Origin of the sequence: Selenomonas sp. AB3002, from assembly GCF_000702545.1 — a bacterium.
GTDB classification, from domain to species: Bacteria; Bacillota; Negativicutes; order Selenomonadales; family Selenomonadaceae; genus Selenomonas_B; species Selenomonas_B ruminantium_A.
The window spans coordinates 2,008,054-2,065,724 of record NZ_JNIO01000008.1 but is presented as its reverse complement, the minus strand read 5'-3'; the positions used below and the strand labels follow the sequence as shown (position 1 = coordinate 2,065,724).

At 53.3% G+C, this 57,671-nt stretch carries 57 protein-coding genes (2 of these 57 only partly in view); 53 read left to right on the top strand and 4 right to left on the bottom strand.

The features are described 5' to 3' along the window. The 31 genes from P159_RS0117800 to P159_RS0117645 form a co-directional block, all read left to right on the top strand. Window positions 1-1,196 carry the 3' portion of a sodium:alanine symporter family protein gene (locus tag P159_RS0117800; RefSeq protein WP_029546269.1) on the top strand. 175 nt of this gene lie to the left of the window's left edge, so 1,196 of the gene's 1,371 nt are visible here — the last part of the coding sequence; its start codon lies off the left edge, out of view; the stop codon is at window positions 1,194-1,196. A gap of 315 nt (window positions 1,197-1,511) precedes the next feature. Further along, on the top strand, window positions 1,512-2,000 hold the full coding sequence (locus P159_RS0117795) for a PTS sugar transporter subunit IIB (RefSeq protein ID WP_029546267.1): 489 nt from the start codon (window positions 1,512-1,514) through the stop codon (window positions 1,998-2,000). A gap of 330 nt (window positions 2,001-2,330) precedes the next feature. Further along, window positions 2,331-3,134, top strand: coding sequence for a PTS mannose/fructose/sorbose transporter subunit IIC (locus P159_RS0117790; RefSeq protein ID WP_029546266.1), 804 nt, complete (start codon window positions 2,331-2,333; stop codon window positions 3,132-3,134). 15 nt (window positions 3,135-3,149) lie between these two features. Then, entirely contained in the window at window positions 3,150-3,968 is an 819-nt protein-coding gene (gene manZ, locus P159_RS0117785; RefSeq protein ID WP_029546264.1) for a PTS mannose transporter subunit IID, read from the top strand. 353 nt (window positions 3,969-4,321) lie between these two features. After that, complete coding sequence (locus tag P159_RS0117775; protein WP_029546262.1) at window positions 4,322-5,290, top strand: sugar ABC transporter substrate-binding protein; 969 nt, start codon at window positions 4,322-4,324, stop codon at window positions 5,288-5,290. Then, the gene (locus tag P159_RS0117770; protein WP_318253626.1) at window positions 5,287-6,633 is read left to right on the top strand and encodes a sensor histidine kinase; all 1,347 of its coding nucleotides are present in this window, start codon (window positions 5,287-5,289) and stop codon (window positions 6,631-6,633) included. The genes P159_RS0117775 and P159_RS0117770 overlap by 4 nt, the downstream gene beginning before the upstream one ends. After that, a complete protein-coding gene (locus P159_RS0117765) occupies window positions 6,626-7,306 on the top strand; it encodes a response regulator transcription factor (protein WP_029546259.1) in 681 nt (226 codons plus the stop codon). Before P159_RS0117770 ends, P159_RS0117765 begins: the two co-directional genes overlap by 8 nt. After that, entirely contained in the window at window positions 7,303-8,619 is a 1,317-nt protein-coding gene (locus P159_RS0117760; RefSeq protein ID WP_318253625.1) for an extracellular solute-binding protein, read from the top strand. The genes P159_RS0117765 and P159_RS0117760 overlap by 4 nt, the downstream gene beginning before the upstream one ends. Window positions 8,620-8,734: 115 nt before the next feature. Then, window positions 8,735-9,478 (top strand): hypothetical protein, encoded by a 744-nt coding sequence (locus P159_RS0117755; protein ID WP_051650452.1) that lies wholly within the window; start codon window positions 8,735-8,737, stop codon window positions 9,476-9,478. Window positions 9,479-9,670: 192 nt separating this feature from the next. After that, the gene (locus P159_RS0117750; protein ID WP_051650451.1) at window positions 9,671-11,410 is read left to right on the top strand and encodes a bifunctional diguanylate cyclase/phosphodiesterase; all 1,740 of its coding nucleotides are present in this window, start codon (window positions 9,671-9,673) and stop codon (window positions 11,408-11,410) included. Window positions 11,411-11,549: 139 nt separating this feature from the next. After that, window positions 11,550-11,984, top strand: coding sequence for a hypothetical protein (locus P159_RS0117745; protein ID WP_051650450.1), 435 nt, complete (start codon window positions 11,550-11,552; stop codon window positions 11,982-11,984). Between the two features lie 12 nt (window positions 11,985-11,996). Next, the gene (locus P159_RS0117740) at window positions 11,997-12,941 is read left to right on the top strand and encodes a cation diffusion facilitator family transporter (protein WP_029546251.1); all 945 of its coding nucleotides are present in this window, start codon (window positions 11,997-11,999) and stop codon (window positions 12,939-12,941) included. Between the two features lie 59 nt (window positions 12,942-13,000). Continuing rightward, window positions 13,001-13,921: a hypothetical protein gene (locus tag P159_RS0117735; RefSeq protein WP_029546249.1), complete on the top strand. Its 921-nt coding sequence runs from the start codon at window positions 13,001-13,003 to the stop codon at window positions 13,919-13,921. A gap of 134 nt (window positions 13,922-14,055) precedes the next feature. Then, entirely contained in the window at window positions 14,056-15,609 is a 1,554-nt protein-coding gene (locus P159_RS0117730; RefSeq protein WP_051650449.1) for a hypothetical protein, read from the top strand. Between the two features lie 15 nt (window positions 15,610-15,624). Continuing rightward, window positions 15,625-16,614 (top strand): PfkB family carbohydrate kinase, encoded by a 990-nt coding sequence (locus tag P159_RS0117725; protein WP_029546245.1) that lies wholly within the window; start codon window positions 15,625-15,627, stop codon window positions 16,612-16,614. A gap of 22 nt (window positions 16,615-16,636) precedes the next feature. Next, window positions 16,637-17,110 (top strand): D-glycero-beta-D-manno-heptose 1-phosphate adenylyltransferase, encoded by a 474-nt coding sequence (gene rfaE2 / locus P159_RS0117720; RefSeq protein ID WP_080706047.1) that lies wholly within the window; start codon window positions 16,637-16,639, stop codon window positions 17,108-17,110. Between the two features lie 24 nt (window positions 17,111-17,134). After that, a complete protein-coding gene (locus P159_RS0117715) occupies window positions 17,135-18,271 on the top strand; it encodes a glycosyltransferase family 9 protein (RefSeq protein ID WP_029546242.1) in 1,137 nt (378 codons plus the stop codon). Between the two features lie 38 nt (window positions 18,272-18,309). After that, on the top strand, window positions 18,310-19,296 hold the full coding sequence (rfaE1, locus tag P159_RS0117710) for a D-glycero-beta-D-manno-heptose-7-phosphate kinase (protein ID WP_029546240.1): 987 nt from the start codon (window positions 18,310-18,312) through the stop codon (window positions 19,294-19,296). A 24-nt stretch (window positions 19,297-19,320) separates the two neighbouring features. Beyond that, window positions 19,321-20,292 carry an ADP-glyceromanno-heptose 6-epimerase gene (rfaD, locus tag P159_RS0117705; protein ID WP_029546238.1) on the top strand — a complete coding sequence of 324 codons (972 nt, stop codon included), beginning with the start codon at window positions 19,321-19,323 and terminating at the stop codon, window positions 20,290-20,292. Further along, on the top strand, window positions 20,282-20,794 hold the full coding sequence (locus tag P159_RS0117700; protein WP_029546236.1) for an HAD family hydrolase: 513 nt from the start codon (window positions 20,282-20,284) through the stop codon (window positions 20,792-20,794). Before rfaD ends, P159_RS0117700 begins: the two co-directional genes overlap by 11 nt. 63 nt (window positions 20,795-20,857) lie before the next feature. After that, complete coding sequence (locus P159_RS0117695) at window positions 20,858-21,250, top strand: GtrA family protein (RefSeq protein ID WP_029546234.1); 393 nt, start codon at window positions 20,858-20,860, stop codon at window positions 21,248-21,250. A gap of 46 nt (window positions 21,251-21,296) precedes the next feature. Beyond that, window positions 21,297-22,361, top strand: coding sequence for a lipopolysaccharide heptosyltransferase II (waaF, locus tag P159_RS0117690; RefSeq protein ID WP_029546233.1), 1,065 nt, complete (start codon window positions 21,297-21,299; stop codon window positions 22,359-22,361). A 1-nt stretch (window position 22,362) separates the two neighbouring features. Then, window positions 22,363-23,505: a glycosyltransferase gene (locus P159_RS0117685; protein WP_029546231.1), complete on the top strand. Its 1,143-nt coding sequence runs from the start codon at window positions 22,363-22,365 to the stop codon at window positions 23,503-23,505. 2 nt (window positions 23,506-23,507) lie between these two features. Beyond that, window positions 23,508-24,296 (top strand): glycosyltransferase family 2 protein, encoded by a 789-nt coding sequence (locus P159_RS0117680; RefSeq protein WP_029546229.1) that lies wholly within the window; start codon window positions 23,508-23,510, stop codon window positions 24,294-24,296. Further along, complete coding sequence (locus P159_RS0117675) at window positions 24,296-25,210, top strand: VirK/YbjX family protein (RefSeq protein WP_185753786.1); 915 nt, start codon at window positions 24,296-24,298, stop codon at window positions 25,208-25,210. The genes P159_RS0117680 and P159_RS0117675 overlap by 1 nt, the downstream gene beginning before the upstream one ends. A 5-nt stretch (window positions 25,211-25,215) precedes the next feature. Then, on the top strand, window positions 25,216-26,061 hold the full coding sequence (locus P159_RS0117670; protein WP_029546225.1) for a ChbG/HpnK family deacetylase: 846 nt from the start codon (window positions 25,216-25,218) through the stop codon (window positions 26,059-26,061). Between the two features lie 10 nt (window positions 26,062-26,071). After that, the gene (locus P159_RS0117665) at window positions 26,072-27,061 is read left to right on the top strand and encodes a glycosyltransferase family 2 protein (RefSeq protein ID WP_029546223.1); all 990 of its coding nucleotides are present in this window, start codon (window positions 26,072-26,074) and stop codon (window positions 27,059-27,061) included. 3 nt (window positions 27,062-27,064) lie between these two features. After that, a complete protein-coding gene (locus tag P159_RS0117660) occupies window positions 27,065-28,735 on the top strand; it encodes a DUF6056 family protein (RefSeq protein WP_037377088.1) in 1,671 nt (556 codons plus the stop codon). A 259-nt stretch (window positions 28,736-28,994) separates the two neighbouring features. Then, complete coding sequence (locus tag P159_RS0117655) at window positions 28,995-29,984, top strand: O-antigen ligase family protein (protein ID WP_185753785.1); 990 nt, start codon at window positions 28,995-28,997, stop codon at window positions 29,982-29,984. Between the two features lie 10 nt (window positions 29,985-29,994). Further along, the gene (glf, locus tag P159_RS0117650) at window positions 29,995-31,095 is read left to right on the top strand and encodes a UDP-galactopyranose mutase (RefSeq protein WP_318253623.1); all 1,101 of its coding nucleotides are present in this window, start codon (window positions 29,995-29,997) and stop codon (window positions 31,093-31,095) included. 27 nt (window positions 31,096-31,122) lie between these two features. Further along, complete coding sequence (locus P159_RS0117645) at window positions 31,123-32,208, top strand: hypothetical protein (RefSeq protein WP_029546216.1); 1,086 nt, start codon at window positions 31,123-31,125, stop codon at window positions 32,206-32,208. Between the two features lie 57 nt (window positions 32,209-32,265). Here P159_RS0117645 and P159_RS0117640 read toward each other — a convergent pair whose 3' ends face one another. The 3 genes from P159_RS0117640 to P159_RS0117630 are packed head-to-tail and all read right to left on the bottom strand — an operon-like array spanning window position 32,266 to window position 34,500. After that, window positions 32,266-32,862: a YrbL family protein gene (locus tag P159_RS0117640; RefSeq protein WP_029546214.1), complete on the bottom strand. Its 597-nt coding sequence runs from the start codon at window positions 32,860-32,862 to the stop codon at window positions 32,266-32,268. Between the two features lie 9 nt (window positions 32,863-32,871). Further along, window positions 32,872-33,456 (bottom strand): YrbL family protein, encoded by a 585-nt coding sequence (locus P159_RS0117635; protein ID WP_029546212.1) that lies wholly within the window; start codon window positions 33,454-33,456, stop codon window positions 32,872-32,874. A 27-nt stretch (window positions 33,457-33,483) separates the two neighbouring features. Next, window positions 33,484-34,500 (bottom strand): glycosyltransferase family 9 protein, encoded by a 1,017-nt coding sequence (locus tag P159_RS0117630; protein ID WP_029546210.1) that lies wholly within the window; start codon window positions 34,498-34,500, stop codon window positions 33,484-33,486. A gap of 220 nt (window positions 34,501-34,720) precedes the next feature. Here P159_RS0117630 and P159_RS0117625 point away from each other — a divergent pair, with 220 nt between their 5' ends. The 13 genes from P159_RS0117625 (at window position 34,721) to ychF (ending at window position 49,173) form a co-directional block, all read left to right on the top strand. After that, entirely contained in the window at window positions 34,721-35,008 is a 288-nt protein-coding gene (locus P159_RS0117625) for a zinc-ribbon domain containing protein (protein ID WP_029546209.1), read from the top strand. A gap of 187 nt (window positions 35,009-35,195) precedes the next feature. After that, window positions 35,196-35,993: a basic amino acid ABC transporter substrate-binding protein gene (locus P159_RS0117620; RefSeq protein ID WP_080706046.1), complete on the top strand. Its 798-nt coding sequence runs from the start codon at window positions 35,196-35,198 to the stop codon at window positions 35,991-35,993. A gap of 278 nt (window positions 35,994-36,271) precedes the next feature. Continuing rightward, window positions 36,272-36,937, top strand: coding sequence for an amino acid ABC transporter permease (locus tag P159_RS0117615; RefSeq protein ID WP_029546205.1), 666 nt, complete (start codon window positions 36,272-36,274; stop codon window positions 36,935-36,937). Next, window positions 36,924-37,643, top strand: a complete 720-nt coding sequence (locus tag P159_RS0117610) for an amino acid ABC transporter ATP-binding protein (RefSeq protein ID WP_029546203.1) — start codon at window positions 36,924-36,926, stop codon at window positions 37,641-37,643. Before P159_RS0117615 ends, P159_RS0117610 begins: the two co-directional genes overlap by 14 nt. A 314-nt stretch (window positions 37,644-37,957) precedes the next feature. Then, window positions 37,958-38,158, top strand: coding sequence for a cold shock domain-containing protein (locus P159_RS0117605; RefSeq protein WP_029546201.1), 201 nt, complete (start codon window positions 37,958-37,960; stop codon window positions 38,156-38,158). A gap of 139 nt (window positions 38,159-38,297) precedes the next feature. Beyond that, window positions 38,298-38,843 (top strand): ribosome-associated translation inhibitor RaiA, encoded by a 546-nt coding sequence (gene raiA / locus P159_RS0117600; RefSeq protein ID WP_029546199.1) that lies wholly within the window; start codon window positions 38,298-38,300, stop codon window positions 38,841-38,843. 128 nt (window positions 38,844-38,971) lie between these two features. Continuing rightward, window positions 38,972-41,590, top strand: a complete 2,619-nt coding sequence (gene secA, locus P159_RS0117595; RefSeq protein ID WP_029546197.1) for a preprotein translocase subunit SecA — start codon at window positions 38,972-38,974, stop codon at window positions 41,588-41,590. Between the two features lie 252 nt (window positions 41,591-41,842). Beyond that, entirely contained in the window at window positions 41,843-42,949 is a 1,107-nt protein-coding gene (prfB, locus tag P159_RS0117585) for a peptide chain release factor 2 (RefSeq protein WP_029546195.1), read from the top strand. 134 nt (window positions 42,950-43,083) lie between these two features. Then, a complete protein-coding gene (locus P159_RS0117580) occupies window positions 43,084-43,794 on the top strand; it encodes a DUF2993 domain-containing protein (protein ID WP_029546193.1) in 711 nt (236 codons plus the stop codon). 17 nt (window positions 43,795-43,811) lie between these two features. Next, entirely contained in the window at window positions 43,812-45,884 is a 2,073-nt protein-coding gene (locus P159_RS0117575; protein ID WP_029546191.1) for a DUF5693 family protein, read from the top strand. Beyond that, a complete protein-coding gene (gene csaB / locus P159_RS0117570; RefSeq protein WP_029546189.1) occupies window positions 45,884-46,981 on the top strand; it encodes a polysaccharide pyruvyl transferase CsaB in 1,098 nt (365 codons plus the stop codon). The genes P159_RS0117575 and csaB overlap by 1 nt, the downstream gene beginning before the upstream one ends. A 425-nt stretch (window positions 46,982-47,406) precedes the next feature. After that, a complete protein-coding gene (gene upp / locus P159_RS0117560; protein WP_029546188.1) occupies window positions 47,407-48,042 on the top strand; it encodes a uracil phosphoribosyltransferase in 636 nt (211 codons plus the stop codon). A 24-nt stretch (window positions 48,043-48,066) separates the two neighbouring features. Continuing rightward, window positions 48,067-49,173 (top strand): redox-regulated ATPase YchF, encoded by a 1,107-nt coding sequence (gene ychF, locus P159_RS0117555; protein ID WP_029546185.1) that lies wholly within the window; start codon window positions 48,067-48,069, stop codon window positions 49,171-49,173. Window positions 49,174-49,530: 357 nt separating this feature from the next. Here the strand turns inward: ychF and P159_RS0117550 are convergent, their stop codons facing one another. Beyond that, window positions 49,531-50,298: a carbon-nitrogen family hydrolase gene (locus P159_RS0117550; protein ID WP_029546184.1), complete on the bottom strand. Its 768-nt coding sequence runs from the start codon at window positions 50,296-50,298 to the stop codon at window positions 49,531-49,533. A gap of 38 nt (window positions 50,299-50,336) precedes the next feature. On the opposite strand from P159_RS0117550, the gene P159_RS0117545 reads away from it, so the two are divergent. The 9 genes from P159_RS0117545 to mmsB form a co-directional block, all read left to right on the top strand. Further along, on the top strand, window positions 50,337-50,528 hold the full coding sequence (locus tag P159_RS0117545; RefSeq protein WP_029546182.1) for a DUF951 domain-containing protein: 192 nt from the start codon (window positions 50,337-50,339) through the stop codon (window positions 50,526-50,528). 270 nt (window positions 50,529-50,798) lie between these two features. Then, entirely contained in the window at window positions 50,799-52,151 is a 1,353-nt protein-coding gene (locus P159_RS0117540) for an S-layer homology domain-containing protein (RefSeq protein ID WP_029546180.1), read from the top strand. 135 nt (window positions 52,152-52,286) lie between these two features. After that, a complete protein-coding gene (locus tag P159_RS0117535; RefSeq protein ID WP_029546178.1) occupies window positions 52,287-52,979 on the top strand; it encodes a DUF3800 domain-containing protein in 693 nt (230 codons plus the stop codon). 599 nt (window positions 52,980-53,578) lie between these two features. Continuing rightward, window positions 53,579-53,848 carry a type II toxin-antitoxin system RelB/DinJ family antitoxin gene (locus P159_RS0117530; protein WP_029546176.1) on the top strand — a complete coding sequence of 90 codons (270 nt, stop codon included), beginning with the start codon at window positions 53,579-53,581 and terminating at the stop codon, window positions 53,846-53,848. A gap of 4 nt (window positions 53,849-53,852) precedes the next feature. Next, window positions 53,853-54,116 carry a Txe/YoeB family addiction module toxin gene (locus P159_RS0117525; protein ID WP_029546174.1) on the top strand — a complete coding sequence of 88 codons (264 nt, stop codon included), beginning with the start codon at window positions 53,853-53,855 and terminating at the stop codon, window positions 54,114-54,116. 144 nt (window positions 54,117-54,260) lie between these two features. Continuing rightward, entirely contained in the window at window positions 54,261-54,593 is a 333-nt protein-coding gene (locus P159_RS0117520; protein WP_185753784.1) for a hypothetical protein, read from the top strand. 66 nt (window positions 54,594-54,659) lie between these two features. Beyond that, the gene (gene chvE, locus P159_RS0117515) at window positions 54,660-55,757 is read left to right on the top strand and encodes a multiple monosaccharide ABC transporter substrate-binding protein (RefSeq protein WP_029546170.1); all 1,098 of its coding nucleotides are present in this window, start codon (window positions 54,660-54,662) and stop codon (window positions 55,755-55,757) included. 275 nt (window positions 55,758-56,032) lie between these two features. Then, window positions 56,033-57,583, top strand: a complete 1,551-nt coding sequence (locus P159_RS0117510) for an ATP-binding cassette domain-containing protein (RefSeq protein ID WP_029546167.1) — start codon at window positions 56,033-56,035, stop codon at window positions 57,581-57,583. After that, window positions 57,583-57,671, top strand: the 5' portion of a protein-coding gene (gene mmsB, locus P159_RS0117505) for a multiple monosaccharide ABC transporter permease (protein ID WP_051650447.1). The gene runs 1,114 nt beyond the window's last position; 89 of the gene's 1,203 nt are visible here — the first part of the coding sequence; its start codon is at window positions 57,583-57,585; the stop codon falls past the right edge of the window. The genes P159_RS0117510 and mmsB overlap by 1 nt, the downstream gene beginning before the upstream one ends.

Genomic DNA, 57,671 nt, shown 5'->3' with positions numbered 1-57,671 from the left:
GTGATGTGTCAAGTTTCAAGGCTCTCTGCGTGGCTCTTGCTGCTACTGTGGGTACGGGCAACATTGTCGGTGTGGCTACCGCAGTGAAAGTGGGCGGCCCCGGTGCTATCTTCTGGATGTGGATGGCGGCTTTCTTCGGCATGGCTACCAAGTATGCTGAGGGCCTCCTGGCTGTGAAGTACCGCACCACGGATGAGAAGGGCGAGATTGCAGGCGGTCCCATGTTCTATATCAGGAACGGCATGGGCGAGAAGTACAAGCCTCTGGCTACCTTCTTCGCCATTGCTACGGTGCTGGTGGCCTGGCTGGGCATCGGCACCTTCCCCCAGGTGAACGCCATCGTGGACAGTGTGGAGCTTTCCTTCGGGGTGCCCAAGCTGGCTACGGACGTTGTCCTGACTGTGCTTATCGGCGCCATCACCATCGGCGGCCTCCAGAGCATTGCGAAAGTGGCCGGCAAGGTCATTCCCTTCATGGCGGTTATGTACATTATTATAAGTCTCGGTTTGATCCTCATGAACATCGAGGCTGTGCCTGCGGCTATCGGCCTGATCCTTGAGAGTGCTTTCACCGGTTCTGCTGCTGCTGGCGGTTTTGCAGGCTCCACCATCATGATGGCCATGCAGAACGGTATTGCCCGCGGCGTGTTCTCCAACGAGTCTGGTCTGGGGTCCGCTCCCATTGCAGCTGCGGCTGCCAAGACCAAGGAACCTGCTGAGCAGGGCCTTATCTCCATGACGGGCACTTTCATCGACACCATCATCATCTGCTCCATGACGGGCCTGGCTCTCGTGCTCACGGGTGTCTGGCAGGGAGAAAATGCAGGTGCAGCCATGACCAGTGCTGCCTTTGCTTCCGCTTACGGTGATGTGGGCACCTGGCTCTTGACCATCGCTTTGGCGCTGTTCGCTTTCACTACTATCCTGGGGTGGAACTATTATGGCGAGCGTGCTGTGATTTACCTCATGGGCACCAAGGGCGTGTTGCCCTACCGCCTGATTTTCATTGCCCTCATTGCTTCCGGTGCTTTCCTGAAGCTGGAGGCCATCTGGATTCTGGCAGATATCGTCAACGGCCTCATGGCCATACCGAACCTGATTGCCCTGATCGCCCTGTCCGGGGTGGTAGTGGCTGAGACAGAGCACTATTTGGGAAAGGATGAGGAAGTCAGTGCTGAACGTGCTGTTCAGGACTGACATTAGTTGAAGCCTTACCTGTTTGCTCTGATTAAATTGCATAATTATGAAGAAGTCAGTCCTTTGAGGGCTGGCTTTTTTTGACGTTCTGTGAAGCTGTTTGAGATTTTCGCTGAAAAAAATATGAATTGGTAACGGTTACTATGACAAATGTCATACAAAATCCTTTCAGATTGTGACAGCTTTCAGCTGACTTTTTATTGATTGTAAAATATAATATGTATAGTCAGAAAATAATTAACTGCGATGAAGTTTTCGTGACTGAGTTTGGATGATTTGTGATTTTGGGGATTTATTGAAAGGGGTTTATGCAAAATGGAAATCGCATTCTGCCGTATCGATGATCGTTTGATTCACGGTCAGGTTGCTACTACCTGGAGCAAGATTACGGGCTGCAACCGCATTATGTGCTGCAGTGACGAGGTGGCCAAGGACGAGATGAGGAAGAAGCTCCTCCTGCAGGTTGTTCCTCCCGGACTCAAGGGATATGTGGTGCCTGTGGACAAGGCTGTAGAGGCTTACAAGAATCCGAAGTACGAAGCTTTCAAGACTCTCTTCCTCTTCACGAAGCCCGGCGATGTGGTTCGTGCTGTGAAGGGCGGGATTCCCTTTACCTATGTGAACCTGGGCGGCATGTGCTACAAGGAAGGCGATACCCTTATTTCCACGGCTGTGGCTGTGAATAAGGAGGATGCAGCTGCTATCCGCGAGCTGGTGCAGATGGGCATCAAGGTGGAGATCCAGAAGACTCCGGCTGATAATAAGGGCGATGCCATCGCAGCTCTGGATGCCAAGGGGCTCTAATTCGTGACTGGCCAGGGCGTAGGGATTTGCCCTGGCTGTCTAGGGACAAACGCTTTGTTAGGTTTCGGCTGTTCATTTTCTTTATAGTAAAGAAAACGAACCAAGCTGCGTGCGACACACCGTGTCGCACTACGCCCTCGCACGAAATCTAAGCGATTACAAGTCCTTCGGACTTGAAATAGCCAAGATTTCGTAGCGAAAGAAAGCGCGACCTTGCCTTTCATCCATGAAAGCCAACGGTCGCGGGACGCCCATCCATGGGCTGTAGTTTGAGGTGTTTTAGGGATTTATCTTTTATTAAATGTGGGAATTTTAAAGGGGTGCTAATTTATGACCACAATGCAATTTATCATGCTGTTTATCGTGGCTGCTGTGGCCGGCATGGGGTCTGTGCTGGATGAGTGCCAGTTCCACCGTCCGCTGGTGGCCTGCACGCTGGTTGGCCTTGTTCTCGGTGATATCACCACCGGCATTATCCTGGGCGGTACGCTGGAGATGCTGGCGCTGGGCTGGATGAACGTTGGCGCCGCCATGGCTCCTGATGCCGCTCTGGCTTCCGTGGTTTCTTCCATCCTGGTTATCGTGGGCCATCAGAGCATCGGCGCTGGTATTGCTCTCGCCGTGCCTCTCGCTGCTGCCGGTCAGGTGCTCACCATCTTCGTGCGTACCATCACCGTGTTCTTCCAGCATGCTGCGGACGGCTTTGCTGCCAAGGGCAACTGCTTCGCTATTGAGATGTGCCATGTAGGCGGCTTGCTGCTTCAGGCTCTCCGCGTGGCTCTGCCTGCCATGGCTATCGCTGCTGTGGCTGGTACCGACACTGTCAACAGCGCGCTGGCTTCCATTCCTGAAGTCATCACCCGCGGCCTCCAGGTTTCCGGCGGCTTCATCGTGGTCGTAGGTTATGCTATGGTCATCAACATGATGAACGCCAAGAGCCTCATGCCTTACTTCTTCCTGGGCTTCCTCATTGCTGTGTTCACCAACGTCAACCTCATCGGCTTCGGTGCTATCGGCCTCATCTGCGCTTTCTTCCACATCAAGAACCTGCAGCGTGAGCTGGAGAGCGCTGCTGCTGGCCCTGTGCGCAGTGGCAACCCCGTGGATGACATTGACGATTCCGATCTCATGTAAGGAGGAAAGCATAATATGGAAAAGAAGCTTACTAAGGGCGACCTTATCAATATCTTTATTCGTTCAAACTTCCTGCTGGGTTCCTTCAACTTCGAGCGTATGCAGTCCATCGGCTTCTGCGTCTCTATGATCCCGGCTCTCAAGAAGCTCTACAAGGGCGAGGAGCTGAACCAGGCTCTGAAGCGTCACCTGGAGTTCTTTAACACCCAGCCCTTCCTTGCTACTCCTATCATGGGCATTATTGCCGCTATGGAGGAGAAGCGCGCAAATGGTGCTGACATCAGCGACCAGACTATCTCCGGCGTGAAGGTCGGTCTCATTGGTCCTCTGGCCGGCGTAGGCGATCCTATTTTCTGGGGTACTCTCCGTCCGGTGCTGGCAGCTCTCGGTGCAGGCATCGCCCTCACCGGCAGCATCATCGGTCCTTTGATCTTCTTCATCGCTTTCAATGCAATCCGTCTGCTCACTCATTGGTACGGCGTTATGTACGGCTTTGACAAGGGCACGGAGCTGGTGGACGAAGTGGGCGGCAACCGCATGCGTTACCTCACTGAGGGCGCCAGCGTCCTGGGTCTCTTGGTCATGGGTGCTTTGGTGGCCAAGTGGACCACGGTCAACATGCCTCTGGTCATGTCCTCCTATGTGAACAGCCAGGGAGACCAGGTAGTGGTTACCGTCCAGAGCATTCTGGACAGCCTGATGCCTGGCATCGTGCCCCTGCTCATGACCTTCGCCTGCATGGCTCTCCTGAAGAAGGGCGTGAACCCCCTCATCATCATCATCGGTCTCTTTGCGCTGGGCATCTGTGGCTACGCCATCGGTCTCTTCGCATAAGATACAATTTTTCACAATCCATTGTTTCTCTGCTCGGCTGCCGCATCTGCGGCAGCCTTTTTTTGTTGCAAAATGTCAAACTCCCGAGCCCCCAAAAAACCGAACTCCCGAACCCCCATCCCCCGAACCCCTCGAACCCCAGGGCCCATGGATGGGCCCCGCGGACGCGGAAATCACACGATGTGATTTCAGTCCGCGTAAACATGCCACCGGCATGTTTACCTTTGGGTTCGTTTTCTTTGCGCCAAAGAAATGAACAGCCGTAACTCGTATTAGGGGGCTAGCTATCCAACCATTAAAAGCATATAATAAGAAATATTGAACTTTAACGTAAGTTTTCTGGAGGTATTTTCTTGGAAAAGCGGGAGCATGCTTTCTGGGCCCTGATGGTCCTGATGGCTTTGGCGCTGGTAGTCCTGGGCTTCATGCGCCTGGCGGGGCAGGATCTTTCTGCCCGCCAGACAGAAGGACGGCGGAAACTGGGGGCCGTCTACATGACCCTCAACAATCCCTTTTATGAAGTGGTGGACGAAGAAATCCGCACAGCGGTGGAGAACCGGGGTGATGTGCTCATCTCCCGGGATCCGGCCCTGTCCGTGGAGCGGCAGAATGAGGAGATAGAGGAGCTTATCGAAGATGGGGTGAAGCTCATCTTCATCAACCCTGTGGACTGGCAGAAGTGCGTGCCTGCCATAGAAAAGGCGCGGCGGGCAGGGGTGCAAGTGATTGTCATTGACACCAATGTGGAGGACGAGTCTCTGGTGGCCTCTACGGTGGTGTCCGACAACTACCTGGCAGGGCAACAGTGCGCCCGGCATCTGGTGGGCACTAGGCAGGGGGGCAAGGTGGCGCTCCTGACCCATGTCCAGGCCCGCTCGGCCCAGGAGCGCATACAGGGCTTTTTGGACACCCTTGCCCATTATCCGGCTTTTCAGGTAGTTGATCAGGCAGAGTGCCAGGGCCAGCTGGAAACGGCCATGCCTGCCATGGAAAAGATGATTGGACGCCACCCGGAAATAGATATCGTCATGGCCCTCAATGACCCGGCGGCCATGGGAGCTATGGCCGCCCTCAGGCAGGCGGGACGCTTGGAAGGGGTGGCTGTCTACGGGGTGGACGGGGTGACGGAGACCCGTGACCTCATTGCCCAGGGTCACATGCAGGCCACGGCAGGCCAGGACCCCCGGGGACTGGGGCGCATGGCGGTGGAGCAGGCTTACAAGGTGCTTGGCGGCGGGCAGCCGGAACCCTTGGTGAAGCTGCCTACGGTGCTGATTACCCGTGAGAATGTGAAGGCGTCCAATGGGGAAGGATGGGAATGATGGAGATAGATTTTTTCCTCTGGCGCAGCCTTTTCAAGGCCAAGAGCCTGGCAGGGCGGCTGCACCAGCTGTTGTGGCTTTACAACGGCATGGTGGTAGTGCTCTTTTCCGGCTTTTACTATGTGACCCAGCATAAGATCATCGAGGCCATGACCGCCCATTCCTTCTTGCAGGCTTTGCCGGTGCTGCCGTTGCCTGCTGATGAGGTGGTGGCCCTTTCCTGGCTGTCCTTCGGGGTGCTTTTTGTCTGTGGCAGGATCTACCACCGGCAGGATATCACCCAGAGCGGCAGGTATCTGGCCCTGTTGGCAGAGACTATTGCCTGTCTGGTGGTCATGCGCACCCTGAGCCTGTCCTATGACGGGCTGGTGCTGCTGGTGGTGGCCGACCTCATGCACCGCTATGACGGCAAGAATACAGGAGGCCTGCTGGTGGGAGCCATGCTCTTGCTGTTCTTCCTGGCTGACTACAATATGCTGGGCTTTTTGGGGGGAGTGGAGCCTTTCGATGCCTATGCCGCCTATTACAACAGTTCTGTGCGCGGTGTGCTGTCCGCCCTCAAGAGCGGCCTGTCTTCGGTGAATGTGGTGCTCTTTGCCCTCTATCTGGTGATGCTGATACAGAACAAGCATCAGGAAAAGGAGCGCATACAGTCACTCAATGAGCAGCTGGAGTCTGCCAATGAGAAGCTCAGGCTCTACGCTGCCGAGGCGGAGCGTACGGCAGAGACCCGTGAGCGCAACCGTCTGGCCCGTGAGATCCACGATACTTTGGGCCATACCCTTACAGGGCTGGCGGCGGGCATGGATGCCTGCATGGTGCTGGTGGATGTGGCTCCCCAGAAGGCCAAGGAGCAGATGGAAAAGCTCAGGGATGTGGCCAAGCACGGCCTCAAGGATGTGCGGCGCTCCGTGAAGAAACTGCGCCCGGACGATCTGGAGCGGCTGCCTCTCAGGGAGGCACTGACCCACATGGTGAAGGAATATGCTGATACCACCTCCATGGAAGTGAAGCTCTCCATCGAGGGCTGGCCCGAGGCCATGCGGCAGGATGTGGAGGAGGTCATCTACCGCATTGTGCAGGAAGGTCTTACCAATGCCAATCGTCACGGCCATGCCACTAAGGCTTCTGTCACTTTCCAAATGGAGGAAGGCAGGCTCACTATTGCCATTGTGGATAACGGACAGGGCTGCAAGGAGGCAGTGCCGGGGTTTGGCCTGCGGCACATGCAGGAACGGCTTGATCTCCTGCACGGCAGCCTGTCCTGCCAGTCGGATAAGGGCTTCAAGCTGGAGGCTGTGATACCAGTAGGCCAGGGGGCTAAGGAGGAAAGACATGATTAAGGTTATGATAGCTGACGACCAGGAGCTTATCCGGGACAGCTTGAAGATAGTTTTGGAGCAGAACGGTGATATGAAGGTGTCAGCCCTGGCTTCGGACGGCCAGGAGTGCTTGGACATGCTGGAGCAGGACAGGCCGGATGTCATTCTAATGGATGTGCGCATGCCTGAGGTGGACGGGGTGCAGGCCACCCGCATCATCAAGAAAAAGTATCCTGAAGTGCACATCATTATCCTCACCACCTTTGATGATGATGAGTATGTTTACAATGCCCTGAAGTACGGGGCCAGCGGCTATATGCTGAAAGGTGTGTCTGTGTCGGAGCTGTCCAATGCCATTCGCACCGTGGCTTCCGGGGGAGCCATGATCAATCCCGAGGTGGTCACCAAAGTGGTGAAGCTTTTCAGCCAGATGGCCCAGAAAGGCAGCAGTTCTTCCTCCACGGTGGAAACTCTGGGGGGAGTGGAGCTCCTCACACGCACGGAGAGGAATATTGCCCTGCTGGTGGGCCACGGCCTTTCCAATAAGGAAATCGCTGACAAGCTGAAGCTCTCCGAGGGCACTGTGCGCAATGGCCTTTCTTCCGTGCTCTCAAAGCTGGGGCTCCGTGATCGCACCCAGCTGGCTATCTGGGCTGTACAGACGGGGCTGGCCGCTGAAGCGGTGGAAAGATGATGGGGATGAAACGCAAACTCTCCTTTGGAGGGCATCTGCTGGTCATAATCCTGTTGGCGGCTTTTGGCCTTTGGAGCTGGCAGGCGGCCCATGCCCGCACTCACCTGCGGGTGGGGACCTTCGTAGGCAGCGCCTGGGATGTGCCCAGCAGCGACGGCTACGCTGTCATGGACACGGCCATCAAGAGCTTTGAGGAAGAGCATCCGGATGTGGATGTGACCTACGTCAGCGGCATCAAGCCGGAGGATTATGAGGAGTGGCTGGCAGAGCAGATCCTGGCCGGGACAGAGCCGGATGTGTTCCTGATGCCCGATGATGATTTCGAGGCCTATGCCTCCATGGGGGCCATCAGGAATCTTTCCGATACCATAGCCCGGGATAAGGGCTTTGACGAGGAAGGCTTTTATCCTGCGGTGCTGGAGTACGGCAGGAAGGACGGCAGTCTCTATGCCCTGCCTGTGGAGTGCGCTCCTACCCTGATGTTCGTGAACAAGACCCTGCTGGAACGGGAGGGTATCGAGATGCCCTCTGATGACTGGACCTGGCAGGACTTTTACGATATCTGCGCCAGGGTTACCAAGGATACTAACGGGGATGGGGATCTTGACCAGTTCGGCATGTATGATTATGACTGGCAGCTGGCAGTGACCACCAATGGGGGCGGCCTTTTCGACCCCTCGCGCAGGGCCTGTTTCTTTGCCTCTCCCAATATCGAGCAGTGTGTACAATTTGTCATGCGCCTGAAGAAGCTGCAGCAGGGACATGAAGTAACCAGCCGTGAGGTGGATTTGGGCAAGGTGGCTTTCCGCCCCTTCACCTTCGCTGAGTACAAGACTTACAAGCCCTACCCCTGGCGCATCAAGAAGTTCTCTGATTCTGAGTGGGACTGCGTGCGCCTGCCGGCAGGGCCCTCTGGCAAGAATGTCTCTCCTGTGAGCACCCTGCTCATTGCCATGAGTGAACGCACGGCAGAGCCGGGGCTGGCCTGGCAGCTCATGAAGAAGATTTCCATGGACCCGGAAGTGCAGCAGGCCGTACTGGAAAAATCCCAGGGCCTTCCCGTGCGCCGTGAGGTGGTGCTGAGTGCTGCCAAGGCTCAGTGGGGCTGGGGCAGCGTAGGTTCTGAGTCCGTGGATCTGGAAGCCATAAGCCGGGTCATGGACGAAGCCATCGGCCACCCCAAGTTCCGCGACCATCGGGCCGCCATCATCATGGCGGAAAATGCCATCCAGGAAATCTATGCAGGGAAACGCCCCCTGTCCATGGGGCTGCACAAACTCCAGAAGGAAGTCAACGCCTATCTGCAAAGATGAAAAGTCCAAAACCTTGCCAAGCCTGCCCGTTTTGAGGGCGGGCTTATTTATTTCCTTTATCAACAAGGAAAAATCCTTTATGGGGCGAATAATCCTAGTAAGGAGGTGTGACCCCATGAGGTACGGAAAGTTTTTGGCGGGAGTCCTTTTGGGGGCGGCCCTGCTTGTACCTGCAGCTGCAGGGCAGGCTTATGACCCCGCCGATGAAATCGTTTCTGTGGTAGAGGGTGACGAGAAGAATGAGGCGGCCCTGAAAGCCGAGCAGGAAGCGGAATCCCAGTATAACAGGTCTGCGCCTAAGGCTCGCCGCCCTTCGGACAACAGCCGGGCAGATGAGTGGTTTGAGCGTCCGGAGGAGGAAACCTCAGGGCAGGAACGTGAGGAAAAGGGCAAGCCTGCCAAGGAGCGCTACCTGAAGGTCATCCAGGATGATAGCGGTTTTACCTACTATCTTGACACCCAGACGGCCAAGTGGCGCTATCTGCCTTATTCTGCCAGTGAAAAGATCATTGATGTCTGGGTTAAGCTGGTGCAGGATGGAGCGGGAGAATTTTCCTCCGAAGAAGATTACAGCTATCCCCAGACGTATTTCCTGGAGCACTATTACATCAGGCCGGACAGGCAGCAGATACAGTTTCTCTGCGAGCTGGAGGTCACGGGCAGACCCCAGAACGCCATCAAAGAGCGCGACTACAGTCCTGCCAATTGGGAGGGGCTGGTGCCCGGCTCTGTGGAGGATGAGATCTATCGGGTGACCGTGGACTACCTTAAGCGTTCCAAGAAATTCGGCATGACCAAACATGGCAAGAATTTGACTGTCAGAGATGCGCTGGACGATTTTTTACGCATCTCCCTCTAGTGATTTACAGCCAGAGGGCACACTGTGGCAGTTATCAACAGGGAAGTGAGGGATTATCCACAGATTTTGTGGATAATCCCCGCAAGAGAATAGGTTATCCACAGATAATGGGAGTTTATCCACAAAAATTGTTGATAAACCTGTGGATAAATTAGGGAAGGGGGCCTTGGCCCCGACAAGGAGTGGGTGGTCTTGCAGGATCAGAGAAATAACAGGCGGCAAATAGATGACATCACCGGACTCTTCAATATGAATCATTTTCTGGAGGACGCTACGGTGCTTCTGCGGGGCTCAGAGGATGGGGAGTTTGCTGTCATCTACTTTGACATAGAGAATTTCAAGGCTTACAACCAGATCTATGGCTTTCACGCGGGCAATACATTCCTGAGACAGGTGGCCCATATCATGCGGGATACTTTTCCGGACGGGATACTGGCAAGGCTGCATGAAGACCACTTTGTAGCAGCCATTGTCAATGAGGATATCGTGTCCCGTGTGCTCCGGGTGCAGGAGCGGGTGCAGGCTTCTGCCCAGCAGGTTGACATCAGGATGAAGGCGGGTATTTATGTTTCTGAGGGGGATGCAGCGGATGTGACGGTGGTGCTGGACAGGGCGAAGCTGGCCTGCGAAAGCATCAAGCGGCTCTATGACCAGAGCTATTGTTACTTTGACACTTCCATGGAGTCAGGGGCAAAGCTCAGGCAGTATATCGTGAGCCGTTTCGAGTCGGCCATGGCCCGGGGGGAACTCAGGGTCTATTACCAGCCGGAGGTGCGGGTGCTCACCCGGCAGGTCTGTGGTTTTGAGGCCCTGGCCCGCTGGATTGACCCGGTGTACGGCATGATCTCACCGGGGATTTTCGTGGAGGTGCTGGAAGAAGCCCATCTTTCTGATAAGCTGGACCTCTTTATTGTAAGGCAGGTTTGTGAGGACTTTGCTGAGGTCCGGGCTCATGCCGGGGATGGCTGGAACCTGGCCCGCATATCCGTGAACCTTTCCCGGGTGGATTTCCAGCTGAAGGATATGTTCGAGGCTATCGAAAAAATCCGGGAAGAAACAGGGACCATGAGGGAGCAGCTGCACATTGAGGTGACAGAGAGCGCCATTGAGGATGAGATGCTCCAGGAAACCATCCAGCGCTTCCGCTCCGCCGGTTATGAAGTGTGGATGGACGACTTCGGCAGCAGGTATTCTTCTCTGAACAACCTCATCAAGTATGAGTTTGATGTGGTGAAGCTGGATATGCAGTTCATGCGCATGTTCAAGGATAATCCCAAGGCCAGGACCATGATCAAGGGCATTATAGGGCTGGCGAAGGATCTGGGCATCCATACTCTGGTGGAGGGGGTGGAGACAGAGGAGCAATATGCTTTCCTGCGGGACATTGGCTGTGAGATGGTGCAGGGGTATCTCTTTGGCAGGCCTGCACCCCTCAGGGATGCAGCGGCCTTCTATGCTGGGGAGCATGCTACTCTTTCCTTCGAGCCTTTTGGTGAGGCTGATTATTATCGCAACCTGGGCATGGTGAATGTGCTGAGCACATTCCCCTTCCTGCCTCCGGAGGAGAGGCGGGATCATATCAGTGATGTGCCCCTGGCCATCATGGAAGTAAGGAATGGAGAGATTTCCTTCCTCTATAGCAACGGGGCGTTCCGGAGCCTCTTGCACAGCCTGGGGGTGCCGGGAATGCAGGAGCTTCTGTATTCCCTTTCCCATTTGGATGAACAGGCAGCTCAGGTTTTCTGGCACCTGATCAATGAGGCGGTGAAGACGGGAGAAGAACAGCAGATAGAGCAATCCGTGGGAGGTCATATCTTCACCCTGCGCCTCAAGTGTGTGTCCTGCAATATGGAGAAAAAACTGTCTGCCATAGCGCTCATTGCAGACAATCTGACTCCCTTGGGGCCGGTGACAGCGCTTCCATTGCCATAAGCTTATGGTGAGGCCTTTCTGTCAGGAGAGGCCTTTTCTCTTGCCCTGATAATTGCAGATTTAATGTTTTTCCAATGGAAAAATCATGCCCATAGGGGTATAATGTTTACCTATAGTGATGAAATTGGGAGGTAAGGGATTGAGAAAGAAGATTTGCGGACTGGCAGCAGCGTGCCTGCTTGGCCTCAGCCCTTTGGCTGCAGCTGAGGATATGCGCTTTGTGGATGCTGAGGGCTTCACGGGCTACTATGTGGATGTGAGCAGCCTTGCCTTTGGCACGGGGGAGATTCCCCAGGATACGGCCCCCGAAGATATAGTCGAGGCGCAGGTGGCGGTGGTGAAGGCAGACAGGAACAGGCTCTACCTCTACCAGATACGCTTCAATCGCAGACAGGAGACCTACGAGATTTACAGCTCTGAGGTGCAGGCCTATGATACCAAAGAGGTGCTGGAGAAAAGCAATCTGGGGCGTCTGCCCCGTCACTATGGGTTCTCCTCCCCCATGAATGGCATCGTGAATTTCATCTATGAGTGGAAAGCAGAACAGGAGCGGGCCAATCGGAAATCTTATTAAGGGGGGATCCCTATGGATGATAATGACAGGCTGAAGCAGCGGACGGCGTATCTATCGATTATTTCCAATAGCGCCCTGGTATTGATGAAGCTTTTGGTCGGCCTTTATATCGGTGCGGTCAGCCTTATCTCTGAAGCCCTGCACTCCGGGGTAGATTTGCTGGCAGCCCTCATTGCCTGGCTGGCGGTGAGGAAGTCGGTGGAGCCGCCTGATACGGAGCATGACTATGGACACGGGAAGTTTGAGAACCTGTCTGCAGCAGTGGAGGCCCTGCTGATTGTGGCTGCGGCAGCCGCCATCGTCCACGAGGCAGTGCTGGGGCTGCTGGAGGGGGGCGGTGTGCCTGAGAATCTGGGCTACGGCGTAGTCATCATGCTGATTTCCATCATTGTCAACCTGCTGGTGTCCCGGCGGCTGCTTACTGTAGCTAAAATCACCCATTCCCAGGCGCTGGAAGCGGATGGGCTTCATCTGCGGGCCGATATCTGGACCTCTGTAGGCGTGCTCATTGGCCTCTTTGCCATGGAGGTCACGGGCTGGGCTCCCATGGATGCCATCATCGCCATCTTCGTGGCGGGCATCATCTTCCGGGAAGGCTGGCACATGATAAGGGCTTCTGCCCTGGAACTTACGGATGCCAGCCTGCCGGAGGAGGATGAGGAAAAGATAGGGCGCATCCTGAAGAGCGCCCCTGAGGTGAAGGGTTTCCACTGCCTGCGCACCCGTCGTTCCGGCTCTTATCGGCTGCTGGATGTGCATCTGCTCTTTGACGGCAATATGCACCTGGCTCATGTCCACGCTGTCTGTGATGAGTTGGAAGGACGCATCAGAAAGGCTTTTGGCGGCTTCGACATCGTAATCCATCCGGAGCCTGCAGGGCTCCATGAACCGGAAAACAAGGTGAGCCGGTATGAGGAGTCGAAGCAGAACAACTCTTCCAGTCCTTGCAATACATAAGATTATTATAGACGAGGTATCATTAAAAGGGGAAAGCCCTGAGAAATGGAGGAATTACCATGGGAAAGAAGATTATCAGCCTGCTCTTGACGGCAGCCCTGCTCATTACGACTATGGGCATGGCGGCAGCTGCTGTGCCTGAGACAGTACAGGGTAAGCTGGCCCTCATGGAGGAGGACACCTACGGCAGTGAGCAGACAGGAGCCGTCATGGACAGGCTCAACAAGCTGGAAAAGGATTACGATGGCAGCCATCGCTCTGGCAGCCTGATGGCCAGGGTGGATGCTCTCTACAGGGAACTCTACACCAATGGCTCCGGCCCTTCCCTGATGGCCAGGCTCAATGCCATCGAGTGGAATATTGACCACAAAGTGAGCATGAAGCCTGTGGAGACCCGCTTGGCTGATATGGAGCTTGGTCTTTTGGGCAAGACCGGGGAAGGCACCTTCAAGGCCCGTGCTGAGCAGTTGGGCAAGGCTTCCTTCGGGGCAGAAACTTTGCCTATGGAGAAAGTGCAGGTGCCTGCCAGCACCCTCATCAAGGTGGCGCTGGTGGACAGGGTGAATGCCAAGAATCTGAAAGCTGGCGATATTATCCACTATCAGGTGGCTGAAGATGTAGTGGTGGACGGCAGCCTGATCTTTGCCAAGGGCGAGCCTGGGGAAGGCGTCGTGGAGAAGGTGCGCCAGGCCAAGAACTTCGGCCGCAGCGCCGAGGTGCAGATTGACTTCAACAAGACCAAGTCCATCGATGGCACGGAAGTTGACACCTATGTGGGTGAAGAGTCCAAGAAGGAAATGAAGCATCTGGCTATGGCCGCAGGTGCCAGCGTGGCAGGCATGCTGCTTCTGGGCCCCATCGGCGTCATTGGCGGTGCCTTTGTCAAGGGCAAGAACATAGACCTGCCGGAGGGCACGGAACTATACATCCAGACCGAAAATGAGGAAAGCCTCTACGGTGTGGCCACGGTGGCAGAATAAGCTAAAGCAGAGCTGAGGACGCAAGGGCCTCCCAGGGGTGACTGGGGGGCCCTTGATGTATGATATATTTGCGTAAAGACTGCAGATGTTGTACTATATGAGATAGGATTATTTAGACAGAGAGGAAGCATTCCATGAAGAATAAAGGGAGAGCCTGTGCGGCATTTTTGTCGCTTCTTGCCCTGCTGCCTCCACAGGCCACGGCTATGTACAAGGCCACCACGGAGACTGGGGCTGATGCCTTGGATTTCATCGAGAACCGCCGCCGTCTGGAGCGGGAAAATATGCTGACGGATGAGCAGCAGAAGCTTCTGGCAGATACTCAGGAAATGGCAGAAAACCTGCGTCATCCCGTTGACCCCACTAAGGCTTCTCCTATGGCCTTTGAAGGGGATGACCTCACTTATAATGAGGAAACAGGGGAATTTGTGGCCAAGGGGAAGGTGCACGCCATCCAGCTTGACGCCCATCAGTTTGATGCCCCGGATGGTCCGGTGCAGGGCAACCTTAAGACTAATGACATCGAGATACCGGGCAAGGCACACATGTTGCAGCTCACTCCCGGTCAGAGCCGGGTGATTTTGGACGGCGTGAATACAGTTTACAACTATCGCACCAAGCTGGGCACTATGGGAGAGGCCAGAGGCAAGGTTGACCATCAGTATGTGACGGGCAAGCGCTTTGAATTCTACCCGGACAGGATTGTGGTCTATGATGGCACCTCTACCAAGTGTGGGGCCAAGAGCCCTGACTACCACCTTAGTGCCAGGAAGATGACCATTTATCCTAACGACAAGATTGTCATGGAGCATGTGGGCACCTGGCTTAAGAATGCCTGTTTATTCACCAAGAAAAGCCATGTAGTGGATCTGAAGAAGAAAGAAAACGATTTGGAACTGCCCAGAGTGGGCTATTCAAAGGATGACGGGGTGTGGATATCCCAGGATTTCAGCTTGCCGCTTTTCAAGAATGTGGAAGGCCAGGCTCATTTGTATGCCAATACCAAGGAGGGCCTCAAGAGCAACGGACAGATTGGCTGGTACAACCGCAACGCCAGTTATGAGTTGCGCTATGGCAGCTACGAGGACAGCGATGACAAGTGGATCAAGAAGGAACCCAGCTTTGTCTATAAGTATGCCCGTCCCTTGGGCAAGACTCATCTGAATTATTCTTTTGACGTGGAGTGGGGGCGCTGGCACAAGAAGGAGAACGACATTACCAGTACCCACAGGTACTATGGACTGACCCTCAGCCGGGATCCGATTTTCCTTGGAGGAGGCTGGTACATCAGCCCCAGCATCACCTACTCCATCACCCGAGAGTCGTATGATCATTCCAAGTTGGATGGTCTCAGCTGGAGCCTGTCCACAGTGAAGGAATTTGATTCACGCTGGGCCATGTACGCCACCTATGCCTATTCCAAGAACAGCAAGGAAACCAGCCTTTTTGACTACGGTGTAAATGATTTTACCCGCCAGTTCCGGGCTGGCATCAGTTACCAGGCCAGTGACAGGGATCGCTTTGTGGTGGGTACGTCTTATAATATGGACGATGGAGCCTTCAAATTCAACAAGATGGACTGCTATTGGTTCCATGACATGCATTGCTCGCAATTTGTCATTCAGTACAGGCATTACAGGGATGAAAAGGATTCCGTCAAGTTCAGGTGGCAGTTCACACCCTGGTAAGAGAGGTAGCAGCAAATGAAAGAGGAATTGCTTTCTATATTGGATGAACTGGAGGGGCGCCGCATCCTGGTTTTGGGAGATGTGGTGGCAGATATTTACCTTCAGGGCACGATTTCCCGCATTTCCAGGGAGGCACCGGTGCTGGTGCTGGAGCAGCAGAAAGAGGTCATTGTGGCAGGTGGCGCTGCCAATGTGGTAAACAATATTGCCACCTTGGGAGGAAGCGTCTTTGCTGTGGGTCTCCTGGGCCATGACAGCGGCGGGGAGGGCCTGAAGGAAGTGCTGCAGAAGAACGGTGCCCATATTGAGGGCCTGCTTACAGATGAAGCGCGTCCCACCATTTCCAAGACACGCATTATTGCCGGAGGACGGGCTACCGTCAGCCAGCAGATTGTGCGGGTGGACAAGGAGTGCCATGAGCCTCTTACCGAAGCACATGAAAAAGAACTTTTGAAATATATCAAATCTGTTTTGCCGCAGATGCAGGGCATTGTCCTCAGCGACTACGGTTCTGGCACGGTGACGCCGAAACTGCGGAAGGCACTTATTAAATATGCCAGGGAGCACGGCATTCCCACCATGGTTGATTCCCGCTATGATGTGAAGAGCTTCAAGGGCATTGGCTATGTGAAGCAGAATGATGCGGAGCTCGCCGCTGCTGTGGGCAGGAGCCTGTCGGATGAAGGAGCGGTCATTGAGGCTGCCCAGGAGCTCCTGGCAGAGCTTTCTGCTGAAGGTGTGCTGGTGACCCGCGGGGAATTGGGCATGATCCTGGTGGAAAAAGACGGGGCTGTCCATGTGATCCCAGTGTCCGATAAGAGCGAGGTCTACGATGTGTCAGGTGCAGGTGATACCTGTGTGGCTACGGTGATTCTGGCGCTGGCTGCCGGCATCAGCCCTGAAAAGGCAGCCGAGCTCAGCAATATCGCCTCCGGCATAGCCGTGCGGAAATTGGGCACGGCCACGGTGTCTGTCGAGGAATTGCGGCGGGCCGTGGAACGATAGGATTTTGAAAGAAGGTATACAAGTGCTGATACCGGCTGAGAGAATAGAAGATTTTTGCGCGGCCCTCAGGGAGGCAGGTCAGAAGGTGGTATTCACCAATGGCTGTTTTGACATTCTCCATGCGGGCCATGTGCGTTATTTGCAGGAGGCCCGTGCCCAAGGAGACTGCCTGGTGCTGGGCCTTAATTCTGATGAGTCCGTGAGAAGGCTGAAGGGGCCCACGCGCCCCATCAACAGCGAGCTTGACAGGGCAGAGGTAGTGGGCGCCTTGAAGTCCGTGGATTATGTGGTGCTCTTTGGGGAACAGACCGCTGAAAGCCTCATAGCCAAGGTGCGCCCCGCTGTCTATGTCAAGGGGGGCGATTATACGCTGGATACCCTGCCGGAGGCTAAAATAGTGCAGTCCTACGGTGGTAGCGTGCATTTCGTAAAGATGGTGGAGGGGCGTTCCACCACCAATGTCATCAGGAAAATATCAGAAGACAAGGGCTGCTGAGCCAGGGAGAGTAAGGGGAAAGAGATGCTGAAAGAGTACAGGAATATTCTGGTCATCAATTTGATGCACCTGGGGGATCTGATGCTGGTAACGCCAGTGCTCCGCACCCTCAGGGCCAACTATCCTCAGGCCAGGATTACCCTGCTGGCGGACAAGAAGCTCAGGGATCTGGTGGAGTACAATCCCCACCTGGATGAGTGCCTGCTGCTGGATAAAAAAGGGGAGGACAATCACCCGCTTGCCTTCTGCAAGTTCATCATGAAAGTGCGGGCCAGGCATTATGACCTGGTCATCAACCTGCACCGCAACGAGAGGGCTTCGGCCTTGGCCGCCTTTTCCGGGGGCGGGCAGATAGTGGGTTATGCCAAGCCGGGGTTCTCCCTGTTGTTTGACGGGGTTATGGCCAATGAGCACTTCATCAAGCATCAGGTGGAGGCCCATTTTGATGTGCTGAGGAAGTTCCTGGGAGTCGAAAAGATCGACGATGCGGGGCTGGAAATGACTATCCCCGAAGCGGCACAGCACAAGGCTGACCGCCTCTGGCAGGAGACTTTCACCCAAGAGGCCAAGGTAGTTGCTTTCAACATTGGCGCCAGCTGGCTTACTAAGCGGTGGATCAAGGAATATTTTGCCCAGTGCGCTGACCGCCTGATAAAGCGGGGCTATCATGTGGCCTTCTTTGGTGGTCCCATGGATATAGATTTGGTGGAAAGCTGTATTGACGATATGGAGGAAAGAGAAAGCGATCACCTCAAGGTCTTCACCGGCAAGGTGAGCCTGGGGGTGCTGGCAGGGCTGCTCAGGCGTTGCTGTCTCTTCCTCACTACTGATTCCGGCCCCATGCACGTGGGGGTGGCCATGAATGTGCCCATTGTCACCATGTTTGGTTCTTCTCCTGTGACAGGTTTCTACCCCTATGATGGCAAGGATGTTTTGGTGAAGACCCCGGAAGCCTGCCACCCCTGCCGTATTCACGAGTGCCCCAAGGAGGGGGCGGAGCATATGGCCTGCATGAAGAACATTCCCGTGGAGACAGTGATGGAATATGTGGATGAGCTGCTGGAGAAATTCGGCGGGGCGCCTGCCTATAAGCTGCCCCTTCACCCCGGAGATTACAAATGCCGGGTCATAGATTTGGGAAATGGTATTGCTCCCTCGTAAGGGGATATTTTTTCCAAGGGAAAGAGAGGCAATAGCTGATGGACATACAGACTCTATATGATTTCGTAGCAGAGAGAACCTCAAAATGCAAGATTCTGGTAGTAGGGGATGTAATGCTGGACAAGTATTACTATGGTGAGGTTACAAGGATTTCTCCTGAAGCACCTGTCCCTATCACCCATGTTACCAGCGAGAAAGAAACTCTGGGCGGCGCTGCCAACGTGGCACACAACCTGGCCCGCCTGGGGTGTCAGACCTCCCTGGCAGGCTATGTGGGGGATGATTACCATTGTGAAAGCCTTTTGGGCAAACTGACTGCCAGGGGCATCGACTACAAGGGGCTGGTCACTACGGACAGGCCCACCACTACCAAGCTCAGAGTTATTGGCGGGCATCAGCAGATGCTTCGTCTGGACTTCGAGGAAGATGAGCCCATTGAGGCCCACTATGCGGCCCGGCTGCAGAACTACATAGAACAGAAGCTCTCCGAGAGCCTGGATGCAGTTATTATCTCTGACTATGGCAAAGGAGCCTGCACGGAGGCGGCCTGCCAGATGATCATCAAGGCCTGCCATGACCATGGTGTGCCCGTGGTGGTGGATCCCAAGGGCATCAACTGGCTGAAATACGCCCAGGCTGACTACATTACGCCCAATGTGAAGGAAGTCAATGAGATCATCATTGACAAGATCAAGAACGAGGACGCTCAGGTGGAGAGAGCCGCCCACTACATCATGCGCAAGTATAAGCTGAAGAATGTCATTGTCACCCGTTCGGAAAAGGGCATGAGCCTGGTGCGGGAAACAGATACGGAGCACATTCCCACCAGAGCACAGGATGTGTTCGATGTATCAGGTGCCGGCGATACGGTGATAGCCGTCTTTGCTATGGCTCTGGCGGGAGGGCTGAAGGCAAATGACGGCGCCTTCCTGGCTAATCTGGCTGCCAGTGTGGTAGTGGCGAAACTTGGTACTTATGCTGTGAGCCAGGAGGAACTCCTGGCTGTATTGAAAGAACTTATGTAAACAACTGCGGGGGGGAGAATATAAATGATTATCGTAACAGGTGGTGCCGGTTTTATCGGCAGCAATATTGTCAAAGAGCTCAATCGCAGGGGACGCACGGACATTCTCATTGTGGATGACCTGAAGGATGGCAGCAACTACAAGAACCTTCGCGGTCTCCAGTTCATCGACTACCAGCACAAGGATGATTTCCTCCAGACCATCGAGGACGATGATTTCGATGGCACGGACATTGATGCGGTCTTCCATGAGGGGGCCTGCTCCGACACCATGGAATATGATGTGAACTACATGATGAAGGTGAACTACGAGTACAGCAAGTCTGTGCTGCACTTCTGCCTCCAGCACCGCATTCCCTTCCTTTATGCGTCCTCTGCTTCTACTTATGGCAGCGGCAAAAATGGCTTCCGGGAAGGGGACGAGTGCGAGGATGCCCTGAACCCCTATGCTTTCTCCAAGCTGGCCTTTGACCGTTATGTGCGTCAGGTGATGCCTGAGGCCAAGAGCCAGATTGTAGGGCTGAAATACTTCAACGTCTACGGTCCTCAGGAGCACCACAAGGGCAAGATGGCTTCCATCTTCTACCAGCTTTACAATCAGGTCAATGAGACTGGTGTGGCCCGCCTCTTCAAGGGCATCGATGGATATAAGGATGGCGAGCAGCGTCGTGATTTCGTCTATGTCAAGGACGTGGTGAAGGTGAACCTCTGGTTCTGGGAGCAAGAGGGTCCCTCCGGCATCTACAACTGCGGCACAGGCAAGGCTCATACCTATAATGAAGTGGCAGAAGCTGTCATCGAAGCTTTGGGCAAGGGCAGGATCGAGTACCGTGAGTTCCCGGAGGTGCTGCGTGGCAAGTACCAGAACTTCACCGAGTCTGATCCCACCCATCTGCTGGAAGCAGGTTATGATGAAGGCTTCTATGACATGAAGGAAGCTGTGAAGGAGTATTGCGATTTCCTTGACCAGGGTGGCTATTTTGAGTATGGAAAATAAAAAAGGTAAAATTCCTGCCGTTTTTTTCGACCGGGACGGCACCTTGAATGTGGATACGGGCTATCTTCATGAGCAGGAAAAGCTTCAGTGGATGCCCGGAGCCAGGGAGGCCGTGAAATACGTCAATGACAGAGGTTATCTGGCCATTGTCGTCACCAATCAGAGTGGCGTGGCCCGGGGCATGTTTGGGGAAGAGGCAGTAAAGGAGCTTCACGGGTACATGAATGAGGAGCTTGCTGGCGTAGGGGCACATATTGATGCCTTTTACTACTGCCCCCACCACCCGGAGGCCGTAGTGCCGGAGTACCGCCAGGAATGTTCCTGCCGCAAGCCCAAGAGCGGTCTCATTGAGCAGGCTTGCAGGGATTTTGACATAGACATGGAAAAATCCCTGATGGTCGGGGATAGTCCCAGAGACGTAACTTGCGGAGAAGGGGCCGGCATTCGCGGCGTGCTCTATGAAGGCGGCAGCTTACTGGAATTGTTGAAGCAGTATATATGATGAGCAGACAGCTGCTCCTATTGATTTATGACGGGAAACCAGGTCATCTGAGGAAGTGCTTTTTTGGAAAGACGTAAAAGTATTGCGGAAGTAATAAGATTTGTAGTTGCAGGTGGGGGCTGCCTGCTTTTGGAGTTGGCCTGCCTGTATGCACTGACGGAGTGGGCAGGCTTTCATTACCTGTATTCCTCTGCCGTCGCCTTCATCATCTCCCTTTTGGTGAATTACTGGCTATGCCGTGTGTGGGTCTTTGCTGATGGCAGCAAGAAGCAGAGCCTCAAGGCAATGTCTATCTTTTTCGGTTCCAGCGTGGCGGGGCTGGGCATCAATCAGCTTTGCATGTACACCTTCGTGGATATACTGGGAATTTATTATATGGCCGCCAAGCTCTTGGCGGCAGTGATTGTCACCATTTGGAACTTCGTTCTGAAAAGATATGCACTTAAGATGGATTAGAAGGAGTGAATCTGCTCCCTGCTGCATGGGCTGGGACAGGAACTTTATGAAGCAGTACAAGAATATCCTGGTAAATGCCCTGGTGAACCTGGGGGATGTGGTGCTGACCACGGGGGCTATAGCCCTGCTAAAAAAGGCGTATCCAGAAGCCCGCATTACCATGCTGGTAAAGCCGGTGGTGCGGCAGGCCGTGGAAAATAACCCCGTTATTGATGAGGTTATGGTCTTTGACTACAAGCCCAAGGAAAATTCCTGGGGGCAGATGCGGGCCATGGCCAAAGACTTGAAAAAACGCCAGTTTGACCTGAGCATCTCACTGGACAGGAAACTGCGGCCGGCGCTGCTGGCCTTTTTGGCCCGCATACCCGAGCGGGTGGGGCCCAGCCGTGTCTTTGGTCCCAAGAAAAGCAGGGTGACCTGGCTCTACACCAGGACTGTGGACATTGACTATGATCTGGACAAGACCCTGCAGGCAGATACCTACCAGAATATCGTCCGGGGACTTACTGGGCAAGGTGCAGAGGAGCGGGAAGAGCCTGTCTTCGCCCGCATTACGCCGGAGGCACAGGAACGGGCGAAAGAGCTGCTGGAAAAACTGCCCCAGGCAGAGAAAATCATTGCTCTTTGCGTCAAGGGCACTTTCCCCCTGAAAACCTGGCCCAAGGAGTATTTTGCTCAAGTGGTGGAGAAGCTGGCCTCAGAATACAAGGCCTCATTCTTTGTCACCGGCGGTCCGGGGGACAGGACTTATGCCGATGAGGTGATTGCTGCCTGCCCGGTGCCCGTAGCCAATTTCTGCGGGGAGACCAATCTGGTGGAACTGGCGGCACTCTTCAAGGCTTCTGACCTTCTGGTCTCTGTGGATACGGGGGGCGGCCATATTGCTGCTGCCTGCCAGATTCCCATGGTGGTCATGTATGGCTGCACCAGCCCTGACCGTTGGCATCCCATCAATGAGAAGGCCAGGGTGCTTACCAGCAGGGAGGAGTGCTGCCCTTGCACTGTGCGGACGGAGGAATGTCCCAGCTGGCCCAAGCCCAAATGCCTTTGGAATATAGCACCGGAGGCGGTGCTGAGGGAGTGCCGGGAACTTTTACAAGGGGGGGGCTGACTTGAGGCTGGCCATTTTTGAAAATATTATGACCCCCGGTGGTCATGAGGTTGATTTTGACCGCATTCTGGTGGAAGAATTCCAGCAGTCAGGCCATGAGGTCAGCTTCTATGTGCCGGAGGGATTCGAGTTCAGTTTTGACTATCAGGTGCCGGTGCATTATCTGCAAGGAGAAGTTGTATCCTACAGCGGTGTCAGGGGGCTGAAAAAAATCTGGTACGCCTTGAAACGGGAACAGCGCCGCCTGGGCTGGTATAGCCAACTCAGGAAATTGGCAGAGGGGGGCGCCTTTGACGCACTGATAGTGCCCACCTCTACCTATCGCTACCTTAGGGCTGTCCGCCGGAGCAGCCTCAGGAAATCTCCTGTGCCCATAGTGTTTATCCTCCATGGCATCAATCCCGGCGAGGCTCCCAGGTTCCTCAAGGCAGCCGGGCAGCTGGCAGACTGCAGGAATATCCGCCCTGTGGTTCTGACCTTCGGGCAGGACATCTTTGGGGAGACGAGGGAAAATATCCGTTATATATATCCCCCAACTTATACGCCGAGGGACCTCATAGATTATTGCCCCAAGAAGATAGAAGCTCCCCTGACCATTGGTTTTTTCGGCCAGTACCGCCGGGAAAAGAAGCTGGAGGATTTCCTGGAAGTTTATCTGAGGGCCAAAGGGCAGTTCACACGGGAAGTGCGCCTTTTGGTGCAGGGGGCCACTATGCACCCGGAAGATTCGGAAGACTTTGAGCGCATCATAGCCCGTTACCGTGGTGAAGAAAGCATAAAGTTCCTCCATAAGGGCCTGATTGGCAGGGAGTGGCAGGAAGCTATTGCCGGCATTGACGTATTGTTGTTGCCCTACTCTGCGCCGCGCTACCGCTATCATTGGGGTGGTATGCTCTTTACGGCCCTGGGCTTCAAGAAACCAGTGATTGCCAGTGACGATATGAACCCTGAGGTCTTTGAGTCCTTCAAGGTGGGGGAGACTTTTCGTAGTGGGGATTTGGCTGATTTGCAGCGGGTGCTGACGGAGTTTATAAATGGTTATGGTGATAGGCAGGGCGAATACGAGACGGGGCTTCAGTCTGCGTCAGAGACGTATTCTCCTGCCGCATTTGCAAGGCGCATAGAAAAAATCATCGAGGAGTAAAGATGGCAGAGTCAAAGACCCCGGTATCTGTGCTGATACTGGCCAAGAATGAGGAAAAAAATATTGGTGACTGCCTGGCAAGTGTCCAATGGGCGGCTGAAATTGTAGTCATAGATGACAACAGCACTGATAGGACTCCGGAGATTGCCAGGGAGATGGGAGCACGGGTGGTCACACGGGCTTTGAATGGCGACTGGGGAGCACAGCAGACCTTTGCCATCGCCCAGGCAAGCTGTGAGTGGATATATATACTTGACTCTGATGAACGGGTCACCCCCAGGCTGGCTGAGAAGTTGCAGGAACTGGTGAAGGCGGATGACCGCCGCTATGCATACTGCCATGCACGTCTCAACTATTTTTGGGAAAAGCCCCTGAGGCACGGAGGCTGGTTTCCGGATTATGTGGTAAGGCTGCTGCCCAAAAAAGGCACCTATGTCAAAGGGCTGGTTCATCAGCAAATCTGCCATGAATGTGAGGAAAAGCATCTTCCTGCTGACTTGTATGTGGTACACTATCCCTACAGGGATTGGCAGCATTATTTCAACAAATTCAATGTGTATACGGATTTGGCGGCGAAAAAAATGCATGAACAGGGCAAGCGTGCCCATCTTTGGGATTTTGTGCTGCACCCTTTCTGGGCTTCTTTTCGCATGTTTTTCCTGCGTGGTGGCTGGCGTGACGGGGTTATTGGTTTTGTACTGGCCTCTTTCCACTACTTCTACACCATGGCCAAGTATGTGAGGCTATACTATCTGGATAAATCCAATGGACATGTAGGTGATGAGCATTGATGAAAGAAATCAGGCAACTGGGTCATCAGATATACGATATGGACAATCCCCGGGAGAAGCGTCGATACGTTATTTTCTGCGCCCGGGCTTTTCTTCACAGCCGGGGCATAAAGGAGTTATACAACTGGTTCCAGTCCGACCCGTTGCGGTGCCAGCTTATAGAGGCTAATCCATACCCCATAGAACAGGCTACCAGGGCCTTTTTCTACAAAGGCTCCACCTTTGCCACCAGGTCAAAGCTGGTAAGGGAGCATTTTGCCTTTTTGCAGTCCAGGGTGACGGAGGAACACTTCCTCAATCTGGGGGATGTCCATAAGCAAGGCTTCTGCGTGTGGCAGGGGGATTTCGAGGGTCAGGCATTGCAGGCGGTGCTTTGCACAGAGGCGGGCCAGAGGAAGGAAGGGCTGCTTTCCTTGGAGCTGAACCTGGGGCAGGAGCATATCTACCAGATTATGTTTTGGTTTGCCAAGGATGATGAGGGGCGTGACAGCCTTTACATAGGCGCCTTGCAGGGGCCGAATATGGAGGAAGCCCGTGACCTTATCAAGCGCATGACCAAGGCCTTTCATGGCTACCGCACCAAGAACCTCATTCTCTATATGCTGCAGGCCGTGGCCAGGGGTATGGGGGTGGAGCGTATGTACGGCGTCACCAATGAAGGCTACTATGCCATGAACCATGTGAGGGCCAACCGCAAGCTGAAGACCAGCTTCAGCGACTTCTGGCTGGAGGCTGGCGGGGAAAAAACTGAGGATGCAAGGTTTGACAGCCTGCCCCTGACAGAGACCCGCAAAACCATGGAGGAAGTGCCTACCAGGAAAAGGGCGGTCTACCGCAAGCGGTTTGCCCTGCTGGATGAGATAGATGAAAAGATTGGCGAAAATATGGAGATATTGTTAGGCAAGATTGGATGAAGAATGTGAAACGTTTAATTGTCAATGCCGATGATTTTGGCCGCCATGAACTTATCAATCAGGCGGTGGAGAAGGGGGTAGCCGAAGGTTGCCTGCGCTCGGCTACAATTATGCCGGGGGGACGGGCCTTTGCTTCGGCAGTGGCGGTGGCAAAACGCCACGAGGAGCTGGGTGTTGGCATCCACTTTACTTTGGTCAATGGCTTTCCCGTGCTGCCGCCTGCAGAGATTCCCTCTCTGGTGACGGCAGAGGGCGTTTTTTATGACGACTATACAGTGTTTGTAAAACGCTATGCCCTGGGCAAGGTGAATTTTGAAGAAGTGCGCGCAGAACTTGCGGCGCAGCTTCAGAAGCTTCAGCAGTCAGGTCTTGCGCTTACTCATGCAGACAGCCATCAGCATATGCACACCCTGCCGGGCATCATCGATATAGTGCTGAGGCTGGCGAAGGCTGCTGGTATCAGGGCGGTGCGCACGCCACGCAGTCCCCTTTTCAGCGGTGAATTTGGCGGCCTTGGACAGCTTATTGGCCGGCTGGGGCTGGGCACACTGGCCCGCGTGTCGGCTTTCAAGGCAGGGAGAAAGGGGCTTGCCACGCCGGAGCATTTTGCAGGCATCGTGGCAGGGGAAGCCGTGTCAGAAGCATATCTGCTGGATATTGTCCGACAGTTGCAGCCGGGGACTACGGAGGTCATGATGCATCCGGGACTGGATAACAAGGTGCTGGTGCCGGCCTGTGCCTGGGAGCACGATTTCGAGGCGGAGCTGGCGGCTATCCTGTCGCCAGCCCTTCGGGAGCTGGCGGCTTCGGAGCAGGTGGAAATCGTGAATTTCCGCGCTTTGGCAGATTGAGGAGACTGGGATGGAAAAAATAACGATTGTGGTCCCCTGCTACAATGAGCAGGAGGTAGTAGAAAAATTTCATACCGAAGTATCCAGTGTATTGAAAGATGTTGCGGATTGTGAATTTGCCTATCTGTTCATCAACGATGGCAGCACGGATGATACCCTGGCTTTGTTGCAGGAGATGTCGAGACAGAATGAATCTGTAAGTTATATCAGCCTATCCCGGAATTTCGGCAAGGAAGCGGCCATGCTGGCCGGCCTTGACTATGCAGAGGGGGATGCTGTCATCATCATGGATGCTGATTTGCAGCATCCCCCGGAGCTGGTGCCCGAGATGATAGCTTGGTGGCATAAGGGCTATGATGATGTCTGTGCCAAGCGCACGGATCGCACGGATGAGACCTGGTTCAAGCGTCATATGTCCAATATCTTTTACCGCAGTCTGCAATTCTTTGCCGATTACAAGGTGCAGAGGGATGTAGGTGACTTCCGCCTTCTGGACAAGCGCTGTGTGGCCGCCCTGCGTATGATGCGTGAGAATCAGCGCTACACCAAAGGCATGTTCACCTGGGTGGGTTACCGCAAGAAAGAAATCCCCTTCCATGTGCGTCCCCGGGCAGCGGGGCATACCACCTGGAACTTCCTGCGGCTCTGCAATCTGGCGGTGGAGGGACTGACCTCCTTCACCACAGCGCCTCTGAGGCTGACCACCATGCTGGGCATGGGGGTCTCCCTGCTGGCCATCTTCTATATGTGCTGGGTGCTTTTCAATGCCCTGTGCTATGGGGACCCGGTGGCGGGATATCCCACACTTATTACCGTAGTGCTGTTTTTGGGGGGCGTGCAGCTGCTTTCACTGGGAATCATTGGCGAATACCTGGGAAGGGTGTTTACCGAGAGCAAGCAAAGGCCCATCTATCTGGTGGACGAATACAATGGGAAAAAGATGACGTACTGCAGTCCCGGGGACAAGCCCGCCCGGGCACAGGATGATAGGGGAGTGTAAGATTTGTCCCAAAGCAAGAACTCTTTGTTTCAGAATCTGTTGGTCATGGCAGGGATTTTCCTGATCATGTTCATATTGAATGAGCTGATGCCGTTGCATCGTGATGACTACGACTATTCACTGATCTGGATGACCTCGGAGCATATCGCTTCTTTTCAGGATGTAGTGCAGTCAGCCTACAGGCATTATTTCCTGCATGGGGGGCGCATGTTTACAGTCTTCTGCCTGGATCTTTTCCTGTGGCTAGGCAAGTTCTGGTTTGATATAGCCAATGCTCTGATGTTCACGGCACTGGTTTTGTTGCTTTTCTGCCACGCCCGTCGCTCCGCAGAGCTGGGGCGGGAACCGGCTATCCTGGCTGTGACGGCTTTTCTGGCCTGGCTTTCCTTCCCTCACTTCGGGGAGGTGGCTGTCTGGAAAAGCGGCTCCACCGTTTATCTGTGGTCGGCCGTGCCGGCAGCCCTTTTCCTGCTGCCGTATAATATCTCCCTGTCCAAAGGCCGGTCAGCCCTTGGCGGCTGGCTGCTGCTGCCCATGTTCCTGTTGGGAATCATTGCCGGATGGTCGGTGGAAAATCTGGCGGTGACGGTGGTCTGGCTGACTGCCGCCATCAGCTGGTATTTCCACCGTCAGGGAGGGCTGCCTCTCTGGATGCCTGCCGGCTCTCTGGGGGCTTTGCTGGGCCTTATAGGCATTGTAGCAGCGCCAGGCAATTTCGTACGCTATGATGAGCAGGGCAGTGGCAAGGGTGTTCTAAGTCATATAGGCAATCAGTTTGCAGGCAATGGGGAGATGCTGCTTTACATACTGCCCATGGTGCTGATGCTGCTTTGCGCCTGGCGGGTGTTCAAGCTTGTCCTGGCTGAGCAGCAAGGTTTTTCAATTGAGCAGGGACGGAGGAAACTTAGCCGGGGGCAGTGGTTGCTGCTGGGTTTTATCCTCCTGTTGGTGGTGTCATATTTCAATGGCAGCTTCGTGGCCTGGACTATACGGGACATTTTGTATGCTGCAGTGATGGTGCCTCTGGGGCTGACCAAGCAGAAAACCCTTGACCATTTCAACCATCTCTTTGAAGGCTTTGATGAAATGGCCATTTACTGGCTGACCATCTTCTTTGTCTATGCTTTGGTGAAGAAGCAGCTGGGGCTGTCCTCTCAGGTTATCCACCTGCTGGCGGACAAGGTGAAGGCCCGGGAGGTTTGGCAGTCATTTCAGTCTGTCCGCTATGCGGGCTTTCTGCTGGCTCTGGCCCTTGCCAATAACTTTGTCATGGTGGCGGCGCCTACCTTCCCAGCCCGGGCTACTTTCAGCTCGGTGGCCATGATCATCATCGCCATGGTATCCATCCTGAGGGAGCCTCTGATCAGCGCGCGGCTGGTAATGCCTGCACGGAAAGTGCTGTTGGCAGGGACGGCAGGGCTGGGACTTTTTACCCTGTCGGCAGCCTTGTGGGTTACCTATACCATGAAGCAGGAAAACGCCGACCGCATAGCCATTGTGCAGGACACCGCCGCCAAGGGGGATCCGGTCGCTTATATGGAACCTATACCTTTGAAGAATCGTGCCCTGCGCCATGTCTTCTTTGTTGACTTTGACAATACTGTTACGAAGAAGGGGCTCTGCAGATATTACGGCATCGAGGATATCAAGGTTGAGGCCGAGGCTGGACGATAAGAGCAAAAAAATGGGGTAAGAAAGGATTATTTCAATGGAATTGCAGGGCAGATATGCGCAGGCAATGTATTATATACTGATATTATTGGCCTTGGGCTCCAATATTTCTCCGGCTGCTACATCCGCGGCGATTGTTCTGGGGACGCTGCTGGTGCTGTTGCACAGGCTGCGTGAGCAGGCCTGGCCGCAGGTGGATCGGCAATTGTGGAAAATCATTGTTATTTATTTCCTGTTATGGACATTTATTGCGTTTTTTTCCATGGAACCACTGATCAGTCTGAAAGATGTGTTCGCCACATTTTATCGTACTTTTCCCCTGTTCTTTGTGATGATGGGGATAAAAAAAATCGGGCAGGTCAAAGGCCTGATGATTGCTCTGTTTGCATCTGTATTCATTACTGATGCTGTGGCAGTCTGGCAGTTTTTTGGCAAGGATTTGCCCAGAGCTACCGGCATGCTAAATTCTCCAACTTTCCTGGCCAGTCATATGCTCATGGCAATTCCTGCCCTGTGGTGCTGTGCGCAGAAGGAGCTTTTTTCACCCCTCTGGCGGAAAGTGTTCCTGGGCCTGTGTGCTTTTTCCATTGTTGCTCTGTTTGCCAGTTATACCCGTGGCGGCTGGATTGCCTTCTTTCTGACGAGCATCATCTACCTGGCCATGGCTAAGGGGACAAGGAAAAAACTGATAGTGATATTTTCCTGCGTTTGCCTGGCAGTGGGGCTGACCGCTGCGAATTCCCCTGCCTTGCAGCAGCGGATCATGTCCATCCAGGATATGAAATATACCAGCAACAGCGAACGCCTTTACATGTGGCATGCTGCCCTTGAGATGCTCAGAGATTATCCCCTAACCGGCATTGGGCCGGATGAGTACGTGCAGGCGTACAATTACCACTATATTCCCCCACAGGCTGTAGAAAGGCCCACAGAGGGAGAGCCCCGTTCAGGCCATACCCATCCTCACAATAATATACTGAAGCGCTTCGCAGAAGGAGGCATTCTGGGCGGTCTTGCTTTCCTGGCCATCAATGCCTATTTGCTTAGCAGGCTTATCATGGCATACCGCCAGCAGAGCAGAAAAGACGGTATGTCATTTGCACTGATGGGGTTGCTGATATTCACAGGTATCCATTTAGAAGGGCTGACGGACACGAACTTCATCGATGTACCTATCATGCGGGAGTTTTGGATGTTGATGGGTATGTCTCTGGTGGCAGATAAGATAGTGGAAACGGATATGTTGGAATAGGAGGATGTAGATGATGTACGATTATTTGATTGTTGGCAGTGGCCTGTTCGGCGCGGTCTTTGCTCATGAAATGAAGAAGAAGGGCAAGTCCTGCCTGGTGCTGGAGCGCAGGAGCCATGCGGGAGGCAATGTGTATTGTGAGGAAAAGGATGGCATCAATGTCCATCAGTACGGCGCTCATATCTTCCATACTTCCTACAAGGAGGTGTGGGAGTACGTGAATAGCTTTGTGGAGTTCAACAATTATGTGAACAGCCCTGTGGCTAATTTCCGTGGGGAACTTTACAATTTGCCCTTCAATATGAACACTTTTACCAAGCTCTGGCCTGAAGTTCACACTCCCGCTGAGGTGGCGGCGAAGATTGAAGCCGAGCGGAAGGAGGCGTGCATCGCGGAGCCTCAGAACCTTGAGGAGCAGGCCATTTCCCTCATTGGTCGCACGGTCTATGAAAAGCTTATCAAGGGCTATACGGAAAAGCAGTGGGGGCGTTCCTGCACGGAATTGCCCGCCTTTATCATCAAGAGGCTGCCTGTGCGTTACACCTTTGACAACAATTATTTCAATGACCGCTATCAGGGGATTCCCGTGGGGGGTTACAACAAGCTTATAGACGCACTGCTGGAGGGCATTGAGGTGCGTCTTGATACTGATTTCCTGCAGGATAGGGACAAGTACAGCCAGTTGGCAAAGAAAATCGTTTATACCGGCCCCATTGACGAATACTTTGACTACCAGCTGGGCCGTTTGGAGTATAGGGGGCTGAAATTTGAGACGGAGCGCTTGGAGGAGGAGAACCATCAGGGAGTGGCTGTGATGAACTACACCGCCCGTGAGGTGCCCTATACCCGCATCATCGAGCACAAGCACTTCGAGTTCGGAACCCAGCCCGTCACCTATGTGACCCGTGAGTATCCTGCTGACTGGCAGCCCGGTGAGGAAGCCTACTACCCGGTGAACAATGACAAGAATCAGGCGCTTTATCAGCAGTATGCAGAGCTGGCTGAAAAGGAGGCCAATGTCATCTTTGGCGGCCGCCTGGCAGAGTACAAGTATTATGATATGGATGATGTTATCAAGAGCGCTCTGGAGCGCGCAGGCAAGGAAGTTTGATAGTGAAGGGTGACTGGAGAGATAGTTTTGGAACAAAAAATTGATAAGATTATACGCAAATTCATGGTGTTTTTTTTGATACTGGTGATTTCGGCTGCCAGCTACTCAGGCTTTTTTGCCAACTGGGCCTTCCGTGACGGTGCCGAGGCCATGGGCTTCACAGCTATGGTGGAGGAGACAGCTAAGCGCCCCTTCGTGCACAGGCAGCTGTTGCCACAGACAGTGAAGCGCATTGCCGATGCCCTGCCGGAGCAGACCCAGGAAAAGCTGGAGGCAAAACTTATCAAAAGCAGCTCCATCGGGAAAATATATGCCAAGGCTGACATACCCAGGGAATATGTCATAGAATATCATCTGATGTATTTCTTCTGCTTCCTGGCTTTTTTTGCTGCCATCTGGATTTTGCGTTCCCTGCTGTGCGAGATAGTCCAGGACAAGGTGACAGGCACGCTGGGGGCCATGTTTTTTGCCCTGATATTCCCCTTTTTTGAGGTGTTGGGGGGATATTATTATGATATATTTGAAGTCCTGTTCATGTTCATGGCTGCCCGCTTCGCCCTCCATGGCAACTGGCCTGGGTTGGTAGTCCTGGCTCCTATTGCCGAGGCCAACAAGGAATCCTTCCTGTTTTTCCTGCTGACCCTGTATCCTTTGGCCCGCAGTCATTATGAGGTCAAAAAAGCAGCCGGTATTACCCTGGGAACAGCTTTTATTGCGGGTGTGACTTATCTATATATCCGTGCGCTGTACGCCGGCAATCCCGGGGATATGGCTGACTGGCGCATCAAGGATCACCTGGGGAGTGTATGGCGTATCGGCAGCTACTTCAATACCACGACCATTTATGGCGTTCCCCTGGGACGGGGGATGTTCCTGCCGCATATGATCTGTGTCTACTGGATCGTGAAAAAAGCTTGGCATCATTTGACAGATGCTTGGAAGAATCATGCCAAGCTGGCGCTCTTGATAAATGGTATCCTCTACTTCATGTTCGTTCTGCCGGATGAAATCAGGGATCTGAGCCTGCTATATGTGTCCTTCATAATCCTGACCGCCTTCTTCATCCGTGATGTGATCAAGCCGGAGCAAAATAAGGCAACTTCAGAAAATTAATAGAGTAAAAAACGAGAGCCTGCTGCGAGGAGAGGCTCTCGTTTTTTATTTGACCTTTCAGCGTTCCCAAAGGGATTCTATGCACTCTTTGGAAACAGCATGGGGAAAATCTCTGGCAATATCGCCTACCAGACGGTTCCAGTATTTTTGGGCCCGCTTCTTCGCCAGGAAGCCTACGTAATACTCAAGGGGGAACTTGGCAGAGGTGCCGATATTGTCAATGATGCGGACCCGGGATTCGGTTGCGGATATGCGCTGAACCAGGAAATTATCGGGATCCACCCCTGCCGGGGCGAAGCGCTCACGCATGAATTCCTGGTGGAAGTCCCTCAAAATCTGCTCCAGTCTGGCTCTGTCCGTGGGGTTCTCCAGTTCGGAAAGGAGGGTGCGGCTCACGCTGCCATCATAGTCCACCACCCGTTCAAAGACATAGCCCAGGCCCTGGTCTGTTTCTTCCGTACCGTAATACTTGGTCAGAAGAGGCATCTGGCCTTCCCTTTTGCCCAAGGATCTGCGATAGCGGAACTCCCGCTTCATATCCGGGTCATCCGGGGTGAACAGCAGCTTCACGCATTTGTGCTCATCCTCGGGGTGGATATATACCTTCTTGTGATTGCCGTCCCCAAGGAACTGTTCTTCTTTTAATTTCAGCATGGTATCTCCTTATTCTTCAAACAGGCCCGCATAGTTGTCCATGAGATCTCGCCGGAGCCGTCTCAGGTAGCGTTTGATATGTGAGCGGGTCATGTAGTCCCAGTAGTAAACCAAGGGAATCTTCACGGGGCTGCCCACATTGTCGATAATGCGCAGGCGTATTTTGCCTGCCTCATCCCGCTGCAGCAGGAAATTTATCAGGCTGGTATCGTTGGTGAGGATTCGCTCCTTCATAACCTGCCGGGTAAAGCCTTCTATCAGCTCACGGGCAAATTTTCTGTCCGGCCAGCCAGCTTCCTTCTGCTTGTCCAGGAACTCACCCAGAGTCTCGCACTCGCTGCCGTCTGCATTGCGGACACGCTCAAAGACCTGCCCCGTGCCCTTGTCAGTTTCCACAGGGCCGTAATGTTTGGTCAGAAGCTCCGACTGCAGGTGACGGAAGGCTCTGGCCTTTCGATAGGCCAGTTCCTGCCGCAGTTCGGCATCCTTGGGATTGAAGGGAATCTTGATGACCTTGTCTTCATCCTCAGGATGCACATAAGCCACCTTGTGCAAGCCTTTGCCTATATACAGCGAATCTGTCATAATCAGCATAAAAACAATCTCCAATCAGTAAATTTTTCAAAGCAGTTCTTCCATTTTTTCCAGCACGTGCTCTACGGTGATGGCCTCCAGGCAGTCCAGGTGCTTGGGGCAGGCTCTCTGCCAGCAGTAGCGGCAGGGACGGTCAACCTCTATGGCGTTTCCAGGCTGTCCATAGGGGCCGTTGCGGTTGGCATCGGTGGGACCCATGACCATGATGGTGGGGGTGCCAAGGCCTGCGGCAAGGTGCACAGGGCCGGTATCGCCGCCCAGGCACAGCTTCGCCTGCTGCAGGATATAGGTGAGCTGCTTGAAATTCGTCCTGCCCACTAAATTCACGGGTGGAATCTCCGTGTAGGAGCATATTTCAGCGGCCCGCTGCTCATCAACCGGCCCGCCGCCCACCAGTATGGGGATGATTTTCCTGTCGTAGAGCCTGTCAGAAAGCTGGGCGAAGTGCCTGGCTGGCCAGCGCTTGTTGGGCCAGTTGGCGCCTATGGCAAATACTGCATAGTCATTGTCCATATTTGCTCCTGCCTGGCTGAAAATCCGCCTGGCAATGTCTGCTTCCCTGTCGGGCACCTCAAGGGTCAGGCGTACTTCATCCACCCGGCAGTTCAGGGCACGGGCCACATCCAGGTAGCGCTCTACAATGTGGCCGTTTGCATGGGGACCGATGACGGGGCGGGAAATGCGGTCGCTGAGTTCTCTCATATTGCACATGCCCAGCTTGATGGGGGCTTTGCCCAGTCTGGCAATGGCGGCTGATTTGAAAAGACCCTGCAGATCCAGTACGGCATCATAGTTCCGCAATTGGATCTTGCGCTTCAGGGGACCGTACTCCCGCAGGAATCCCCGGAAAGATTTGAACTTTTTCTTTTCAAAGAGAATGACTTCGTCAATATGGGGGCACATGTTCACCAGGTCATAGGCAGGGGGTTCCACTACCCAGGTGATATGGCAGTCCGGGTACGTTTCCTTGAGGGCGTAAGCCGTAGGCAGGGCGTGTATCACATCGCCAATAGCACTTAGTTTTACGATAAGAAAGTTTTTCATTAGTTATTCCTTTCCAAAGGAGAAAGTGTCTATAGTTCATGCATAAGTATAACACAATTGCGGCCTGCTGTGCATGGTGGAATGCAGGAGAATATTCGCACAACTCACAAATAATTTGCATTTTCCCTTATTTTGTAGTATACTACCCCTATGGGCGTTCGAGAATCGTTTGAGTCAGGGGACGCAGGTAAACTATATTTTTCAGTAAGGGGATTATCGTATGGCATTCGAAGACAAGACTTTAGTATGCAAGGAATGTGGCAAAGAGTTCACTTTCACCGCTGGTGAACAGGAATTCTACGCTGAGAAGGGTTTCGAGAATGAGCCGGCACGTTGCCGTGACTGCCGCGACAAGCGCCGCCGCAGCCGTGATGGCGGTGAGCAGCGCCAGATGTTCAAGGTCACCTGCGCTGACTGCGGCAAGGAGACCGAGGTGCCCTTCGAGCCGAAGAACGACCGTCCGGTTTATTGCCGTGACTGCTTCAACAAGCATCGCGCTGAGGCCTAACAAAAGCATATTTGCATAAAACGTAACATTGTTATAAGGTAGCTGTTCAAATTTTGCCGCAGGCAAAATTACCAATTGGCCTTTCAACAATTGTAAAATTGTTATATTATATATTATAGTGTTGCGTGAAGGTGAAGCCCGGAAGCGTATTCCGGGCTTCTCTTAGTTTGAGAATAGGGGGAATATTATGTTCAAGTTCAAGAAACTCATGGCAGTAGCTGCTGCCTGCGCTCTTAGCGTGGCGGCTTTCACAGGTTGCGGCGGCGACCAGCAGGCAACTTCCGGCAGCGGGGCTGCTTCCGGGGAGAAGATCCTGCGGGTTGGCTGCTCGGCTGACTTTGCTCCTTTCGAGTTCCAGGATGAGACTCAGAAGGAGTTCCAGGGATTTGACATGGACCTCATCCGTGCCATCGGCAAGGAGATGGGCCGTGAGGTGGAAATCAAGGACATGGGCTTTGACGGCTTGATTCCTGCTCTGCAGGCCAAGAACATCGATGCCATCATTTCCGGCATGACCATCAATGAGGAGCGCCAGAAGAACGTGAACTTCTCTGACCCCTACTATGAAGCCGGCCTCACCATGATTGTCCGTGACAATGAGGAAGCCATCAAGAAGTTCCAGGACCTCAAGGGCAAGAAGGTAGCTGTGCAGATCGGCACTACCAGCGCTGAGGAAGTGAAGAAGATTGAGGGCGTGGAGATCAAGGAGCTCAACACCCCTGCTGACTGCTTCATGGAGCTGAAGGCAAATGGCGTGGACGCTGTGGTCAACGACAAGCCGGTGAATGAGTACTACATCACCAAGAGCGGTGCCACGGGCGTGAAAGAGCTGACTGAGAAGCTCACTGCTGAGAACTATGGCATTGCCATGAGCAAGGACAACGCTGACCTCCAGAAGGAAATCAATGCTGCCCTCAAGAAGCTCAAGGACAACGGCGAGTACCAGAAGATTTATGACAAGTGGTTCGGCGGCGCCAAGAAGTAAGTCTGGCGCATGCAAGGCGTTCGGGTCATGGGCATGGCAGCGCTTCACTTGGACTTCGGCCTGCGGCCAAATTCCACACGTTCCGCTTATGCCATGTCCATGCCCCTCACTCAAGTGGGTGAGGTTGTAATGGATGCATAAATAAACGTCATGTTTTCCCTGTGCAGGGAGGCGTGGCGTTTGTTTATTATGTACACGTTGACAGGACAGTTTGCAAAGTGTATAATTCACATAGTTATTCGATTTTGATGTATAATTATTCGTGAAGAGGTGGGCTTATGTCCTTTAATTTCGATTTGGTTGTAAACTCTTTCCCACTGCTGCTCCTGGGCGCAGGGGTTACCATCAAGATCACGGCAATGTCTGTGGCTGTGGGTGTCATCATCGGTCTTTTTGTGGGCATTGCCCGCATCTGCCGCATCAAGCCCTTGGAGTGGCTGGCGGCGATTTATGTGGACTTCTTCCGGGGTACGCCGCTGCTCATACAGATTTTCCTGGTGTACTTTGCCCTGCCGGTGATCACGGGCCAACGCATTGACCCTTATGTGGCGGCTATCGGTGCCTGCGGCATCAACTCCGGAGCTTATGTGGCGGAGATTTTCCGGGCTGGCATCCAGTCCATTGACAACGGGCAGATGGAGGCAGGGCGTTCCCTGGGCATGACCTGGACTCAGACCATGCGCTACATCATCGTGCCCCAGGCCTTCAAGCGGGTTATCCCCCCTCTGGGCAATGAGTTCATTGCCCTGCTGAAGGATTCTTCCCTGGTGTCTGTCATCGGTTTTGAGGAACTGACCCGCCGGGGCCAGCTGATCATCGCCAAGACTTACGGCTCGCTGGAGATCTGGATCAGCGTGGCTATCATTTATCTGGTGATGACACTCACCATTTCCCGCTTTGTGGCTTATTTGGAAAAGAGGTTTGCAGCAGATGATAGACATTAAGGGACTGAAGAAATCCTTCGGGGAAAATGAGGTATTGAGGGGCATTGACCTGTCCATAGATGCCAAGGAGGTAGTGGTCATCATCGGCCCCTCCGGCTCTGGCAAGTCCACTTTGCTGCGCTGCATGAACTACCTTGAGCAGCCCACGGCAGGACTGGTGACGGTGGACGGCATTCCTCTTGACGGGGAGGCGCACATCAACAAGGTGCGGGAGGAAGTTGGCATGGTGTTCCAGCGCTTCAACCTCTTCCCGCATATGACGGTGCTGGAAAATATCATGCTGGCTCCCATGAAGGTCAAGAAGGTGGCCAAAGATGAGGCTGAGAAGACTGCCAGGGAACTGCTGGCCCGGGTGGGCCTTTCTGAGAAAGCAGACAGCTATCCGCCTCAGCTCTCCGGCGGCCAGCAGCAGCGCGTGGCCATAGCAAGAGCCCTTGCCATGCACCCCAAGGTGATGCTCTTTGACGAGCCTACCTCTGCCCTTGACCCTGAGATGGTGGGCGAGGTGCTGGATGTCATGCGTTCACTGGCCAAGGAGGGCATGACCATGGTGATTGTGACCCATGAGATGGGGTTCGCCAGAGAAGTGGGGGACAGGCTGCTTTTTGTGGATGAGGGAAGGATTATTGAGCAGGGAGTTCCGAAAGAGGTTTTCGAACACCCCAAAGAAGAACGTACCCGGAGTTTCTTGTCTAAAGTCCTTTGAGGCTTCGCCTCGTACTTTTCTCTGATGCAGAGAAAAGTACCAAAAGAGACTGCAGACCTGGATCACTTCACGTGAATCCAAAGGTCTGCGGGAGCGGCCCGTCCCTGGGCCGCCGTGGGGGAAGTGCGAGGGAATGGGAATGAATTTGTGGCATATAATACTAAAACATAAGGCAAGGTTGACAAGTCTATAAATATTCTTTATAATAGTGACTCGTGAGGGCGATTGACCTTCACAAGTAAGTTGCCGCTGGGATGCGGTTTGGAGGTAGTGCCACGCTTGGAGGCATTGCCGGTTTTTTAGGAGGAATCTCTATGGTAGGCAAAGTGAAATGGTTCAGTGCAGAAAAAGGCTACGGCTTCATCGCTCGTGAGGATGGCGACGACGTGTTCGTGCATTTCTCCGCTATTCAGGATGAAGGCTTCAAGACTCTCGTTGAGGGCCAGGACGTGGAATTCGAGATCGTGGAAGGTGCTCGTGGTCCCCAGGCTGCCAACGTGGTCAAGACTGCTTAATCGCAGAGCTTCAAAATAGCATAACCAAAAATGGCTCCGGGTTCGATAGGAACCTGGGGTTATTTTTTTTATATGCAGAAGGGATTTCCCTTTTTGCGTAGAATAGCTATATACATAAAACAGAAAGGGGATGTGGCGTATGGCAACATTCACTGTAAGAGGCAAGAACATCGAGATCACTCCTTCCCTGCGTGAATACGTGGAGAAAAGGGTGGGCAAAGTCACGAAGTACTTTGAAAAAGTCGGTGAGATCACCGTGCTTCTGACTGTCTCCAAGGGCCGTCATATCGTAGAGGTGACCGTGCCGGTGCAGGGCGGTATTCTCCTGCGCGGTGAGGAAGCCACCATGGATATGTACACCTCTATTGATTTGGTAGTAGAGAAACTGGAACGCCAGATCCACAAGCAGAAGACGAAGCTTTCCAGGCGTTTCCGCAGCGGAGGCTTGAAGGCTGAGGCCTTCAAGGATGCCACCATCACGGCTCCCCGTGATGAAGGTGAGGAGTATGCAGTAGTCAAGAAGAAGAAGTTCATGGTGCGTCCCATGGACGTGCAGGAAGCCATCATGCAGATGAACCTCCTGAACCACAACTTCTTTGTCTACAGGGATGCTGATACCGAAGATGTGAATGTGGTTTACCGCCGTGATGACGGTGACTACGGGCTGATTGAGTCCGGCGAGTAAGGATAAGTTAATAAGCGCAGCGAGGCTCCCTCGAAAGAGGGGGCCTTTTTGCTATCCGTTAAAATTGACTTATCATAGGCAGTCTGCTAATATTGTAAGGTGCAGACCTAATAGAAGGAGTGATTTGCTTGCTGGGATTCTTGAAGAGATTCTTAGGTGACAATAACGATAAAGAAATAGCCAGGTACAGGGAGGTCGTGGAGAAGATCAACGGCCTGGAACCGGCTATGCAAAATCTGACGGATGACAAGCTGACTGGTTATACAGCTAAGTTTAAGGAAAGACTGGCGAGTGGTGAGACCCTGGACGATATCCTGCCCGAGGCTTTTGCCGTAACCCGCGAGGCTTCCCGCCGGGTATTGGGCATGCGTCACTTTGATGTGCAGATGATTGGCGGCATGTGCCTGCATGAGGGCCGCATTGCCGAGATGCGCACCGGTGAAGGCAAGACCCTGGTGGCAACTCTGGCCGTTTATTTGAACGCCCTTACTGGCAAGGGCGTCCACATGGTGACGGTGAACGACTATCTGGCCCGCCGCGACAGCGAGTGGATGGGCAGGCTCTATAAGTTCCTGGGCCTTTCTGTGGGCCTGATTGCCCATGATATGGACTTCCCGGAGCGCAAGTACGCCTATAGCTGCGATGTCACTTTCGGTACCAACAATGAGTTCGGTTTTGACTATCTTCGCGACAACATGGTCATCTATGAAGACCAGATGGTGCAGAGGGAGCTGAACTTTGCCATCGTGGACGAGGTGGACTCCATTCTGGTGGATGAGGCCCGTACCCCGTTGATCATCTCCGGTCCCGGCGAGAAGTCCACGGATATGTACGCCGTGATGGCCCGTGCTGTGGCAGGGCTCAAGGAGGGCACGGACTACACGGTTGATGAGAAGCAGAAGACTGTGGCAGCCGCCGACAGCACTGTGCCCAAGATTGAGCAGATGCTGGGCATTTCCAACCTCTATGCTCCCGAGAATATCGAGCTGTCCCACTGCTTCAATGCCGCACTCAGGGCCAAGGCGCTCATGAAGCGGGACCGTGACTATGTGGTGCGCAATGATGAAATCATCATCGTGGACGAGTTCACGGGCCGTCTTATGGAGGGCCGCCGTTATTCTGACGGCCTCCACCAGGCCATCGAGGCCAAGGAAGGCGTGAAGATCCAGCGCGAGTCCCAGACTCTGGCTACCATTACCTTCCAGAACTACTTCCGCATGTATGACAAGCTGGGCGGCATGACAGGTACCGCCAAGACCGAGGAAGACGAGTTCCTGAAGATCTACAACCTGCCTGTCATTGTGGTGCCCACCAACAAGCCGGTGCAGCGCATCGACCATCCTGACCTCATTTACAAGACCAAGAAGGCCAAGTATAAGGCTGTGGGCCAGAAGGTGGCGGAAATCCATGCCAAGGGCCAGCCTGTGCTCATCGGTACCACCTCCATCACCCAGTCTGAGGAATTGAGCGCGGTGCTGAAGAAGTACGGCATTCCCCATAATGTGCTGAACGCCAAGTTCCATGAAAAGGAAGCTGAGATTGTGGCTGACGCCGGTCAGAAGGGCGCTGTCACCATTGCTACCAACATGGCAGGTCGCGGCACGGATATCAAGCTGGGCGAGGGCGTGGAAGAACTGGGAGGCCTGTTCATCGTGGGCACCGAGCGCCACGAGTCCCGCCGTATCGACAACCAGCTCCGTGGTCGTGCAGGCCGTCAGGGTGACCCCGGTGAGTCCCGCTTCTTCCTGTCGCTGGAAGATGATCTCCTGCGCCTCTTTGCCGCTGACCGCATTGCGGGCATGATGGACAAGCTGGGCATGGAGGAGGACGAGCCCATCGAGCACAGCCTGATCACCAGGTCTGTGGAGCACGCCCAGAAGAAGGTGGAGGCGCGGAACTTCGATATCCGCAAGCACGTCCTTGAGTACGATGATGTCATGAACCAGCAGCGCGAGGTCATCTATGGCGAGCGCAAGAAGATCCTCAAGGGCGAGAACCTCCGGGAGAACATCATGGGCATGGTGAAGCACATCATCAAGGCTGAGATGGACCAGTATGCCAATGAGAAGCTCTACCCCGAGGAATGGACGCTGGACGGCCTTATTGAGGATGCTGAGAAGATTTATGCTCCCGCAGGGCGCCTGAAGAAGGAAGAACTGGTGGAACTCAGCCGCGACGAACTCAAGGAGACTCTTGAGGGCCTGGCTGAGGAATGCTACAGCCAGCGTGAGCTCCTCTTTGGCGAGGACAATATGCGCGAGCTGGAGAAGGTAGTCATGCTCCGCGTGGTTGACCAGAAGTGGAAGGAACATCTGGACCACATGGATATGCTCCGGGAGGGCATCAATCTCAGGGCTTACGGCCAGAGGAATCCGCTGGTGGAGTACAAGATCGAGGCTCTCGACATGTTCGAGGAAATGGAAGGCTCCATCATGGACCAGATTGCCTCCCTCATGTACCATGTGAGCATCGTCATGCCCCAGCCCCAGGCTGCTGAGGAGGATGCAGAAGCTCAGGCCCGGGCTGCCGAGGCTCAGAAGGAGCAGATGCAGCGCACTATTGCCGCCGAGCGCTCCAAGCTCACCGACAGCCTCAAGGAAGCGCAGGCTGCCCATGGCGATGATGTAAGCGCCGCCGAGGTGAAGAAGCCTGTCACCAACAAGGACGGCAGCAAAGTAGGAAGAAATGATCCCTGCCCCTGCGGCAGCGGCAAGAAGTATAAGAATTGCTGCGGGAAGAATGCGTAAAGTTACGTTGCGACGGCGTGAGGGCGTATGTCCCACGCTGCGCACGTTGTTTTGCTGCTTGATTTTTTTGTCTTGTATTTAATCCTTAAAAAGCAGCTGAACGCACTGCGTTTGGACGACGCTGCTTTTTATGAGGAGTTTGGCAGACAAAAAAATCAAGCCTGACGCGAAACAACTTACGCTCCGCTTAGGGGCACACGCCCTCCCGCCAGGTTAAGTCCGCATTCTAATAGTGATAGAAAGGTATATACAATGCTTGAAGATTTAAAACCCCAGCTGGGCGAACTCAAGGAAAAACTCGACCACATGGCCGAAGCACTTGAAATCCCTGTGAAGGAAGAGAAGATTGCCGAGCTGGAATATAAGATGGGGGAGCCCACCTTCTGGGACGATGCAGAAGCTGCCCAGAAAATCAATCAGGAACTGGCTGACCTGAAGTCCGGGGTGGACAAGTACAAGGCTCTGCGCGCCAAGCATGAGGATGCCGAGACCCTGCTGGAAATGGGTCTGGAGGAAGATGATCCTTCCATGGAAGACGATGTGAAGGCAGAGCTGGAGGAAGTGGCCGAGGGCCTGGAGGCCCTGCAGCTGGAAGTGCTGCTGTCCGGTCCTTATGATGCCAACAATGCCATCCTCACTCTCCATGCTGGTGCAGGCGGAACTGAGGCCCAGGACTGGACCCAGATGCTCCTGCGCATGTACGGCCGCTGGGCTGAGCGCCACGGCTTTACTGTGGAGACGGCAGATCTCCTGCCCGGCGATGAAGCTGGCGTGAAGTCTGCTACCCTCTTTATCAAAGGTCACAATGCCTACGGCTTCCTGAAGTCTGAGAAGGGTATCCACCGTCTGGTGCGCATTTCTCCCTTTGATGCCAATGCCCGCCGTCACACTTCTTTCTCCGCCTGCGATATCATGCCGGAGATTGACGATGCAGTGGAAGTGGACATCAATATGGCTGATGTGCGTGTAGATACCTACCGGGCCAGCGGCGCCGGCGGCCAGCACATCAACAAGACTTCTTCCGCTGTCCGCATGACCCATGAGCCCACGGGCATCGTGGTGCAGTGCCAGAACGAGCGCTCCCAGCTGCAGAACCGCGAGCAGTGCCTCAAGATGCTTCGCGCCAAGCTCTTTGAGCTTGAGATGGAGAAGAAGGAAGCAGAGCTGGCCAAGCTGGAAGGCGACCAGCAGAAGATCGAGTGGGGCAGCCAGATTCGCTCCTATGTGTTCCAGCCCTATACCATGGTGAAGGATCACCGCACCAGTGCCGAGACCGGCAATGTGCAGGCGGTGATGGATGGGGATATTGATCCGTTTATTCGCGCCTTCCTGGCGGCTAAGGCTAATCACGAGATTTAAGTTAGCGGGGGCTGCGCCCGTACTTTTCTCTGCATCAGAGAAAAGTACCAAAAGAGATTGCAGACCTGGATCGCTTCACGCGAGTCCAAAGGTCTGCGGGAGCGGCCCCTCCGTGGGCCGCCGGGGGGTCGTATATGCGTAAGATTCTTATAGCGGGCAGCCTTTTGCTGGTTATCTTAGCTGTGCTGGTTGAATGTGTGCTGCCTACAGTGATATCTTCAACTTTGGAGCGTCGCATAGGCGACAGGTTAGCTTCCCAGGATGCTCAGGTGAGTATAGATTCCTCTCCCAGTTTCCTGATGCTTCTCGGCCAGGTGGACAACCTGCAGGCTGTGACTCATCAGGCGAAGGTGGGTCAGGTTTACGTTAAAGAACTGACCATGGAGGGAAAGGATGTCCATATTGATATGGCATCCCTGCTTGATGATGAGAAATTCAAGGTTTCCAGAGCGGAAAAGCTCACCTTGCAGGGTATCATAGATGAAGAAAACCTGCGGGAAGTTCTTTCCCGCAGAGTAGACAAGCTGGAAAATGTCCAGGTGAAGATCACCCCGGAGAAGGTGCTGGTTACCGCTGAGGTAAAAGTCATGGGCAAGATGGCCCAGGCAGAACTTTCCGGTCAGGTGGTGGAGGACAGCGGCTCTTTGTATTTCCGCATGGAGCATCTGTCCTTGAAGAACAGCCGCCTGGGCAAATTGAAGCTGGAAGGGCTTTTCGGTGATGTGTTTGGGGATGTGCTTTTGGCAGGCCCCAACAGGATTCCCCTTGATATGAGGGTGACGGAAGTCAGGCAGCTGGATGGTTCAATCGCTGTAAAAGCAGAATTGCCAAAGGCTGAAGATTGATGAAGGTGGATTAAAGCATGAAGGTTTGGAAATACAATAAGCTGCTGTTAGGAGTCATTATCCTGGGGCTTATAGCTGCTCTCATCATTGGTGTTCAGCGGCATCAGGTGGAGCAGGCCAGCCGTCAGGTAGACCTGGCTATAGACTATGAGGGCTTGCTGGAACTGGCAGAGCGTGAGGGATTGCCGCCGGAGCAGGTGCTGAAGGAAGCCCGTGAAGCCGGGATTTCCAGTCTGGCAGTGTACGAAACTACCTTCAAAAAACTCAACGTCAACGGCAAGACCACTGCCACCAAGGGCAGTGATATACTGAACCGCTATCATAGCGGCAGCCTCACGGACCCTGCCTGGCGCGACCTTTGTGCCAGCGGCAGGGTAGTGGGCACTGAGGTTTACGTGGTGGGACATGACCCTCAGACCTACAAGGAGGTAAAGGAAGACCTTTTCCGCCGCCTGGGGGCTGACCGGGTGACGGTGCTGCAGGTGGGCAGCGAAGAAGTGCTGGCTGTCAAGGCACACTATGAGTCTTTTGAGAAAATGAATATTGGCATGCCCACGGACGAGATGAAGGCCGTGAATGCCGCAGGTTTCCATGTGCTGGCCCGTCCCAGCAACTACGAAGCCTGCACCCCCGATGATGTGGAGGCAGTTTTCAAACGTCTTGAGGGCATAGATGTTTCCGAAATCGTCTACAGCGGCTCTCAGGTGCTGGGAGCAAACAAGTCTTTGCAGGCTACCGTAGATAAGATGAAGGAGAAAAGCATCAATCTCGGTCTGATTGAGGGCGTGACCCAGCTTCAGTTCTATCCTCAGGATGGTATGAAGGAATTGGCGGCAGGTCTTGGCTATGATCATGTGGTGCGCCTCTATTCCATTGGCAAGGATGAACTGCCCAAGCTCAAGATTGATGCTGCCGTGGAGCGTTGGAGCAACACGGACGAAGAACGCAATATCCGTATCGACCTCCTGCGCATCTATGAAAAGCCTGCACCGGACAAGACTCTCCTGTCAACCAACATGGAGTATTTCAAGGCCGTCCATGACAAGCTTACAGAGCAGGGCTATGAGATAGACAAGGCTGGCACTTTTGCCGCCTACTATCCGTCCAAGATCCTGCGGGCGCTGGTGATGGCAGGCGTAGCTGCTGCAGGTGTCCTTTATCTGTCTCTGGTGATACCTGCCCTCAATCGCCGCAGGAAGCTCCAGTACATTCTCTTTGCTGTCTTTGCAATCATAGCTGCTGTCCCGGTGCTTATGGGCAGCGGCTCCAAGATTCGCGTGGTGGCAGCTCTTGCCAGTGCCAATCTGTTCCCGTCTTTAGCCATCATCTATCTGATGGACTTTGTGCGCAGCAGGAAAATGCCGGAGCATATTTCCCTGCCCCGCATGATTGTGACGGCGGCGCTTGCCCTCTGGGTGACGGGGGCCTGCTCTTATATGGGGGCGGCTTATCTGTCCGGTTCGCTGGCTGATACGGAGTATTTCCTGGAGTTCAATATCTTCCGGGGCATCAAGCTGACTTTTGTCATGCCCATTATCCTCGTGGCTGTTGCCTTCATGCAGCGCTTCGATATCTTTGATGGCAAGATGGATGACTGCGACGGCGTGGTAGCCCAGATGAAGAAAATCCTGGATATGCCTGTGAAAATCAAGACGCTGGTGGGACTTTTCTTCGTGCTGGTGGCAGGCATTGTGTTCGTGGCCCGCAGCGGCCACACTTCGGGCATGCCTGTGTCCGGCCTGGAGCTACAGTTCAGGGCCTTCCTGGAAAAGGCTCTCTATGCAAGACCCCGCACCAAGGAGCTGATGATAGGCCACCCGGCCTTCATGCTGGCGGCCATGGCCTTCTTCAGGAAGTGGCCTACCATGGTGCTGTTTGCTCTGGTGCTGGTGGCTGCTATCGGACAGGGCTCTATGGTAGAAACCTTTGCCCACATGCGCACGCCGATTTACATGTCCTTCGTGCGCGGGATTGGGGGCATCGTACTGGGCGCCTTCGTAGGCGCCGCCGCCATGGTCATGGTGGAAATCTGGCAGGCCGTCATGGCTCGTGCCGCTAAGGGAAATCAGGAGGGGAGCAAGAAAGACTGATGAGCAGGATTGTCATCTCAGGATACTATGGCTCGAAGAACGCCGGCGACGAAGCTATGCTGGCGGCTATGCTGGAAGTGCTAGGTGACCTGGAACCAGAACTTCATATCACCGTCATTTCGGCTGCCCCGCAGGATACCGCCAAGCGTCACGGCGTAGAAGCCATTTCCTGGCTGGACATGACTGCTATCTGCAAGGCGCTGAAAAAGGCAGACCTTCTCATCAGCGGCGGCGGCAGTCTCCTCCAGAATGTCACCAGCCGCAGGAGCCTCTACTATTATCTCGCCATTATCAAGATGGCGGAGATGCTGGGCACCAGGGTCATGCTCTATGCCCAGGGCATCGGCCCTATCAGGGGGCGCATGGCCCGGCGGGTCATGGGGCATATTGCCAACAGGGTTGACCTTATCACCGTGCGTGATAAAGGTTCATTGGCAGAGCTGGCCAGCCTGGGCATCACCCGTCCGCATATTGAGTGCACTGCTGACCCGGTGCTGGCTATCCATCCCGTGGACAAGGAAGCTGGCCGCGCCATCTTCAAGAAGTATCACGCCGAGGGCGCTAGTCCCGTAGTAGGTATTTCTGTCCGCGACTGGCAGGGGTGCCATCACTTCAAGGAGGAACTGGCCAAAGCCAGCGATGCCATTGTCAGGGATCTGAAAGCAAGGGTGGTATTCCTGCCCATGCAGTACCCCGAAGATGTGCGGGCCGCCCAGAGCATTGCAGAGCTGACGCAAGAGCCCTGCACTGTGCTGGAGGATGAGTACACCACCAGCGAGTTCCTGTCCCTGGTTGGGAATATGGACTTGATGCTGGCTATCCGCCTCCATGCGCTGATTTTCGCAGGGGTTATGGGAGTGCCCATGATAGGCATTTCCTATGACCCGAAGATTGACCGCTTCCTTTCCTCCATCGGCGAGGAGCCGGTAGGAGATCTGGAAAGTCTCACGGCAGAAGACCTGCTGGAGGAAATCCGCAAGAAGTGGAACGACAAGGCTACCTTCAAGAAACGCAATGCCCAGCTATTGGGGGAGCTTAGAGAAAAGGCAGCGCGGAATGCAGAATTAGCGCTTGAGCTGCTGGAGAAAAAAGGATAAACGAAAAGCCACCTTGCGGTGGCTTTTCTCCCTCAACGGCTGGTCTCTTGCCCGAGGTGTTTGCTGATGGCTGTGCTAATTCATCAGCACGGTGAACAGATAGTTTGCGATCATCCCTGCGATTACGGAAATCAGGAGGTCACGCAGTATAGCTGAGAAAGTCATATTTTTCCCTCCCTTCCGCTGAGAGGTGCACAGCAAAATTATTATAGCATTTATATATATATTGTGCTACAATAGACTTAGCTGAGAGGTCATTTGGTGTTGTGGGTTGGTCGCCTGCGACACCGCGAGGTCCGCATGATGGACAAGGGGAGAGCCGTTCCTACGGGGGCGGCTCTTTTTCTGTTGTGTCAGCTGTCCTTTCGTGATATTATAGATTAGATATAACTCGGAAAACATATTGATATAAAGGAGATATTGCCATGTCAGATTTGAAAGTCAACGTCATTGACCATCCCCTTATCCAGCATAAGCTGACCCTCATGCGCCAGAAGGATACGGGCACCAAGGATTTCCGTGAGCTGCTGGAGGAAATCTCCATGTTCATGGCTTACGAGATTACTCGTGACTTCCCCCTGAAGGAAGTGGAGATTGAGACTCCCGTGGCCAAGTGCAAGTCAAAAGTGCTGGCAGGCAAGAAGGTGGGCGTTGTGCCTATCCTGCGCGCCGGCCTTGGCATGCTCAACGGTGTGGTGAACATGATTCCCGCTGCCCGTGTGGGCCATGTGGGCATGTATCGCGACCCGGAGACCCTGAAGCCTGTGGAGTATTACTGCAAGCTGCCCAGCGATGTGGCAGAGCGCACCCTCATCGTGGTTGATCCCATGCTGGCTACCGGCGGCAGCGCTTCTGCAGCTCTCAGCCTCATTAAGGAAAAGGGCGCCCACTCTGTTATCCTTATGTGCTTAGTTGCTGCGCCTGAGGGCATCGAGGTCATCAACAAGGATCATCCTGATGTGCCGGTGTATGTGGCCGCTGTAGATGAGAAGCTGAACGACCATGGCTACATCGTGCCCGGTCTGGGTGATGCAGGCGACAGGATTTTCGGTACTCTTTGATATTTAGATAAGGTGATTTATTAAATGAGCAATTTAGAAGTCGGTATCGTTGGACTTCCTAATGTAGGCAAGTCCACGTTGTTTAACGCAATAACCAAAGCTGGCGCTGAGGCTGCCAACTATCCTTTCTGTACCATCGAGCCCAATGTGGGCGTGGTGGCTGTGCCGGATGCACGCTTGAATGTGCTCCATGAGATGTATAACTCCAAGAAGACCACCCCGGCTTCTGTCCGTTTCGTGGACATTGCCGGCCTGGTGAAGGGTGCCAGCCAGGGCGAGGGTCTGGGCAACAAGTTCCTGGAACACATCCGTCAGGTGGATGCGGTGGCCCATGTGGTGCGCTGCTTTGAAGATGGCAACATCACCCATGTGGAGGGCGGCGTAGATCCTCTGCGTGATATCGAGATTATTCAGACGGAACTCTGCCTGGCTGACCTTGACGTGGTGGAGAAGCGCATTTCCCGTCTGGCCAAATTGGCCAAGTCCGGCAACAAGGATGCCAAGGCCGAGGATGAGCTGATACGCCGCATCAAGGCTTCCCTTGAGGAAGCCAAGCCTGCCCGCAGCATGGGACTCTCTGAGGATGAGCTGGAGCTCATCAAGGAGATGAACCTGCTGACTCTGAAGCCGGTCCTCTATGTGGCCAACGTGTCTGAGGATGAGGTGGCTACGGCTGATGCTGACAATGAGTATGTGAAGAGAGTCCGCGACTTTGCCGCCCAGCATGGCTCTGAGGTAGTCACTATTTCCGCCAAGGTGGAGAGCGAGATTGCCGAGTTGGACGAGGAAGAGGCCAAGGAGTTCCTGGCTGATTTGGGTCTGGAGGAGTCCGGTCTGGACAAGCTCATCAAGGGTGCCTTTGACCTGCTGGGCCTCATGACCTTCCTCACCGCCGGCCCGGACGAGTGCCGTGCCTGGACCATCACCAAGGGCACCACGGCTCCCAAGGCCGCAGGCAAGATCCACACGGACTTCGAGCGCGGCTTCATCCGTGCTGAGATTGTGGGTTACGAAGACCTCATTGCCGCCGGCTCCGTGGCCGCAGCCCGCGAAAAGGGCCAGGTCCGCACCGAAGGCAAAGAATACGTCATGCAGGACGGAGACGTGACCAACTTCCTGTTCAATGTGTGAGGTTTCTGTTGATTTTGTCAGGTGACAAGTGGTATAATTAAGGCATAACAGGAATGTGGACCAATGGAGTGCACAAACAAGAAAGCCGCCAGGGATGACTACCCGGGCGGCCTTTTTGTGTCCGTGCATGGGCCTGACTAGGGCGTACAACGGACGGCAGAAATTAACACTTATTTGCTGTCGAGTCTCCGATCTATGGCTCTGCAAATGTAGTGGGCTATTATGCTACCAACTACGCCGGAAACCATAGCTAACAGAAAAGTGGACATAAAATGCACCTCCCTTCATGCAAAATCCGGGAGATTGGTATAGACAGCACACATATTATACCATAATGTTGTGTCGTTGTGTCTGTTGCTATTTATCTATTCGTACAGGTATCTTTTTTCGTACTTTCTCCGGTAGCCCTAAATCCACCTCTGCCGAAATAATGTCTTCACCTTCCCCTGCCTTCGCCAGCACTTCTCCCCACGGGTCGAAGATGCCAGAATGTCCTCCCAGCGGGTGTTTGTCGTTGGTCTCAGCTCCTCCGTTGCAGGCTGCCACGAATACCTGGTATTCTATGGCCCTTGCCTGGGTTAATATATCCCAGTGCTTCTGCCTGAGTTTCGGCCAGGCGGCGGGGAGGAAGAGGATTTCGACATCTTCGGCGATCCTGCTTAGATAATTGCCGAACCTCAAATCATAGCAGATAGCCACGCCGCATTTGCGGCCATCCAGGGTGAAGGTGCAGATGTTCCTGCCTGCTTCAAAGACCTGATTTTCTTTGCCGGGGGAGAAGAGATGCACCTTGTCATAGGCGGCAATCTCCTGTCCCTGGCGGTCAAAAATATAGCAGGTATTGTAGATTTTTCCCGTGCTGCTTTCCAGTCTGGCTACGGAGCCGCCTACGATATTTACCTGATTTTTCCGCGCAAATTCCGACATCAGGGCGCGGGTATTTTCGCCATTTTTATCGGCATAATCCTCCACGGGACGGGGGAAAAAGCCTATATTCCACATCTCCGGCAGCAGGAGAATATCAGGTTTTTCCTGCATGGCTTGTTCTGCCATGCGCAGGAAGGCGGCAGTGTTTTTCTCCGGCTGGCCAAGAATAGTGTGCATTTGCAAGATGGATATTTTCAAGCTAATCACCCCATATATAAGTGAAAGGAAGATAGGTAATGGAAGAAATTGCGTATGGTGAAGGGGATAAGGTGCAGGTCAAGAAACCTCACCCCTGCGGCAGCAAAGTCTGGGAAATCATCCGCTGGGGGGCAGATGTACGGCTGAAATGTCAGGGCTGCGGCCGGGAGGTTTTGGTGCCCCGTGAGAAGTTCAGGAAAATGGTTAGGAGCAGATTAAGAGAGAATTAGAGCAAAATTAGAAAGAACCGTGAGGTTACTTTCTATTGATATAACCTTCTCTCATAATACCATAAAAAGTATGAAAAAAATGATTTATATATGATATTTTATGATTAAATGAAAAATAGGGGTTGCCACTCTGAAAGAAAGATGGTAGAATACAACAAGTCGAGGAAATAAGACGGAGTGAATTGTGAGGAAACATGGAAACTCAAAGGAACTCCTTCTTACGGACTCGATGCCGTATAAATTTTATTTTACAGAAGGAGGAGTTTCTCAATGAAGAAGACTCTCGTTTCTGCCCTGACCACTGCTCTGGTTGTGGGCGCAGCTAGCACCACTTTCGCTGCTGCAAATCCGTTCTCCGATGTTCCTGCTGATCATTGGGCTTATGACGCTGTAAGCCAGCTGGCTGCTGATGGCGTCATCGAAGGTTATGGCGACAGCACTTTCCGTGGCGATCGCAACATCACCCGTTACGAGATGGCTCAGATGGTCGCTCGTGCAATGGCTAAGAACGATGTGAGCGCTGCTGACAAGGCTATGATTGACAAGCTCGCTGCTGAGTTCGCTGATGAGCTGAACAGCCTCGGCGTTCGCGTTGCTAACCTCGAGCGCAATGCTGACATGGTTAAGTGGAACGGTAAGTTGGAGTACACCTACACTCGCGATAAGGTTAAGGATGGCGAGAAGGAAACCAACAACAACCTTCTGTTCCGTCTCGAGCCCTCCGCTGAGGTCAACGATCACTGGCATGTGAATGCTCGTCTCGATGGCAACTACAAGATGGATTCTGACAATCAGAACCGTGGCACTGGCAATGATTCTGACTTCCGTCTCAAGCGCGCTTGGGCACAGGGTGACTACAAGAACTTCAGCGTCCGTTTCGGTAAGTTCAGCATGTACGGCGATGACAGCATCAACGATACCACCATGTCCGGTGCTGATATCACCCTCGGCAACAAGAATAAGCTCTCCGGTGTTATCGGTGGCGGTCGTTCTTCCGGTGCTTTCGATGATACCCCGTACTACAAAGATGGCCTTGGCAACAGCATCTTCAGCGACCAGTTCACTGCTTCCAACGTGTTCTATGCCGGCCTTGATTACAACCGCAATGAGAACAAGGGCTTCTTCGGTAGCCTCCGTTATTTCCGTTACACCAACCCTGAGGTTTTCTTCAACGCTGATGGCGATAAGGAAAAGAACAACATCTGGCAGGTAAGGGCTGGCTACAAGTTCGACAGGAGCAGCAAGCTGCAGGCTTACTATGCACACAGCAGCGCTGACGCTCTCCTTGGTGCTGACACCAACGATGACCTCAACTTTGGCGGTTACAACTTTGGCACCAGCAACAAGAAGGCCTTCGGTGTCGAGTTCAGCTACAAGGGTGCTCAGAAAGAGAACCCGAAGACTTGGGGCGCATGGATCGCTTACCGTCACACCGGCTACCTCGCTGCTCCGGCTGCTACCTGGGATGTGACTGATGAGGGTCTGAAGGGCTGGTCTCTCGGCGCTGAGTACACCTTCGCTAAGAACATTGTTGGTCACCTGAAGTATGGCCACAACAAGGTCATCGGCGCTAACGATGTGAAGGTTAAGCAGTTCTTCGGTCGCGTTGAGTGGTTCTTCTAATCTAACGGTTAGAGAAAAACTAAACAACATAGAGAACCCCGCTTCGGCGGGGTTCTTTTTTCATGTTTGTTATGTGTAGGTTTTATATATAGTTATTTTATGCTATAATTGTACGTGGAAAAAGGAGGGGAGGACTTGCAGGAAGTATATTTTTTCTTTGATGACTCTGGAGTGCTGCATAAAAATAATAAAACGGGCATATTTGTTTATGCAGGTTATGTTTTTGAATCTAGATTAGATTTGGATAATGCAAAGCGTAAGTACAAGGCGTTAGTAAATGAAATAAGGGCGGCACTTGGGAGAACTGATGAAATAAAGGCGTTTGGCTTATCAAATAATCATAAACGGGCTTTGTACAACGTTTTGAGAAACGAGGAGAGTTTGTCGGTAGTTGTTAATATCAATAAAGTGTATACCAGTATCCTGTCTTCGTCTAAATCAATTTGTCGATACAAAGATTATATAATGAAAAGAGCTATTAAGAGCAAGATTCGTGATCTGATAGACAAACAGATTTTAGACAGTCAGCAGGACATTACCATACGAATTTCAGTAGATGAACAACTAACTTCCACTGATGGTATATATGGGCTTAAAGAAACAGTGAAAGAAGAATTGCAGAATGGTATTGCAAACTATGACTATGGTACGTTTCATGAGCCGTTATTTTCCTCTAACGTGCATGTTGATGTCAGGTACTGTGAATCTAAGAGCAATTATATGATTCAAGCATGTGATATATTGGCAAATCGCATATATACATCTTATAGAGACAAAAATCCAAATCTGAGAAACATACCTAATCATAAAAACTTGACTTTTCCTTAATTATGTGATAATATATCTATACAGACGATATGTACTGTTTACACTAGGGATACGGTCTAAAGACTAAGCGTATGTTAAGTACGCCGCCCCTGGTGGAGGCCGCTCTTAATGGGGCGGCTTTTTAATAGAATAAGCAAGTGACTGTTTGAGGTGGTAGATTTCGTAGCGACCACACGCCGATGGTACGACAGGGGCAACCCGAGAGATGCAGGAGGATGCTACGCCTGCCAAATGGTCATACGTTTGAGGAGAGTGCTTTTGCACTCTCCTTTTTCGTGCAACGAAAAAGCCCGCCAACTGGCGAGCTTAATAGTTTTGAATCGTCCACTGAAGCAGGACCTCTCTATTTTGATAGCATTTGCAACACTCTTGAAGTAAGGAGGTAACGGCGTCTGGTAAAAGCGGTACTTCCTCACATATCCATTGGAAAAGGGGAGTCCGGCAGCACCACCCGTCGGTCACCTTTTCGTTAAGCCAATTATACCATTATATACGCCCCTTTTTCAAGGGGCTATTTGCTTAATAAATAATATTGCATTTATAAGTAAGTTTGATATAATTATTATATAAATTATCTATATAAGAGAGGGTGATTTGACATGGCACAGACAGTAAGCGTGAATTTCAAGCTGGATTCTGATGTAAAACGCAGCATGGAGCAGGCTTGCGCCGATATGGGATTGTCCATGAGCGCTGCCTTCACTATTTTTGCCAAGAAGGTGGGCCGGGAGCGCAGGATTCCTTTTGAGGTATCGGCACCAGTGGATCCTTTCTATTCTGAGGCCAACATACGTTATCTTGAGCAGAAGTATGAGGAGTATAAGGCTGGACGGCTTCAGATGGCTGAGCATGAGCTGATTGAGGTGTGATTTCATGCGCATAAGACGTATAGAGTGGGATATTGATGCATGGGATGACTACATCTACTGGCAAAGTCAGGACAAAAAGATATTGAGACGAATCAACAATCTCATCAAGGATATAAGAAGAAATCCTTTTGAGGGAATAGGGAAAGTAGAGCCATTGAAAGAGAATCTGACAGGTCTTTGGAGTCGCAGAATTGATGAGACGAACAGGATTGTATACGCAGTTGAAGAAAATAAAGTTGTCATCCTGTCTTGTCGCAACCATTATTGAATATGGTGCCCCTTTTTCAAGGGGCTATTTTTGTGCATAAAATAAAAATTGCAATTCAACAATAAAGATATTGACACAAACGCGACAGAGTGATATATTAAATACCGTAAGTTGTGCACGAACACAGAGAAAGAAGGAGAGGCCGTGAGGAGAACTATGCAGGTGCTGCTTCTGATGATGCTGGTGACGTCGGGAATGACCGCCATCTTTGAAGGAAGCGAGCAGGCACTCTTGATTCTGGTCATGACTGGCTTTACGGGTCAGGGTTATCAGCTTATGTGCACGTCACATGATGACGATGAAGCCCGGGAGACTAATGCCAGGAAGCTGAAAGCGGTGGAGGTCTTCACTGCGGTTTGCGGCTTTATTTCCTTCTACTGGCCCAACAGCGTGGGGCTGAATGTGGCCATTGCCCTGTGTCTCATTTTTTACTGTGTAGGGATGCGATATATGAAGGATGGGGCTGCGGAGGCGTAGGAAGCGAGTTCAGTGCAAGGGTTTGTCAGGTTTCATATCAACGGTTTTTCAACTGGAGGGAAAGCAATGTTCAAACTCAAGAAGTTAGTGGCAGCGGCGCTGGCAGGCGTCATGATGATTGCAGCGGCAGGCTGCGGTGGTGGTACTTCGGCAGGCAACAGTCCTGCAGGGGATGGGCACAAGCGCGTAGGCGTGGCCATGCCGACCCAGTCCTCCCAGAGATGGATTCAGGACGGCGCCAACATGAAAGAGAAGCTGGAAGCTCTGGGATACGAAGTGGACCTGCAGTATGCCGAGGATGACGTACAGGCTCAGGTTTCCCAGATCGAGAACATGATTACCAATGGTGCTAACTGCCTGGTGGTTGCTTCCATCGACTCCAGCGCTCTGGTGAATGCACTGGAGCAGGCCAAGGCCAATAACATCCCTGTTATAGCTTATGACCGTCTGCTCATGGACACGGACAGCGTTTCCTACTATGCAACCTTCGATAACAAGGGCGTAGGCACCTTGATCGGCAAATACGTGGAGAAGCAGCTTGGCCTGGCTGAGGGCAAGGGCCCCTACAACGTGGAGTTCTTCGCAGGCTCTCCTGATGACAACAACGCTCACTTCCTCAACGATGGCGTGTTCGAAGTGCTGAAGAAGTACATCGACAACGGTCAGCTGGTAGTTCCTTCCAAGCAGACTGATTTCGACACCATCTGCACCCTGCGCTGGTCCCAGGAGACTGCACAGCGCCGCATGGAAGACCTGATTTCCGGCTACTACACCGATGGCAAGAAGCTGGATGCAGTTATTTCTCCCTTTGATGGCATCAGCTATGGTATCGCCGCAGCCCTGGAGGGCGCAGGCTACCAGGTTGGCAAGAACTGGCCTCTCATCACCGGTCAGGATGCCGAGCTCATGGCTACCAAGAACATCATCTCCGGCAAGCAGACCATGACGGTCTTCAAAGATACCCGTACACTGGCTGACAAGTGCGTGACCATGGTGCAGGCAGTGCTGGAAGGCAAGACCCCCGAGATCAACGATACCAAGTCCTATGACAACCACAAGCTGGTAGTTCCTTCTTACCTCTGCACTCCGGTGGCTGTAGATAAGACTAATTATCAGAAAGAGCTGGTAGATTCCGGATACTACAAAGCAGATCAGTTGAAGTAATTTGTCGATCAGACCTCCACCGCTTGCGGGGGAGGGGGACCACCGAAGGTGGTGGAAGGGGGAAGGAGGGTAACGACCCCTAGTACCCCCCTTTCCGTCAGCCCTTTGGGCTGCCACTGTCCGGGGAGCCCACCGGGCTCCCGCGCTTAAGCGCCCCCGTAAACGGGGCAGGTAAGGTCTATAAGTTAATTTGGCAATACTAAGTATAAGGGCGGAGCAATCCGCCTTTATATAAACAAGAAAATGTGCTCGTCCACATAACGGGAGGCGGCGGCATGGACAATATTTTGGAAATGCGCCATATCACCAAGGATTTCTCCGGGGTGAAAGCTCTGGATGATGTGAATCTGGTGGTGCGGCAGGGGGAGATACACGCCCTCTGCGGTGAGAACGGCGCAGGCAAGTCAACGCTGATGAATGTGCTGTCCGGGGTTTATCCCTACGGCAGCTATACAGGTGATATTGTTTACAAGGGCGAAGTCCAGAAGTTCAGCGACATCAAGGAAAGCGAAAAAACAGGCATCGTCATCATACATCAGGAATTGGCTCTTATACCTCTTTTGACGGTAGCTGAGAATATCTTCATGGGCAATGAGAACCTGAAATACGGCCAGGTCATCGACTGGGAGGAAACCCAGCGACGGGCTGCCCAAGTGCTGGAGAGCATTGGCATGCACGAGAATGTGAACCGCAAGGTGGTAGACCTGGGCATGGGCCAGCAGCAGATGATTGAGATTGCCAAGGCACTGGCCAAGGATGCAAAGCTCCTGATTCTCGATGAGCCTACTTCGGCTTTGAACGATGAGGAAAGCAACACTTTGCTGGAACTGCTGCTTAAATTGAAGCAGAAGGGCCTCACCAGTATCATGATTTCCCATAAGCTGAATGAAGTTTCCAGGGTGGCAGACAGCATCACGGTTATCCGCGATGGCCATACCATCGAGACTATCCAGCGTGACCACGGTGAGCCCATTGACGAGAACCGCATCATCAAGGGCATGGTGGGCAGGGAGCTTACCAACCGCTATCCGGAGCGCCATGCCGAGATCGGTGAGACGGTGTTCGAGGTCAGGGATTGGACGGTGCAGGACGAGGATGACCCCACCAGGGAGCGCCTGTCCAATATTTCGTTCAATGTGAAGAAGGGTGAGGTCGTGGGTTTTGCCGGTCTGATGGGCGCAGGCCGCACGGAACTGGCCATGAGCCTTTTCGGCCACACTTACGGCGCAGGCAGCCGGGGCAAGATTTTCAAGCATGGCAAGGAAATCACCATCCCCGATGTGCAGAGTGCCATTGACCAGCATATCGCTTATGTGCCTGAGGACAGGAAAACTTATGGCTTGGTGCTGATAGACGACATCAAGTGGAATATGTCCCTGGCCAGCCTGAAATCAAGATTTTCCAAGAACGGCATCCTGAAGCCTGATGACGAGGTTCATGCGGCAGAGGATTATTCAAAGAAAATCAATGTGAAGGCCGACAGCCTCACCCAGCGGGTGGAAAGCCTTTCTGGCGGCAACCAGCAGAAGGTAGTGCTGGCCAAGTGGATGCTCTCCAACCCGGATGTGCTTATCCTGGATGAACCTACCCGCGGCATTGACGTGGGTGCGAAATACGAGATTTACACTGTCATCAATCAGCTGGCAGAGTCCGGCAAGGCAGTGGTGGTCATTTCCTCGGATATGGAAGAACTGCTGGGCCTCTCTGACAGGGTTTACGTCCTCAATGAGGGCGAGATTGCAGGCGAGCTCCAGAAGGATGAATTTGACCAGGAAGCAGTTATGCGGATTATCATGGCACACAGCGCCAGAAGGGAGACAGCATAATGTCAGCACATGTATTAGCACCTGAAGCACACGGCGGCTTCAAGGAAAACTTGAAGGGTCTCAAGGAATACGGCATGATTATCGCGTT

Excerpts from the sequence above, each read along its gene's own strand:
- P159_RS0117655 (WP_185753785.1), top strand. The coding sequence starts at position 28,995 with ATGGAACCACTGATCAGTCTGAAAGATGTGTTCGCCACATTTTATCGT.
- P159_RS0117700 (WP_029546236.1), top strand. The coding sequence starts at position 20,282 with ATGGAAAATAAAAAAGGTAAAATTCCTGCCGTTTTTTTCGACCGGGAC.
- rfaE1 (WP_029546240.1), top strand. The coding sequence starts at position 18,310 with ATGGACATACAGACTCTATATGATTTCGTAGCAGAGAGAACCTCAAAA.
- P159_RS0117525 (WP_029546174.1), top strand. The coding sequence starts at position 53,853 with ATGCGCATAAGACGTATAGAGTGGGATATTGATGCATGGGATGACTAC.
- P159_RS0117605 (WP_029546201.1), top strand. The coding sequence starts at position 37,958 with ATGGTAGGCAAAGTGAAATGGTTCAGTGCAGAAAAAGGCTACGGCTTC.
- P159_RS0117625 (WP_029546209.1), top strand. The coding sequence starts at position 34,721 with ATGGCATTCGAAGACAAGACTTTAGTATGCAAGGAATGTGGCAAAGAG.
- P159_RS0117580 (WP_029546193.1), top strand. The coding sequence starts at position 43,084 with ATGCGTAAGATTCTTATAGCGGGCAGCCTTTTGCTGGTTATCTTAGCT.
- P159_RS0117755 (WP_051650452.1), top strand. The coding sequence starts at position 8,735 with ATGAGGTACGGAAAGTTTTTGGCGGGAGTCCTTTTGGGGGCGGCCCTG.
- P159_RS0117630 (WP_029546210.1), bottom strand. The coding sequence starts at position 34,500 with ATGAAAAACTTTCTTATCGTAAAACTAAGTGCTATTGGCGATGTGATA.
- raiA (WP_029546199.1), top strand. The coding sequence starts at position 38,298 with ATGGCAACATTCACTGTAAGAGGCAAGAACATCGAGATCACTCCTTCC.
- P159_RS0117795 (WP_029546267.1), top strand. The coding sequence starts at position 1,512 with ATGGAAATCGCATTCTGCCGTATCGATGATCGTTTGATTCACGGTCAG.
- P159_RS0117665 (WP_029546223.1), top strand. The coding sequence starts at position 26,072 with ATGGAAAAAATAACGATTGTGGTCCCCTGCTACAATGAGCAGGAGGTA.
- P159_RS0117725 (WP_029546245.1), top strand. The coding sequence starts at position 15,625 with ATGAAAGAGGAATTGCTTTCTATATTGGATGAACTGGAGGGGCGCCGC.
- rfaD (WP_029546238.1), top strand. The coding sequence starts at position 19,321 with ATGATTATCGTAACAGGTGGTGCCGGTTTTATCGGCAGCAATATTGTC.
- P159_RS0117540 (WP_029546180.1), top strand. The coding sequence starts at position 50,799 with ATGAAGAAGACTCTCGTTTCTGCCCTGACCACTGCTCTGGTTGTGGGC.
- P159_RS0117715 (WP_029546242.1), top strand. The coding sequence starts at position 17,135 with ATGCTGAAAGAGTACAGGAATATTCTGGTCATCAATTTGATGCACCTG.
- P159_RS0117530 (WP_029546176.1), top strand. The coding sequence starts at position 53,579 with ATGGCACAGACAGTAAGCGTGAATTTCAAGCTGGATTCTGATGTAAAA.
- manZ (WP_029546264.1), top strand. The coding sequence starts at position 3,150 with ATGGAAAAGAAGCTTACTAAGGGCGACCTTATCAATATCTTTATTCGT.
- P159_RS0117620 (WP_080706046.1), top strand. The coding sequence starts at position 35,196 with ATGTTCAAGTTCAAGAAACTCATGGCAGTAGCTGCTGCCTGCGCTCTT.
- waaF (WP_029546233.1), top strand. The coding sequence starts at position 21,297 with ATGAAGCAGTACAAGAATATCCTGGTAAATGCCCTGGTGAACCTGGGG.
- csaB (WP_029546189.1), top strand. The coding sequence starts at position 45,884 with ATGAGCAGGATTGTCATCTCAGGATACTATGGCTCGAAGAACGCCGGC.
- P159_RS0117730 (WP_051650449.1), top strand. The coding sequence starts at position 14,056 with ATGAAGAATAAAGGGAGAGCCTGTGCGGCATTTTTGTCGCTTCTTGCC.
- P159_RS0117640 (WP_029546214.1), bottom strand. The coding sequence starts at position 32,862 with ATGCTGAAATTAAAAGAAGAACAGTTCCTTGGGGACGGCAATCACAAG.
- P159_RS0117770 (WP_318253626.1), top strand. The coding sequence starts at position 5,287 with ATGATGGAGATAGATTTTTTCCTCTGGCGCAGCCTTTTCAAGGCCAAG.
- P159_RS0117610 (WP_029546203.1), top strand. The coding sequence starts at position 36,924 with ATGATAGACATTAAGGGACTGAAGAAATCCTTCGGGGAAAATGAGGTA.
- upp (WP_029546188.1), top strand. The coding sequence starts at position 47,407 with ATGTCAGATTTGAAAGTCAACGTCATTGACCATCCCCTTATCCAGCAT.
- P159_RS0117680 (WP_029546229.1), top strand. The coding sequence starts at position 23,508 with ATGGCAGAGTCAAAGACCCCGGTATCTGTGCTGATACTGGCCAAGAAT.
- P159_RS0117615 (WP_029546205.1), top strand. The coding sequence starts at position 36,272 with ATGTCCTTTAATTTCGATTTGGTTGTAAACTCTTTCCCACTGCTGCTC.
- glf (WP_318253623.1), top strand. The coding sequence starts at position 29,995 with ATGATGTACGATTATTTGATTGTTGGCAGTGGCCTGTTCGGCGCGGTC.
- chvE (WP_029546170.1), top strand. The coding sequence starts at position 54,660 with ATGTTCAAACTCAAGAAGTTAGTGGCAGCGGCGCTGGCAGGCGTCATG.
- P159_RS0117760 (WP_318253625.1), top strand. The coding sequence starts at position 7,303 with ATGATGGGGATGAAACGCAAACTCTCCTTTGGAGGGCATCTGCTGGTC.
- P159_RS0117740 (WP_029546251.1), top strand. The coding sequence starts at position 11,997 with ATGGATGATAATGACAGGCTGAAGCAGCGGACGGCGTATCTATCGATT.
- prfB (WP_029546195.1), top strand. The coding sequence starts at position 41,843 with ATGCTTGAAGATTTAAAACCCCAGCTGGGCGAACTCAAGGAAAAACTC.
- P159_RS0117575 (WP_029546191.1), top strand. The coding sequence starts at position 43,812 with ATGAAGGTTTGGAAATACAATAAGCTGCTGTTAGGAGTCATTATCCTG.
- P159_RS0117790 (WP_029546266.1), top strand. The coding sequence starts at position 2,331 with ATGACCACAATGCAATTTATCATGCTGTTTATCGTGGCTGCTGTGGCC.
- P159_RS0117635 (WP_029546212.1), bottom strand. The coding sequence starts at position 33,456 with ATGCTGATTATGACAGATTCGCTGTATATAGGCAAAGGCTTGCACAAG.
- P159_RS0117545 (WP_029546182.1), top strand. The coding sequence starts at position 50,337 with ATGGAAGAAATTGCGTATGGTGAAGGGGATAAGGTGCAGGTCAAGAAA.
- P159_RS0117510 (WP_029546167.1), top strand. The coding sequence starts at position 56,033 with ATGGACAATATTTTGGAAATGCGCCATATCACCAAGGATTTCTCCGGG.
- P159_RS0117765 (WP_029546259.1), top strand. The coding sequence starts at position 6,626 with ATGATTAAGGTTATGATAGCTGACGACCAGGAGCTTATCCGGGACAGC.
- ychF (WP_029546185.1), top strand. The coding sequence starts at position 48,067 with ATGAGCAATTTAGAAGTCGGTATCGTTGGACTTCCTAATGTAGGCAAG.
- P159_RS0117675 (WP_185753786.1), top strand. The coding sequence starts at position 24,296 with ATGAAAGAAATCAGGCAACTGGGTCATCAGATATACGATATGGACAAT.
- P159_RS0117735 (WP_029546249.1), top strand. The coding sequence starts at position 13,001 with ATGGGAAAGAAGATTATCAGCCTGCTCTTGACGGCAGCCCTGCTCATT.